Source organism: Enterococcus sp. 7E2_DIV0204 (assembly GCF_002140855.1).
In the GTDB taxonomy this organism is placed as follows: Bacteria; Bacillota; Bacilli; order Lactobacillales; family Enterococcaceae; genus Enterococcus_L; species Enterococcus_L lemimoniae.
On sequence record NZ_NGKY01000001.1, the window covers coordinates 595,126 to 652,796 of the forward strand.

56 protein-coding genes, 1 riboswitch and 1 other annotated feature (1 of these 58 running past the window's edge) are annotated in these 57,671 nt (G+C 36.7%); of the genes, 11 read left to right on the plus strand and 45 right to left on the minus strand.

Going from position 1 to position 57,671, the window contains the following annotated elements; all coding sequences use genetic code 11:
* The 9 genes from gcvPB to A5819_RS02920 all read right to left on the minus strand — a co-directional run.
* Positions 1-263 carry the beginning of an aminomethyl-transferring glycine dehydrogenase subunit GcvPB gene (gcvPB, locus tag A5819_RS02880; RefSeq protein ID WP_086279949.1) on the minus strand. Its footprint begins 1,183 nt before the window's first position, so the window shows 263 of its 1,446 coding nt (coding positions 1-263); it begins with the start codon at positions 261-263; the stop codon falls past the left edge of the window.
* Positions 263-1,576 carry an aminomethyl-transferring glycine dehydrogenase subunit GcvPA gene (gene gcvPA / locus A5819_RS02885; RefSeq protein WP_086279946.1) on the minus strand — a complete coding sequence of 438 codons (1,314 nt, stop codon included), beginning with the start codon at positions 1,574-1,576 and terminating at the stop codon, positions 263-265. The genes gcvPB and gcvPA overlap by 1 nt, the downstream gene beginning before the upstream one ends.
* A 3-nt stretch (positions 1,577-1,579) precedes the next feature.
* The gene (gcvH, locus tag A5819_RS02890) at positions 1,580-1,963 is read right to left on the minus strand and encodes a glycine cleavage system protein GcvH (protein ID WP_086279943.1); all 384 of its coding nucleotides are present in this window, start codon (positions 1,961-1,963) and stop codon (positions 1,580-1,582) included.
* A 24-nt stretch (positions 1,964-1,987) separates the two neighbouring features.
* Positions 1,988-3,073: a glycine cleavage system aminomethyltransferase GcvT gene (gene gcvT / locus A5819_RS02895; protein WP_086279939.1), complete on the minus strand. Its 1,086-nt coding sequence runs from the start codon at positions 3,071-3,073 to the stop codon at positions 1,988-1,990.
* A gap of 187 nt (positions 3,074-3,260) precedes the next feature.
* Positions 3,261-3,364: riboswitch (glycine riboswitch) on the minus strand.
* 25 nt (positions 3,365-3,389) lie between these two features.
* Complete coding sequence (locus tag A5819_RS02900) at positions 3,390-4,382, minus strand: linear amide C-N hydrolase (protein ID WP_086279936.1); 993 nt, start codon at positions 4,380-4,382, stop codon at positions 3,390-3,392.
* Between the two features lie 36 nt (positions 4,383-4,418).
* Positions 4,419-5,618 carry an MFS transporter gene (locus tag A5819_RS02905; RefSeq protein WP_086279933.1) on the minus strand — a complete coding sequence of 400 codons (1,200 nt, stop codon included), beginning with the start codon at positions 5,616-5,618 and terminating at the stop codon, positions 4,419-4,421.
* A gap of 208 nt (positions 5,619-5,826) precedes the next feature.
* Complete coding sequence (rsmA, locus tag A5819_RS02910; protein ID WP_086279930.1) at positions 5,827-6,708, minus strand: 16S rRNA (adenine(1518)-N(6)/adenine(1519)-N(6))-dimethyltransferase RsmA; 882 nt, start codon at positions 6,706-6,708, stop codon at positions 5,827-5,829.
* Positions 6,705-7,301, minus strand: coding sequence for a ribonuclease M5 (rnmV, locus tag A5819_RS02915; protein WP_176271345.1), 597 nt, complete (start codon positions 7,299-7,301; stop codon positions 6,705-6,707). Before rnmV ends, rsmA begins: the two co-directional genes overlap by 4 nt.
* On the minus strand, positions 7,298-8,068 hold the full coding sequence (locus A5819_RS02920) for a TatD family hydrolase (protein ID WP_086279926.1): 771 nt from the start codon (positions 8,066-8,068) through the stop codon (positions 7,298-7,300). Before A5819_RS02920 ends, rnmV begins: the two co-directional genes overlap by 4 nt.
* A gap of 554 nt (positions 8,069-8,622) precedes the next feature.
* Between A5819_RS02920 and A5819_RS02925 the strand changes: the two genes are divergently transcribed.
* From A5819_RS02925 to A5819_RS02945, 5 genes are all read left to right on the plus strand, one after another.
* Positions 8,623-10,797, plus strand: a complete 2,175-nt coding sequence (locus A5819_RS02925) for a UvrD-helicase domain-containing protein (protein WP_086279923.1) — start codon at positions 8,623-8,625, stop codon at positions 10,795-10,797.
* Positions 10,798-10,904: 107 nt separating this feature from the next.
* Positions 10,905-11,495 (plus strand): hypothetical protein, encoded by a 591-nt coding sequence (locus A5819_RS02930; protein ID WP_086279920.1) that lies wholly within the window; start codon positions 10,905-10,907, stop codon positions 11,493-11,495.
* A 162-nt stretch (positions 11,496-11,657) separates the two neighbouring features.
* Complete coding sequence (locus A5819_RS02935; protein WP_086279917.1) at positions 11,658-12,887, plus strand: Tm-1-like ATP-binding domain-containing protein; 1,230 nt, start codon at positions 11,658-11,660, stop codon at positions 12,885-12,887.
* 131 nt (positions 12,888-13,018) lie between these two features.
* A complete protein-coding gene (locus A5819_RS02940; protein ID WP_086279912.1) occupies positions 13,019-13,843 on the plus strand; it encodes a phosphoenolpyruvate hydrolase family protein in 825 nt (274 codons plus the stop codon).
* Positions 13,844-14,091: 248 nt separating this feature from the next.
* Positions 14,092-15,309: a phosphoenolpyruvate hydrolase family protein gene (locus A5819_RS02945; RefSeq protein WP_254907203.1), complete on the plus strand. Its 1,218-nt coding sequence runs from the start codon at positions 14,092-14,094 to the stop codon at positions 15,307-15,309.
* Here A5819_RS02945 and A5819_RS02950 read toward each other — a convergent pair.
* From A5819_RS02950 to A5819_RS03045, 20 genes are all read right to left on the minus strand, one after another.
* The gene (locus tag A5819_RS02950; protein WP_086279908.1) at positions 15,302-15,862 is read right to left on the minus strand and encodes a GNAT family N-acetyltransferase; all 561 of its coding nucleotides are present in this window, start codon (positions 15,860-15,862) and stop codon (positions 15,302-15,304) included. The genes A5819_RS02945 and A5819_RS02950 overlap by 8 nt on opposite strands.
* 18 nt (positions 15,863-15,880) lie before the next feature.
* The gene (locus tag A5819_RS02955) at positions 15,881-16,240 is read right to left on the minus strand and encodes an HIT family protein (protein ID WP_086279904.1); all 360 of its coding nucleotides are present in this window, start codon (positions 16,238-16,240) and stop codon (positions 15,881-15,883) included.
* Positions 16,241-16,375: 135 nt separating this feature from the next.
* Positions 16,376-17,608, minus strand: a complete 1,233-nt coding sequence (locus A5819_RS02960) for a hypothetical protein (protein ID WP_086279901.1) — start codon at positions 17,606-17,608, stop codon at positions 16,376-16,378.
* 197 nt (positions 17,609-17,805) lie between these two features.
* On the minus strand, positions 17,806-19,815 hold the full coding sequence (metG, locus tag A5819_RS02965) for a methionine--tRNA ligase (protein ID WP_086279898.1): 2,010 nt from the start codon (positions 19,813-19,815) through the stop codon (positions 17,806-17,808).
* A gap of 149 nt (positions 19,816-19,964) precedes the next feature.
* Positions 19,965-21,155: an NADP-dependent malic enzyme gene (locus A5819_RS02970; RefSeq protein ID WP_086279896.1), complete on the minus strand. Its 1,191-nt coding sequence runs from the start codon at positions 21,153-21,155 to the stop codon at positions 19,965-19,967.
* 31 nt (positions 21,156-21,186) lie between these two features.
* Positions 21,187-22,551 (minus strand): class II fumarate hydratase, encoded by a 1,365-nt coding sequence (gene fumC / locus A5819_RS02975; RefSeq protein WP_086279893.1) that lies wholly within the window; start codon positions 22,549-22,551, stop codon positions 21,187-21,189.
* Positions 22,552-22,682: 131 nt separating this feature from the next.
* A complete protein-coding gene (locus A5819_RS02980; protein WP_086279891.1) occupies positions 22,683-24,071 on the minus strand; it encodes an amino acid permease in 1,389 nt (462 codons plus the stop codon).
* Between the two features lie 81 nt (positions 24,072-24,152).
* Entirely contained in the window at positions 24,153-25,016 is an 864-nt protein-coding gene (locus A5819_RS02985; RefSeq protein ID WP_086279888.1) for a GRP family sugar transporter, read from the minus strand.
* A gap of 269 nt (positions 25,017-25,285) precedes the next feature.
* Entirely contained in the window at positions 25,286-26,311 is a 1,026-nt protein-coding gene (locus A5819_RS02990; protein WP_086279885.1) for a two-component system sensor histidine kinase SapS, read from the minus strand.
* 14 nt (positions 26,312-26,325) lie between these two features.
* Positions 26,326-27,000: a two-component system response regulator SapR gene (locus A5819_RS02995; RefSeq protein WP_086279881.1), complete on the minus strand. Its 675-nt coding sequence runs from the start codon at positions 26,998-27,000 to the stop codon at positions 26,326-26,328.
* Positions 27,001-27,139: 139 nt separating this feature from the next.
* On the minus strand, positions 27,140-27,349 hold the full coding sequence (locus A5819_RS03000) for a hypothetical protein (RefSeq protein WP_086279877.1): 210 nt from the start codon (positions 27,347-27,349) through the stop codon (positions 27,140-27,142).
* Positions 27,350-28,359: 1,010 nt separating this feature from the next.
* A complete protein-coding gene (locus tag A5819_RS03005; protein ID WP_086279874.1) occupies positions 28,360-28,848 on the minus strand; it encodes a MepB family protein in 489 nt (162 codons plus the stop codon).
* Positions 28,849-29,134: 286 nt separating this feature from the next.
* On the minus strand, positions 29,135-29,554 hold the full coding sequence (locus tag A5819_RS03010) for a PTS sugar transporter subunit IIA (RefSeq protein ID WP_086279871.1): 420 nt from the start codon (positions 29,552-29,554) through the stop codon (positions 29,135-29,137).
* A 53-nt stretch (positions 29,555-29,607) separates the two neighbouring features.
* Positions 29,608-30,507, minus strand: coding sequence for an N-acetylmuramic acid 6-phosphate etherase (murQ, locus tag A5819_RS03015; RefSeq protein WP_086279869.1), 900 nt, complete (start codon positions 30,505-30,507; stop codon positions 29,608-29,610).
* A gap of 9 nt (positions 30,508-30,516) precedes the next feature.
* The gene (locus A5819_RS03020; RefSeq protein ID WP_086279866.1) at positions 30,517-31,368 is read right to left on the minus strand and encodes a MurR/RpiR family transcriptional regulator; all 852 of its coding nucleotides are present in this window, start codon (positions 31,366-31,368) and stop codon (positions 30,517-30,519) included.
* A gap of 20 nt (positions 31,369-31,388) precedes the next feature.
* Positions 31,389-31,865: a PTS sugar transporter subunit IIB gene (locus tag A5819_RS03025; RefSeq protein WP_086279863.1), complete on the minus strand. Its 477-nt coding sequence runs from the start codon at positions 31,863-31,865 to the stop codon at positions 31,389-31,391.
* A 16-nt stretch (positions 31,866-31,881) separates the two neighbouring features.
* Positions 31,882-32,700: a PTS system mannose/fructose/sorbose family transporter subunit IID gene (locus tag A5819_RS03030; RefSeq protein WP_086279862.1), complete on the minus strand. Its 819-nt coding sequence runs from the start codon at positions 32,698-32,700 to the stop codon at positions 31,882-31,884.
* Complete coding sequence (locus tag A5819_RS03035; protein ID WP_086279859.1) at positions 32,693-33,499, minus strand: PTS sugar transporter subunit IIC; 807 nt, start codon at positions 33,497-33,499, stop codon at positions 32,693-32,695. Before A5819_RS03035 ends, A5819_RS03030 begins: the two co-directional genes overlap by 8 nt.
* Positions 33,500-33,943: 444 nt before the next feature.
* Complete coding sequence (locus A5819_RS19665) at positions 33,944-34,105, minus strand: hypothetical protein (protein ID WP_254907204.1); 162 nt, start codon at positions 34,103-34,105, stop codon at positions 33,944-33,946.
* A 381-nt stretch (positions 34,106-34,486) separates the two neighbouring features.
* Positions 34,487-35,305 (minus strand): LysR family transcriptional regulator, encoded by an 819-nt coding sequence (locus A5819_RS03045; protein ID WP_086279855.1) that lies wholly within the window; start codon positions 35,303-35,305, stop codon positions 34,487-34,489.
* 110 nt (positions 35,306-35,415) lie between these two features.
* On the opposite strand from A5819_RS03045, the gene A5819_RS03050 reads away from it, so the two are divergent.
* Positions 35,416-36,462 (plus strand): YeiH family protein, encoded by a 1,047-nt coding sequence (locus A5819_RS03050; RefSeq protein WP_086279852.1) that lies wholly within the window; start codon positions 35,416-35,418, stop codon positions 36,460-36,462.
* 48 nt (positions 36,463-36,510) lie between these two features.
* Here A5819_RS03050 and psiE read toward each other — a convergent pair whose 3' ends face one another.
* On the minus strand, positions 36,511-36,960 hold the full coding sequence (gene psiE / locus A5819_RS03055) for a phosphate-starvation-inducible protein PsiE (RefSeq protein ID WP_086279849.1): 450 nt from the start codon (positions 36,958-36,960) through the stop codon (positions 36,511-36,513).
* Positions 36,961-37,229: 269 nt separating this feature from the next.
* Here psiE and A5819_RS03060 point away from each other — a divergent pair, with 269 nt between their 5' ends.
* Both A5819_RS03060 and celB read left to right on the plus strand, forming a co-directional pair.
* The gene (locus A5819_RS03060) at positions 37,230-37,958 is read left to right on the plus strand and encodes a TraX family protein (protein WP_086279845.1); all 729 of its coding nucleotides are present in this window, start codon (positions 37,230-37,232) and stop codon (positions 37,956-37,958) included.
* A gap of 261 nt (positions 37,959-38,219) precedes the next feature.
* Positions 38,220-39,542, plus strand: a complete 1,323-nt coding sequence (celB, locus tag A5819_RS03065; protein WP_086279842.1) for a PTS cellobiose transporter subunit IIC — start codon at positions 38,220-38,222, stop codon at positions 39,540-39,542.
* Positions 39,543-39,608: 66 nt separating this feature from the next.
* Here the strand turns inward: celB and A5819_RS03070 are convergent, their stop codons facing one another.
* The 14 genes from A5819_RS03070 to opp1B all read right to left on the minus strand — a co-directional run bounded on the left by A5819_RS03070 (position 39,609) and on the right by opp1B (position 53,076).
* Positions 39,609-40,277 (minus strand): CPBP family intramembrane glutamic endopeptidase, encoded by a 669-nt coding sequence (locus A5819_RS03070; protein ID WP_086279840.1) that lies wholly within the window; start codon positions 40,275-40,277, stop codon positions 39,609-39,611.
* 131 nt (positions 40,278-40,408) lie between these two features.
* A complete protein-coding gene (locus A5819_RS03075) occupies positions 40,409-41,377 on the minus strand; it encodes a glycosyltransferase family 2 protein (RefSeq protein WP_086279837.1) in 969 nt (322 codons plus the stop codon).
* A gap of 2 nt (positions 41,378-41,379) precedes the next feature.
* A complete protein-coding gene (locus tag A5819_RS03080) occupies positions 41,380-41,862 on the minus strand; it encodes a GtrA family protein (protein ID WP_176271448.1) in 483 nt (160 codons plus the stop codon).
* A 69-nt stretch (positions 41,863-41,931) separates the two neighbouring features.
* Positions 41,932-43,887, minus strand: a complete 1,956-nt coding sequence (locus A5819_RS03085) for a glycoside hydrolase family 3 C-terminal domain-containing protein (RefSeq protein ID WP_254907205.1) — start codon at positions 43,885-43,887, stop codon at positions 41,932-41,934.
* A 242-nt stretch (positions 43,888-44,129) separates the two neighbouring features.
* Positions 44,130-44,489 carry a 50S ribosomal protein L20 gene (rplT, locus tag A5819_RS03090; protein ID WP_086279831.1) on the minus strand — a complete coding sequence of 120 codons (360 nt, stop codon included), beginning with the start codon at positions 44,487-44,489 and terminating at the stop codon, positions 44,130-44,132.
* A gap of 197 nt (positions 44,490-44,686) precedes the next feature.
* Entirely contained in the window at positions 44,687-44,887 is a 201-nt protein-coding gene (gene rpmI, locus A5819_RS03095; protein ID WP_010762697.1) for a 50S ribosomal protein L35, read from the minus strand.
* A gap of 110 nt (positions 44,888-44,997) precedes the next feature.
* Positions 44,998-45,519, minus strand: a complete 522-nt coding sequence (gene infC, locus A5819_RS03100) for a translation initiation factor IF-3 (RefSeq protein WP_010763961.1) — start codon at positions 45,517-45,519, stop codon at positions 44,998-45,000.
* A 68-nt stretch (positions 45,520-45,587) separates the two neighbouring features.
* Positions 45,588-45,720 (minus strand) — a sequence feature (ribosomal protein L20 leader region).
* A gap of 108 nt (positions 45,721-45,828) precedes the next feature.
* Positions 45,829-46,629 (minus strand): Cof-type HAD-IIB family hydrolase, encoded by an 801-nt coding sequence (locus A5819_RS03105; RefSeq protein ID WP_086279828.1) that lies wholly within the window; start codon positions 46,627-46,629, stop codon positions 45,829-45,831.
* A 14-nt stretch (positions 46,630-46,643) separates the two neighbouring features.
* Entirely contained in the window at positions 46,644-47,429 is a 786-nt protein-coding gene (locus A5819_RS03110) for a Cof-type HAD-IIB family hydrolase (RefSeq protein ID WP_086279826.1), read from the minus strand.
* Between the two features lie 263 nt (positions 47,430-47,692).
* Positions 47,693-48,814, minus strand: a complete 1,122-nt coding sequence (locus tag A5819_RS03115) for an RNA-guided endonuclease TnpB family protein (RefSeq protein ID WP_086279823.1) — start codon at positions 48,812-48,814, stop codon at positions 47,693-47,695.
* A 242-nt stretch (positions 48,815-49,056) separates the two neighbouring features.
* Positions 49,057-50,016 carry an ABC transporter ATP-binding protein gene (locus tag A5819_RS03120; protein WP_010771136.1) on the minus strand — a complete coding sequence of 320 codons (960 nt, stop codon included), beginning with the start codon at positions 50,014-50,016 and terminating at the stop codon, positions 49,057-49,059.
* Entirely contained in the window at positions 50,016-51,077 is a 1,062-nt protein-coding gene (gene opp1D / locus A5819_RS03125) for an oligopeptide ABC transporter ATP-binding protein Opp1D (protein ID WP_086279820.1), read from the minus strand. Before opp1D ends, A5819_RS03120 begins: the two co-directional genes overlap by 1 nt.
* A gap of 5 nt (positions 51,078-51,082) precedes the next feature.
* Positions 51,083-52,135 carry an oligopeptide ABC transporter permease gene (gene opp3C / locus A5819_RS03130; protein WP_010762690.1) on the minus strand — a complete coding sequence of 351 codons (1,053 nt, stop codon included), beginning with the start codon at positions 52,133-52,135 and terminating at the stop codon, positions 51,083-51,085.
* The gene (opp1B, locus tag A5819_RS03135; RefSeq protein ID WP_069646331.1) at positions 52,135-53,076 is read right to left on the minus strand and encodes an oligopeptide ABC transporter permease Opp1B; all 942 of its coding nucleotides are present in this window, start codon (positions 53,074-53,076) and stop codon (positions 52,135-52,137) included. Before opp1B ends, opp3C begins: the two co-directional genes overlap by 1 nt.
* 81 nt (positions 53,077-53,157) lie before the next feature.
* Between opp1B and A5819_RS03140 the strand changes: the two genes are divergently transcribed.
* Positions 53,158-53,505, plus strand: a complete 348-nt coding sequence (locus A5819_RS03140; protein ID WP_086279817.1) for a DUF3899 domain-containing protein — start codon at positions 53,158-53,160, stop codon at positions 53,503-53,505.
* 78 nt (positions 53,506-53,583) lie between these two features.
* Here A5819_RS03140 and A5819_RS03145 read toward each other — a convergent pair whose 3' ends face one another.
* Entirely contained in the window at positions 53,584-55,260 is a 1,677-nt protein-coding gene (locus A5819_RS03145) for a peptide ABC transporter substrate-binding protein (protein ID WP_086279814.1), read from the minus strand.
* A gap of 577 nt (positions 55,261-55,837) precedes the next feature.
* Between A5819_RS03145 and A5819_RS03150 the strand changes: the two genes are divergently transcribed.
* Complete coding sequence (locus A5819_RS03150) at positions 55,838-56,896, plus strand: FUSC family protein (RefSeq protein WP_086279811.1); 1,059 nt, start codon at positions 55,838-55,840, stop codon at positions 56,894-56,896.
* Between the two features lie 40 nt (positions 56,897-56,936).
* Positions 56,937-57,572 carry a pentapeptide repeat-containing protein gene (locus tag A5819_RS03155; protein WP_086279808.1) on the plus strand — a complete coding sequence of 212 codons (636 nt, stop codon included), beginning with the start codon at positions 56,937-56,939 and terminating at the stop codon, positions 57,570-57,572.
* The last annotated feature ends 99 nt before the right edge of the window (positions 57,573-57,671 follow it).

Below are 57,671 nucleotides of genomic sequence, written 5' to 3' on the forward strand. Positions count from 1 at the left end.
GCTGGATAAGCCGCCATTTCATCGTTGATCTTTGGATTATATTTCATTGTACATGAGCCTAATGGATAAAAACCATCATTGATCCCAAAGGTTGCATTCGCTAACTCCGTATAATGTCTGCTGATTTCTGGTTGAGGAAGTGTTGGTAAATGGAGCTCTTTTTGACGTTTCATGGTTTCTGGAAGTTTAGTAGTTGGTACATCACATGGGGAGATCATTTCATTGTAATACCCGTCTACACTGCGTTCAAAGATTAATTTCATTATTCACACGCCTCCTTCACCAATGCAACTACTTCATCGATTTGTTCTTTTGTATTCATTTCTGTCACGCACCATAATAATCCTGTGTCTGTAGGATAACCGCCTAAGATATCATGCGCTTCTAATTTCGTTAATATAGCTTCATTTGAAACAGGAAAACTCATAACAAATTCATGGAAAAACGGACTTTCATTGTTTCGTTTTACCCCTTTGATCTGACTTAGTTGATCCGCTAAATAATGAGCTTTACTATAACATTGCTCAGCTACCTCCTGAATCCCTTGCGCCCCCATCGTACTCATATAAACAGCATTCGTTAATGCGCATAGTGCTTGATTTGAACAAATATTAGAGGCTGCTTTTTCTCTACGGATATGCTGTTCACGAGCTTGTAAGGTTAACACAAATGCTCGCTTACCTGCTTCATCCACCGTTTCTCCAGCAATCCGACCAGGTAATTTCCGCATCATTTTTTCTTTTGTGGCAATAAATCCAATATAAGGTCCGCCAAAAGCTAATGGTAAGCCAAATGGCTGTGAGTCTCCTACTGCAATGTCGGCCTCAACTTCACCTGCTGTTTTCAAAACGGTACTGGCTACCGGATTTACACCCATAATAAATTTAGCTTTCGCATTATGAACCAATTCTCCTATTTCCTCGACTGGTTCGATCCCACCATAATAGTTTGGTTGTTGCACAATGAAACACGCACTTGTTTCATCTAATTTTTCTTGTAAGACAGCTAAATCTGTCAGACTGTCTTTTTCTGGAACTATGATAAATTCAATTTCTCTAGAACTAAAATAAGTCAATGCTGTTTGAATCGTCATTGGATTCGTTGTTTCTGAAATCAGAACTTTCAACCGTTTTTTCTCTAAACACATATTGATGGCTTCAGCCGCAGCAGTTGGTCCATCGTAAACTGAAGCATTGGCCGCATCCATTCCAGTGATTTCACAGATCATGGTTTGATATTCAAAAATCGACTGTAGCAGCCCTTGACTGATTTCAGGTTGATAAGGGGTATAGGATGTCATAAATTCTTCTTTTGCTGAGATTTGCTTAACAATAGCTGGAATATAGTGATTGTATGCTCCTGCACCACGGAAAATGCTTGAGAAGACTTTGTTTTTCTTTCCCATTTTTTCTAGAATACGACGTACTTCAAATTCTGATTTTCCCGCTGGAATATCAAGTTTTTCTACAATCATTTCTTTGGGAAGTGTTTGGTAGAGATCCATACCATCCGTTAATCCGATTATTTTCAGCATGTCTTGGTATTGTTGTTCTGTTGATCCAAGATAATTACCCATTCATTACGCCTCCTCAGATTCTTCGCAGAATTTCTTATATTCGTCAGCAGTTAATAAGTCTTCGATTGCTTCGACTCCCTCTACTTCGATCAACCATGAATCCAATGGTGCAGAATTAATCAACTCTGGACTATCCATCAACTCTTCATTGATTGCTGAAACCGTCGCTGTGATTGGGGAATACGCCTCTGAAACGGCTTTAACTGATTCGATATCCGCAAATGATTCACCTTTTGTGACTTCATCTCCTTCATCTGGTAAATCAATAAACACAATATCGCCTAACTGGTCTTGCGCATAATCAGACAGACCAATCCTAACTTTATCTCCATCAAAAAGTACCCACTCATGTGATTTAGAAAACTTCAATTCTTCTGCCTTTGCCATAATAAACGACTCCTTCTTTTCCAATTATTTTTTTACAAACGGTATTGTTACAACTTCAGCCGCAATTTTCTTACCTCTAACTTCTACTTCGATTGGTGAACCAATTTCTACGATTCCTTTTTCCACTAAAGCCATTGCACAAGCTTTATTGATAAATGGACACATCGTACCTGAGGTTGTTTGGCCAATCTTATCCCCTTTAAAATAAACATCGGCTCCTTCACGAACGATCCCACGATCCGTTAACTGTAAACCGATCCGAGTAATTTTAGGTTCTCCTTTATCAAGTATGCCCTGTTTGCCAATAAAATCTTCTTTTTTCATTTTGACCGCAAAACCTAGATCTGTTTCAAGCGGTGTAATTTCTTCAGACATTTCATGCCCATAAAGTGGCATTCCTGCCTCTAAACGTAGCGTATCACGTGCACCTAAACCACAGGGGATAATACCGTATTCTTGACCTGTTTCTACTAACCGATTCCATAATTTAAGTCCATCTTCCGGTTTACAGTATAACTCATAGCCAAACTCCCCTGTATAACCCGTTCGAGATAAAATACAAGTTACACCGCCAACATTGGCTTGTTCAGTAAAACTATAATATTTTTTTGGAATTTCTTCTTCTTTCGTTAATTCCGCTATAATTTCTTTAGCAGAAGATCCTTGTAATGCGATCTGAACAAACTGATCGGATTGATCAGAAAATTCAACTTCACCGAATAAGTGCGCTGTCATCCAAGCAACATCTTTAGCTCTATTTGCTGCGTTGACTACCAGTAGATATTTCTCTTCACTACATTTATACACTAATAGATCATCGATTACCCCACCATTTTCATTACACATCAAGGTATATCGAACACGACCTATTTCTAAATTGCTAAAATCATTTGTTAATAAATACTGCAAATTCGCTAAAGCATCTTTTCCCTCGTAAACAACTTCCCCCATATGGGAAACATCAAATAATCCAACTTGATTGCGAACAGCTAAATGTTCTTTTATCACACCACTATCTTTATATTGGACAGGTAGCGTGTAACCTGCGAATGGAACCATCTTCCCGCCTGCTTCAAGATGTGCGTCATATAAAGGTGTTTTTAGATCCATCTTCTCTACTCCTTTGCTTCTTTGTATTTTTATTTCTTCGTTTTGATGACACCTCCAAGCAAAAATAACTATATAAAAACAGAGGAACAGGCATCTTAAAGAAATGCCTGTTCCTCTGTACAAAACCTGAGAGATTCGTCTTCATCTTGAAGAGTTGCTCCTTCGGTGCTTCCGCTTTCCAGAGTAATGTCCAACTACGGTCCTTTTACCTGAGATCTTCATGATCAATGTTTTGCGTCACTGGTCATTTATTCCTTCGGTGCTATGACTAGTCTCTCCCGTAATTCTCTTTCATCTAATTTAAATTAAGTCGATTCTATTCTTTTTTAGGCATTGAATAATACTGTTGTTCAGTCTTCAATTCAAAATATTGAGGTTCAGAGCTGTCCAATATTCCAGCATTCAAAGACAATGTCTGGATCATACGATTCTCGTACAAATGAATGTACATTTGCTTTTCTTTACTGTCATAAGCACTAGTATATTGCGTATATTGTACATCTGTATCCGAACTAACTTTAACAACACCTTTTGGAATATCAAAACTATCTAAAATATGAAAAATTTGTTCAACTGCTTGTTCATCTTCGACTTTTTCTGAAAAATGCTTCAAAAATGCCGCTCGAATAAACCGTGATTGGGGTGTGAAATCTCCCGGAATCCCGCGTAAACCAGAACCTTTACCATTTGAAAAAACATGAAGTTCTTCCATCTGAATATCAGGTGCTATTAGATCACTAAGCCCGACATAATTCTGAAGATTCGTTAAATGCCAGTCAAATTTTGGGCTATTGGTAAACACTCCTACTGGATTGTCATAAACTTCATAGCCACCATCGATTGAAGGCTCAACCACAACCGATGCACCTGATTCATCTTGAAATACATAATGCTGGGGAATTCCCATCTGATTATCAACAATAGCAATCGCCGTATCCTGATTTACCCGCTCTTTGATTTCAGCCACAGAAGCATAATTCGTCAAGGCATAGGTTACAAATTCGGCTCCTGCTAAAGGTAGTTTACCCTTAGCACGAATTTTTTCTGATTCAATATAGCGATTATAATTGCCAAAGTAAAACGAGCCACCCATCAATCCTTTTTCGTTAACACCGTCTACCAATAATGGATGTCCAGCAAGTGCCACGCCCATTGCAGCATATTGTGTTAAGAAATGATCTAATGAAACATGTAAGTCATAGCTCCTGGGAATAATTGCACCATCATATTCCATTAATAAATTAAATTCTTGGGTTCGCCCCCAATAACTATTGCCTGCTTTTGACTTAACTGTGATACCTGTACACATTTTCTCACACCCTTTTTATTTTTTCAAAACCCTGAACTAGGATTCTTTCTTTTTTTGAACCAGTAAGGTGATAGTTCCTGCAACTACAAATGAAATGCCTATAAATAAGAAGGAACTGAAGAAAGCACCATTTGACAATTGAATCAGGGCTCCAATAATCGTTGGAGCAACAAAACCGCCTGAAACACCGATTGCATTAATCGTTGCATATTTTGCAGAAACTTCATCTGATGGAAATAGTTTCAATGGAATACTCATCAACGTTGCAAATGCTAAACTAGCACAGGAAACAGCGAGTGTTAATGCGATCATACTCAATACAAATGTGCCGACGACTGAAACCAACACAGCAAAAATCCCACCGCCTACGGTTGCCACAAAAATAACATTTTTCTCTTTACCAATGAAAAATTTATTTACCATAACACCGCCAACCATCGCTGCAACCATTGTGAAAAAGCCAATGACAGCTGTTACGCAAGCAGTTTGAGATAACCCAAGACCATGAGCTTCTACAAGATAAGTCGCCATCCACCCATTCAGCCCATAAATCGCCGCATTGATGAAAAAAGCGGCAAAAATCAAAATCCAGACATTTCGATCTTTCAATACTTCTCGAAATGAAATCGCCGCCTTATTTTGCAGATGTTCCTTTATACCGCCAAATTCTTTTGGAATCACAACGTACATTAAAACAGCAATCAATAATACAGCCGCTCCTAAAAAATAATACGTCTTATGCCAGCCCACCTGAAGCAACAATGGTGCAATCAATAGTGGTCCTACGATTGCCGCAAAACCTGAGGAAGCGATCATCGTAGATTGCGCCGGACCTCGTTTTTCCATTGGTAACTCTTGTGAAATAAAGGTACTTACAGAGGATGGATAACCCGAATGCGCAACGGCTCCTGTCATAAAGCGAATAAAAATCAAATATAATAATGAAAAGCCAAAACCAAATAAAAAAAGGAAAATTCCAACTAAAAAAACAGAAGCAATCATCATTTTTCTTGTCCCGATCTTACTGGATAAATACCCAAATGGAATTTGAAAAATCGTATAGCCTAGAAAAAAAGCACTTAATATCAACCCTTTTTGCTGAGGGTCGAAGCCTAAATCAGTTGCAATAGTCACTAGAGACATGCCAATTGTCGTTTTATCTACATAAATACAAGTGTATCCTAGAAAAATAGCTGCCAACATCCAAGTAACATTTCTTGTTTTTTTATTTTCCACGGTCTCACTCCTAACAATAGAAAGCGCTTTCTAAATGTAATTATGCTTGATATTTTGAAAAAGTCAATAACCCAATCCAATAATTTTACATAAAGTCAAAATAAATTAGATTTTCTTTCTGATTCCAAGTATATCCCTTCACATTATGCATAAGGTAAAAAATAGACTGAGAAAAGCATAGAGCTTCTTTTCTCAATCTATCTTCCAGTTAATGATTTTTTTCTAAGGTATTACTCAAACGACCAAATTCTTCCAAGGATAATGTTTCTCCTCGGCGTGATGGATCGATTTTTGCTTCGGTTAAGCTTTCTGTTAACCAAGCTTTTGTTTCCTCCTCTTTACCATAAAAATGAATCAAATTGTTCCATAATGTTTTACGGCGTAATTGGAATGAGGCTTTGGTTAATTTGAAAAACTCTTTCTCATTGGTTACAGCCACAGCAGGTTGCTCTCGTTTCGTCAGTTTGATGATTGCTGAGTCAACATTCGGTTGTGGAATAAACACAGTTTTGGGGACAATGAACGCAATGCTCGCTTCCATAAAATACTGAACAGCAATCGATAACGACCCGTAAGCTTTTGTTCCTGGTTTTGCAGATATTCGATCCGCAACCTCTTTTTGCATCATCACGATCATTTCTTCTACTTCTAAATCAGATTCTAAAAAGTGCATCATGATTGGTGTAGTGATGTAATAAGGAAGATTAGCTACTACTTTGATTGGAAGCTCTTGCTCAAAGACTTCCTTTGTAGTGCCCACTAAATCGGCTTTCAATACATCATTATGAACCACTGTAACATTTTGATACGGACTCATTGTATTCTCTAAGACTGGGATCAAGCGATCATCGATTTCAAAAGCTAAAACTTGTGCCGCATTTTTAGCTAATTGTTCAGTTAAAGCACCAATTCCAGGCCCTACTTCTACAACATTCGTGTGGGTATCTATTCCAGCTGTTTCAACGATTTTACGTAAGATATTCGGTTCTGTTAAAAAGTTTTGTCCTAAACTTTTTTTAAATGAAAAGCCATGTTGCTTCAAAATTTCTTTGGTTCTTGAAGGGGTGGCTATTTCTTTATACTCTGTCAAATTGATTCCTCCGATTTTTCATTAGGTGTTTCATTTATACTATTCATTGCCTCTATCAGTTCTTTTTCTGTAATCCGAAACATTTTCAAGCGTTTGGTCAATTGCTTACTATTGGTGTAGCCAATACGCAATTCGTCGCCTAATTTTTCACGACGTTCTTTTGCACGAGCCCCAGCTATTAAACCATACTCTATCAAGGTTTGTCTAGGGATTTCTTGATAATCATCTGCCCCATTGACTGGGGTAACTATTTTCTCTAATGCTTCCAAAATCGCTTCATCACTAGCATGCTCCACACCTAAACTATTTCCTCGTTTCTTAGGTGCAGCAAGCTGACGAGAGAGAAACGCATGCTTGGCATCGGGTACAACTTCCATAATTGTTTTACGAATTTTTTCCCCTGAAAAATCTGGATCAGTAAAAATGATGACACCACGCGTTTCTTGTGCATGTTCGATTTGTTCTAAAATATCCTCATTGATCGCTGAGCCGATTGTTTCAATCGTATCAGCATTCACAACTTCTTGAATACGTCTAGTATCGTCTTTCCCTTCAACGACAATAACTTCTTCAATCCTCAACTTATCTGTCATTCAGCTAACCTGAATAAGCGATGCGCATTAATTGTTGTTTGCTTCGCTATCTCTTCAAAAGGAACTTCTCTTAGTTCTGCAATTTTTTCTACTACATAACGAGTATAACCTGGTTCATTGCGTTTGCCTCGATAAGGGACTGGGGCTAAGTATGGTGCGTCTGTCTCCACCAATAAACGATCCAAAGGAACAGCTTTAGCTACTTCTTGAACCTCTAATGCTTTCTTAAACGTCACAACACCGCTTAAAGAAATATGCATCTCCATATCTAGAAATTTTTCCATCCATTCAGGATCGCCACTGAAACTATGCATGATTCCGCCAATATCCCGAATATCTTCTTCTTTTAAAATTTTATACGTATCTTCCATTGCATCTCGTGTATGGATGCTGATTGGTAGATTCATTTCTTTGGCAATTGCGATTTGACGTCTAAAAACACGTTCCTGAACTTCTTTTGGATCTTCCATCCAGTAATAATCTAAGCCGATTTCGCCAAGTGCTACTACTTTTGGCGTTGTTAGTAAATGCTGTAGTCTTTTCTCGATATCAGGCGTATAACTTCCGGCTTCTGTTGGATGCCAACCGATAATACTTTGGATTTCTTTATAGTGTTGGCTAAGTTCCAGAGACTTTTCGATCGTCGGTGTATCAAAACCAACTACCGCCATTTCGGTTACACCTAATTCTTTCGCATGTTCAATTGTTTCTGGAATATCTTCGTTAAATTGTTCTGCATTTAAATGAGTATGAGAATCAAAAATCATGTTCATTCACTCCTTAATATAAAAGCGTAGTAGGCTCGTTCAGCTCTGACAGGAAAATAGGAAAAATCGATTGTGGTGCTTTTTACCACAAACTATTTTTATCTTTTTCCCGAAGAGCTAGCCCGCGTAGCTAGGTAACAATAAAAGCGTATCAGGCTCGTTCAGCTCTGACAGGAAAATAGGAAATTATGACTGAGGCGCTTTTTGCCTCATTCATAATTTATCTTTTTTCCGAGGAGCTAGCCTGCGTAGCTAGATAACATATGGTAACAACGTTCCACTTCGCTTCACCTTGTACCATTCAACATCAACTCAGTTCTTCGTTGTGTTTCTTGGCATGTTTCAAAGCAAAAGCTTATTAGGCAGTCCGCATAGCTAAATAGTGCAGCATCCTAATTCTACTATAATTGCTTGTCTATCTTCTATACTTTATCACATTTTACCCAAAAGCTGAATGGACAGCTCCGATAAATTATCAGCTTCTTATAATTGCATTATCAAAAAAAATAGCTTATACTATTCGGTCACGGCAATTTATGTCAGGAGGAATCAATATGTCAAATGATCACACACAAGAAACCCAACATTTGCAACAGGTTTATGAAGAATTAAGTCAAGCCAGAGAAACATACCAAGCTGCTATTGACGAAGTTAGCACTACAGGAAAATCAGTATTGGAGCAATTTGGTGGTGATACAAAATTAAATTTTGATAGTTACTCAGATAATCTGGAAACATTTGCCATGATGGAGATGAAAAATAGAGAAATCGATCAGTTGAACATCCAAAATGCAACTGCAGCTATGCAACTTGAAAAAGTCGAGCGTTTACTAAAAGTTCCTTATTTTGGAAAAATCGATGTAACATTTCTAGATACTGATGACGATCGTGATGTGTTTTATATTGGCATGAATGATTTTACTAATTTGGATGGAGATTCACGAATCTATGACTGGCGTTCACCTATCGCTTCTCTTTTTTATAATAATGTTTTAGGTGACAGCAGTTATTTAGTTAATAAAACAGAGATTCCTGTAGCCTTAAATCTGAAAAGACAATTAATCATCGAAGAGGATCGTTTAATCAATTTCTTTGATACGAGTCTAGCGATTCAAGATGATATTTTGCTCCATTCATTGGAAGCAGATTCTTCTCAATATATGAAAGATATTACAACAACGATCCAACAAGAGCAAAATGAGATTATCCGTGATGAACGTCATCCACTGCTTTTAGTCAACGGGATTGCTGGTAGCGGCAAAACATCTGCTATCATGCAGCGAATTGCTTATTTACTTTACAATCATCGGACACAAATTACGGCCGATGATATTTTACTACTTTCGCCAAATTCGACATTTATCGATTACATTTCCCAGGTATTACCAAATTTAGGTGAGCGAAACCCTTTAAATCTAACCTTACTGCAATTTCTAAAATTTACCTTTCGTGAAAAAAAGCCGATCGAAAGTGAAGCCGCATATTTCAATCGGATCACAGCGGAACAAGTGAATTCTCAGCAGAAAGTCATCCAATCTCAAACATTTGCTGCATTTATTCAGTCATCCGATGATCCAACGCTGATTCAACAATCTTTGTTCCAACCGATTTTATTCAAAGGTAAACCAATTTTCTCCGCTGAACTGATTTTTAATTTATATCAAGAAACACCGAATACTTTATCGATCAGAGACAGATTATCTGCAACAAAAGAAAAATTATCCAGCTTATGGAATCGTTATCTGATTAAACAATCTAAGTCCAAAAAAATGATCGATCAAATGCAAGATCTGACTGAAGCGGAACAGTTGCGTTATTTTGATATGATATTTACCGAAGATGATGAAGAACAACTGACGGAATTTGCATTGCAACGGTTGCAAAAAAAATACCGTAAAGTTGCTGATGTAATTGCTGATACGTCGTGGTTTGATCAATGGTTACTCTTTGAAGCGTTGTATCAACAATACACACGCGTACCTTATAAAAGAACCTCGTCAGCTTATACTGCAGACGAAGTCGTAAGCTTACTACTGATCAAAGATAAATATATTGAAGATTTATCTAATCGACAAATGGCTTTTATTTTAGTGGATGAGGTCCAAGATTATACTGAAGCTCAAATTCTTCTACTGCTAAAACTATTCCCGCAAGCTAACTTTACTTTGGCAGGAGATGAAAATCAGGCTATCTTCAATACATCGATCAGTTTTATGGAATTGAAAGAGTTATTATCTGCTTCTAGCCGTTCAGTCACTTCTTATCAATTATTGAATAGTTACCGTTCAAGCAAGGAAATCACGCAACTTTTCCAAACTTTAGTAACAAATCATGAAAAGCTCAAAATCGTATCGATCCGAAAAGATGGTGAGAAACCTAAGTTTATTCCTTGTGAAAATCAAGATACTTACTTAGAAACGCTCACTTCACTTTTAGCTTCCTTATCTCCTGAAGAAGCGACCGTGATCATTACAAAAACTGGAATAGAAGCAGAAGAATTAGAACAACAGCTGATTAAAGAAAACATCACTATTAAGGCTCAAATTCTTTCCATCGATATGGCAAAAGGACTTGAATTTGACAATGTGATCATTCATGACCCTTCAACCGTACGCTATGGAACAACGGAACGAGAAAAAAAGATTCTTTATACAGCAATTTCTCGTGGTATGAAACAGGTGTTTCTGCCTTATGTTAGAGAGCTTTCTGAATTGCTTAAAAATAAATAGTTATTGAAGATCATTCAAAAAACAGACTTTAGTCCGATTTTATTATCGTTTTTCAGCAGTAAACTTAATTCCAGTCTGGTTTTTAATTTGATAGGAGGGAATGCTGTTTGAAAAATTTCTTCGAAGAATCTGACTTTCTCAAAACAACGATCCGAAAGAACGTAACGATTAATCGAAAACCTCAAGTTAATACGATTTGGCACTGGGTATTACTGATTCTATTTGGTTTATTAGCTTATGGATCAATGACACAACAGCTTCTTCTGATCGCGATTTTTATTGTTATTGCGGCAATTGTCAAAGGTCCCCTAATGCTTTTATGGGGCGCTGTCTATTCTGCTTTGATCGCCTTTTTTCCGCCTCTTGGACTCTTATTGTCTATTGCATTTTTCTTGATAAATCTTGGAACAGTCGCAAAAAGTTGGCGGATTTCCTTAACCAGTGCCTATTTTTATTTGGTTCCTCTAGTTGGCAGTATTCTTAGAGCTATCATAAAGAATGAGCCGACCTATACCGTTTTGATTTTTGTCGCCTTTAGTATCTTAGGGTTACATTTTTTACTTCATTGGCTATACAAAAATAACAGCTTGAGCCGAAACCTGACTTGGTCGATCATTAGCGTTCCTTATGCCATAATGATCATGTTGTTACCGACTCGTTTCCATAGACTTAAATCAACTAAAAAATTAAAATTTTAATACTTTTCTCTGCTCATGTTTTGCTTCAACATTATGAGTGGAGTTTTTTTATCCACATTCATATGACATAAATCCTATTTCAGATGACAATAATCCATATCTTTCTTAGAATAGACCTTCTATAATGAAAACGTAAACAAAATTATCGAAAGGAGCATTATCATGAATAAAAGAACTGTAGCGATAGCTGGAACCTTTGATTCCAAATCTGAAGAATTCCTGTTTATCAAAGAACAGATTGAAAAAACAGGCCTAAATACTTTTTTGATCCATACAGGTATTTTCTCCCCTGCATTTGAACCTGACATTACCAATCAGCAAATCGCTCAAGCAGCTGGAACTGATCTCACAGAAATAGCTGCGAATAGAGACCGAGCCCAAGGAACCAAAGCAATCGCCCAAGGATTAGAAGTTTTACTGCCACAATTATATAGTGAAGGTAAATTTGATGGAATCATATCTGCCGGCGGCTCAGGTGGAACGTCAATGGTCGCACCAAGCATGCGAGCCCTACCGATTGGTGTTCCTAAATTGATAATTTCTACAGTAGCTGCTGGTGATGTTAGTGGCTATGTAGGATCAAGTGATATTTTCATGTATCCATCAATTGTCGATGTCGCTGGTCTCAACTCCATTTCCAAGAAGATTTTTACCAACGCAGCGAATGCGATTAGCGGAATGGTCATTAATCTAAGCACTGAACAAGTGTCCGAGAAAAAAGTCATTACCGCAAGTATGTTTGGTGTAACAACACCAAGTGTTGAAGTTGGTAGACGCTTGTTAGAAGAGCAGGGTTATGAGGTACTTGTATTCCACGCTACCGGTGCTGGCGGCAAGTCTATGGAAAAATTGATTACAGATGGTCATATCGCTGGCGTACTAGATCTGACAACAACTGAATGGTGTGATGAATTATTTGGCGGCAATATGCCTGGTGGAGAACATCGTTTAGAAGCGGCGGCCATAACTGGAATTCCTCAAGTTATATCTTTAGGCGCACTTGATATGGTAAACTTTGGTGCAGTAGACACTATTCCTGAAAAATACCAAGATCAACTTTTTTATCAACACAATCCCATGGTTACCTTGATGCGAACCACCGCAGAAGAAAATAAAAAGCTTGGTGAAAAAATTGCTGAAAAATTAAATCAAGTAACAAGCAAAAGCATTTTGATGCTGCCGCTAAAAGGTCTGTCTAGTTTGGATAGTAAAGGCCATGAGTTCTATGCTCCAACCATCGACCAAGTCCTATTTGATACCTTAACAGCGAACATCAACAATCCTTTAGTGGAAATCATTTCACTAAATTACACTATCAATGATCCGCAATTTGCAACAGCTGCTGCGGAAAACTTAACTCAATTAATGAATACACAAAATCATTATCTCTAGCTTCAAGAGCTAGTCTCTCGAGAAAAAGATAAAAACTAAATGAAACAAAAAGCATCTCAGTTATTTTTTTCTATTTTCTAGTTGAGACTGAACGAACTCTTTCAGCTTTTAAATTTAGGAGGAACGAACTCATGAGAAAAACAAGAATAGAAATCTTAGCCGACTTTCGTCAACAAATCGCTGCAGGAAACATTTTATTAGGCGTGGGAGCAGGAACCGGGATCACCGCCAAAAGTTCTGAAGCAGGTGGAACGGATATGCTGATTATTTACAATTCAGGACGTTACAGAATGGCTGGACGCGGTTCGCTCGCTGGATTATTATCTTATGGCGATGCCAACCAAATCGTCATGGAAATGGGTGCAGAAGTCCTTCCAGTCGTCGAAAAAACACCAGTTTTAGCAGGGGTATGCGGGACTGATCCATTTCGTGTAATGGATGTCTTCTTGAAACAATTAAAAGAACAAGGTTTTTCCGGTGTTCAAAATTTTCCAACCGTAGGATTAATTGATGGCGTCTTCAGACAAAATTTAGAAGAAACAGGTATGGGGTATGATTTAGAAGTTGAAATGATTGCGAAAGCTCACGAATTAGATCTTTTAACAACACCATATGTTTTTGATCCTGAGCAAGCACGAAAAATGGCACAAGCCGGTGCAGACATGATCGTAGCTCACATGGGACTAACAACTAAAGGAAGTATTGGTGCCCAAACCGCTCTAACGTTAGAAGAATCTGCCAAACGTGTTCAAGAAATTGCAGACGCAGCCAAAGAAATCAACCCAGAAATCTTGGTGATCTGTCATGGTGGACCAATCGCAGAACCAGAAGATGCTCAATACATCATAGAGCATACAACTGGTGTTCATGGCTTTTTCGGCGCTTCAAGCATTGAACGATTTGCTGCTGAAAAAGGAATCAAAGAACAAACTCAAGCATTTAAGAACATTCGTTAAATTTAACTGAAAAAAAATGAGGTTGGGACAGGAGTGTTTAACCCCGAGAAATAAGAAAGAATTCACGAAAATTGCTCTTCAAATTTTTGTGAATTTCAGCTTATTTCCGAAGGGGTTGCTTCTTCTCCCACTGTTTATTCGTATTTAGGGTGTGAAACAACAGTGTTTTTTACTTTTGTCCCACACCCATTCTTTTATAATGATTTCCGTTTATAATAAAGAAAAGCTTACAGGAAGGGTTGCTTAAAGTGGAACAAAAACAAATGACTCAGCTTAAAAAACAGGTTCAAGCTGGAAAACGAGTTATCGGCGTGGCAGCGGGCTCAGGTTTAGCCGCAAAAGTTGCCGAAAATGGTGGTGCTGACTTCATTTTAGCATTGAATTCTGGAAAATTTCGACAAATGGGGGTTAGCTCCTTGGCAGGCTGGCTGCCTTTTTCGAATGCTAATGAGATGGTGATGGACTATGGTCGAAGAGAGATTTTGCCTAGAGTAAAAAATAGTCCAGTCTTCTTTGGCTTTAACGGAACTGATCCTACAATCAATAAAAAAGAATGGCTACTGGCAATAAAAGCAAATGGCTTTGCTGGAATCAATAACTTCCCAACTGTGGGGATGTTTGATGGTCAATTTAGAGAATGGTTAGACGAAAATAATTTAAGTTACGACCAAGAAGTTGCCTCTATTAAACTTGCACATGAATTAGGGCTACTGACAATCGCCTTTGTCTTCAATCAAACACAAACAAAACAAATGTTAGCTGCAGGTGCTGATATCATTTGTGTTCATTTAGGCCTGACTGGTGGTGGAACAGTTGGTGCAAAAAAGATTCTATCTTTAGAAGCTGGAAAAAAAATAGCCAATGAATTATTTGCCATCTGTGAAAAAGTCGATCCAAAAGTCATTCGCATGATTTATGGTGGACCTGTGGATAGTCCGTTTGATGCAGACTATATGTTTAAACAAACTACGGCTCACGGTTACATCGGTGGTTCTTCATTTGAGCGAACGCCTGTTGAAGACAGTATTGGGCAAATCACTAATAAATTCAAAACAGCTGGCATTCTTGAATCTAATAAAAAGCTTTATCAACTGTTGGAGGAATTAGAACAACATTACGATTATATTGATTTCACTCAAAAATATATTGCCGATCACTATATGGATGAAATCAAATTAACGGAACTTGCAGACATCATGCATGTCAGCCGCCAACATCTAGGGACTTTATTTAAAGAAAAAATGGGAATTACTTTTTCTGATTATTTAACCAGTTATCGACTCAATCAGGCTATCACTATTTTAGAAAATAAGACGGTTTCTATCGGAGAGCTAGCTCAAATGGTTGGATATACTGATGCAGCTTATTTTAGCCGTGCCTTTAAAAAATATACTGGATTTTCGCCAAATGCGTTCCGCTCCTCTAAAAATATGGTAGAAACAGAAGCGGTTGATCCCTCTAACTAAACAGGAATTTCTTCTGTTTCAACCCTTTACTCGCTATTTTTTTTGCCACTGCTAACTCAATCCAAAATCGCTGAACTATGGTTCCTTCAACCAAATATTCAGCGGACAATATACCTCCATTTTTTTGGATTGTTTTTTTGAGCCCATATTTATTTTTGTCACAGGTAAGCATTACTTTAGAAAATCCACGCTTTTGAAAAATTTCTAGTGATTGAGCAAGTAGCACATTAGCATACCCTTTTCCCCGTTCAAAAGGCACGACACCAAAACCAATATTGCCGCCAATTTGTACTAGTCCCTCGGTCAACTTGTATCTTAATTGAACAGCTCCAACTAATTTGTTCGCTACTTCCAGAAAGAGTGTCTCTGCTGGAACAAAATCGTTCTGTTCACTAAGTTTATCTTTTTCAAGTTTCACTAGCCACTCTTGAAAGGTTAGCCCATTTAAATGAACAGAGGATGGTGTTATTTTAGAGGCTCCTGCATTTGTCCATTCTTTGACAAATGCCAAATACTTTTGTTCATCTGTTGAAGTCAACTCTCTTAGAATCATTCCACATTCCCTCCATTTTTAATACTGTTGTTTTGATGGGATCACGCCTCTTACTCCACCTTTTGGATTTGTCATGTCACCAACATATCTAGGAATCAAATGTATATGACAGTGCATAATACTTTGACCTGCATTGATGCCACAATTTGTCCCAATGTTGAAACCATCTGGTCGATAGCTTTCTTCTACTATTTTTTTAGCAACTTTGAGTAATTCGTCAATTGCACCCTTTTCCGCTATAGATAAATCGAAATAGTCCATTTTATGTTTTTTCGGTATAATTAATAAATGTCCTTTACTAACAGGAAATCGATCATAAAAAGCACCAGCTAAATCATTTTCTATCACAAAATCTGTTACGTCACAAAATACACACATGTTTTTCTCCTTTAGCCGATAGATTCTTATTACCTATTATAGTCCACTCAATTGCATCTGAATATACAAAAAAAGATGCTCTCTGCGCTAGCCAGTCTGGACTTAGCTGCAGAAAACATCGTTTTCATTCTTTTTTTAAATCGCTCCACCTTTTAATGCTTTATCCAAGGCTTCGTTTAATTTTTTCATTTGCTCTTCATTGAAAATTTCTTTAGCGCCTTCACGTGCTTCTTTCGCATTTTCTTCTGTTACGGCACTTGGGTTAGCTTCGATTTGTTTGATCATTGCAGCTAATTGCTCATCCATCAATTTTTGAATTTCAGGATCATCTTTTAAATCACTATAATCAATTGAGTCATCCTCTAAATCTAGCTCAGAATCATCTGTTGCTGCTCCAGTAATATTAGACAAAATAGCTTCTAATTCATCTTGACTGATGATTTCTTTTTTACTTGGCATCTTGATCTTTCCACTATTTTTTTGTGGTGTAACAGCCATTGTCATCACAATACTCATTTTAGCATCGTCTTCATCTGTTGCAGCTAATACCATTTCCATATCAAGTGCTTTTGTTTTTTGGTTGATACTGATCTTGATATCCATTTTATCCAAATCATTTTTTAAAGATTTGATCGCATCTTTCATTTCTTTGGCATCGCCTGATTTTTTGTAGTCTTTATCTTCTTTGGCAACTTCATCGATTTTCTCTAGCATTTTAATAATTTCTTTTTTGGTGAATGTATGTGTCACAACATCTTTATCTTGTGTAAATGATTTTTTATCGAAGCTTTCGATCAGCTTCTTCATTTCGCGACCCATTTTAGAATCCTCAGCATTTGTAAAGGTTTTGTTCTTCAATGGATTGGCTTTTTTGTCCAATTCACCTGAAGTAAGTGTATCGCCAGCTTCAGCAATATCGATATATTTTCCTTTTAATTTATTCAAATCGCTTTTACTTAGTTCTATTGGATAATTAAATGAATTGGCTATATCCAGCATTCCTGAAACAAAACTAGTCGACATGAAGTACTTGTCTTTATCTCCAACAAATTGGAATGGTAATTTTTCGCCAAATAGATTTGCTGTGATTTCCATTTCCATTGCATCTGTTTTTTCATCGATCGCATACTTTCCGTCGATACTCATATCTTTTAATTGGCTAGCGAACATTTTGACATACGCGCCGCCTTCATCACCATCATACTCTAAGTCTTTAATCTTCATTTCAAAACTAGCTGCGTTATACTCGTCTCCCTTAGAATTAAGAAACGCATTAGTAAATTCTTTTCTTGGATCCGATCCACAGGCTGCTAATAAAAAAATCGCAACTCCTGTTATAATCCCCAACATGTACTTCTTCATCTTCATCAAACATTCTCCTTGTTTAGTAACTCAATTTTTTTGGTTCTATCATAATGATACAATAAAATATATCCTTTTGATATAAATTTTAGCGATATTTTCCAAAATATTCGATTTATCTAAAAAAAACCAGAACATCTGCCTAATTTTGTTATTAGACAAATACTCTGATTATTTTTGGTTTAATGATTTTCACACCTCAACTATGCGATACTTGCTCCGTTTGGCATATCTTTTGGTGCATCAATGATTTGTAATTTACCGTCTGAAGATTCGGCTGAAAGAATCATTCCCTGACTGATCTGTCCACGCATTTTTCTTGGTTTTAAGTTTGCTACAATCACAACTTTTTTACCAATCAAGGCACTTGGATCTGGATAAAATTCTGCAACCCCAGAAAGAATTTGACGATCTTGTTCATCGCCTGCATCTAAGCGGAACTGTAGCAATTTATCAGCCCCTTTGACTTTTTTACAATCAATGACTTCTGCTACTTTTAATTCTACTTTATCAAAATCTTCATACTTGATTTCTTTTTCTTTTGTTGAAATAAGCTCTGTTTCTTCTGGGTCCCATTTGATTTCTTCTGTTGTTGTTTGGGCATTTTGAGCCATCTTCTTTTGAATATATAGCACTTCAGTGTCAATCTCTAAACGAGGGAAAATAGGTGTTCCTTTCGCAACAACTTTAATTTCTGTTGGAAACTCACCGAAATGGATTGCTTCCATATTCATTGTTTCAGGATCTAACCCTAATTGTTCAAAGATTTTTGTCGGAGTCTCTGTCATCACAGGCTGTAATAAAATCGCTACGATACGTAAGCTTTCAGCTAAATGAACCATAACACTGTCCAACTCATTTTTCTTTTCTTCATCTTTCGCTAAAACCCATGGTTGTGTTTCATCGATATATTTATTAGCGCGTGAAATCAATGTCCAAACTTCAGCAATTGCTGTGTTAAATTCCATTTTTTCCATTGCTTCATGATATTTACCAATCACATTTGCAGCGGTTGTTGATAACTCGCTATCAAATGGCGTCACTTTTGAAGCATATGCTGGAACATGTCCCTCACAATATTTATTGATCATAGCAATCGTACGGTTTAATAGATTACCTAAATCGTTCGCTAGATCATAATTTAAACGAGAAACAAAATCTTCTGGTGTAAAGACTCCGTCACTGCCAAATGGAATCGCACGTAATAAGTAATAACGTAGCGCATCTAGACCATAGCGATCAACAAGGATCTCAGGATAAACGACATTCCCTTTAGATTTAGACATTTTTCCGTCTTTCATCAATAACCAACCGTGACCGAAAATTTTCTTCGGTAATGGTAAGTCTAAAGCCATCAACATGATCGGCCAATAAATCGTGTGGAAACGAACGATTTCTTTTCCGACCATATGAACATCTGCCGGCCAGTATTTTTGGAATAAGCTATCATCGTCTGAACCATACCCTAAAGCGGTGATATAGTTTGATAAAGCGTCGATCCATACGTAAACCACATGTTTTGGATCATTTGATAAAGGGATTCCCCATGAAAATGTCGTACGTGATACAGCTAAATCTTCTAGACCAGGTTTGATAAAATTATTGATCATTTCATTTTTACGTGATTCTGGTTGGATAAATTCTGGATGTTCATTGTAATATTCCAATAAACGATCCGCATATTTACTCATACGGAAGAAATAAGATTCTTCTTTAACTAGCTCAACTTCGTGACCACTTGGTGCTTTCCCACCGATTACTTTGCCTTCTTCGTCACGGTAAACTTCTGCTAATTGTGTTTCCGTAAAGTATTCTTCATCTGAAACAGAGTACCAACCTTCATATTCGCCAAGGTAAATATCCCCTTGTTCTAATAAACGATCAAAGATTTGCTGCACTGCTTTTTTATGGTAATCATCTGTTGTACGAATAAATTTATCGTAGCTGATATCAAGTGTTTTCCATAATTTTTGGACATCTGCGGCCATTTTATCAACATATTCTTTTGGTGTAACGCCTAATTCTGAGGCTTTATTTTCAATTTTTTGTCCATGTTCATCCACACCTGTTAAGTAAAATACGTCAAAGCCCATCAATCGTTTGTAACGAGCCATCGCATCACAAGCAATCGTTGTATAAGAATTGCCGATATGTAGTTGTCCACTTGGATAATAAATCGGGGTAGTGATATAAAATGTTTCTTTTTCTGACATGTAGAAACATCCTCCTTTTAGCATTCTCTTGAATTTACTCCTAGATAGTATACCATACTTGGCTTTATTGAACTAGAAATCCTTGTATTTTCTCTAGATAAAAAAGCTGCTGCCAGCTCCACATTGGCTCAGCTGGCAGAAACTCTCTATTACTTGTACGCTGATGTTCGAATAACCCCATCTTGAACAGCCGCTTCAGCTACTTCTCGAATGATGACATCTACCACTTCTTGATTGAAAGGGGATGGAATAATGTACTCACTGGTTAACTCTGATTCTGGGATGATTTCAGCAATGGCTTTTGCAGCAGCTAATTTCATATTTTCCGTAATTTTCGTAGCGCCTGCCACAAATGCCCCTTTAAACAAACCAGGAAAGGCTAGTACATTGTTGATTTGATTGGGATGATCAGAACGTCCTGTTCCAACGACCGCTGCCCCTGCATCGATCGCATCTTGATAGTCAATTTCCGATTCAGGATTGGCCATTGGAAAGACGATTGCACCAGTATTCATGGATGCTACCATTTCTTTAGAAACTAATTTAGGTGCAGAGACGCCTATAAAAACATCTGCGCCGACCATTGCTTCTTCTAGTGAACCATTGAAATGTTCTTTGTTAGTAATTTCCACGATTTCTTTTTCTAAAAAGTCCATGGGTCTTTCCATCGTTTTGGATAATGCACCATTGATATTAAAGGCAATAATATTCTTAACACCAAAATGATGAAGCATTTTTATGATAGCACTGCCAGCAGCACCTGTTCCCGACACAACAACGTTGATTTCCGCTACATTTTTATGAACAATTTTTAATGCATTGATCAATGCAGCAATCGTAACGATTGCTGTGCCATGCTGATCATCATGAAAAACTGGAATATCTAGCTCTTCGATCAATGTACGCTCAATTTCCACACAGCGAGGTGCTGAGATATCTTCTAAGTTGATTCCGCCAAATGTGGGTGCCATCGCTTTGATGATGTTGATGATTTCTTTAGGGTCTTTAGTATCTAAACAAATTGGGATCGCATCAATTCCAGCGAATTCTTTAAATAGCAATGCTTTGCCTTCCATAACTGGCAAAGCAGCTTTTGGTCCTATATCCCCTAAACCCAAAACGGCTGTTCCATCTGTTACGACTGCTACAGTATTGCCTTTCCAAGTATAATCGTAAACAGAATTTGGACTCTCATGAATTTTTCTACACGGTTCTGCAACGCCTGGTGTGTAAGCCAATGATAGATCCTCTTTTGTTTTCACTTCGACCTTTGAATGAACATCGATTTTTCCGCGCCATTGTGCGTGTGCTTTTAAGGCTTTTTCATAAATGTCTGTCATCTTTTCTCGTCCTTTCCAAATGAACCACTGTTTATTTTCCTAGCATCTGCTCTGGTTTGACCCAAGCGTCATAGTCCGCTTCTGTCACTAATCCTAAAGCCAGTGCTGCTTGTTTTAGTGTTGTATTTTCTTGAAATGCTTTTTTGGCGATTTGCGCACCGTTATCATAACCGATATGTGGATTTAATGCCGTTACTAGCATCAAAGATTGCTCAACATATTGAGTCATTTTTTCTTGATCCGCTTTCATTCCAACTAAACAGTTTTGATTAAATGAGCGCAATCCATCCGTAAGCAATTGAATACTTTGAAGTAAGTTGTAAGCAACGACTGGCATATAAACATTTAATTCAAAATTTCCTTGTGAGGCACTGATGCCAATGGTCGTGTCATTGCCCATCACTTGAACAGCGATCATTGTTAACGCCTCACATTGAGTTGGATTGATTTTCCCCGGCATGATGGAGCTTCCTGGTTCATTAGCCGGAATCGTGATTTCTCCCAACCCACTACGGGGACCACTTGCCATCCAGCGAATGTCATTTGCCATTTTCATCGCATTTGCCGCTAAAGCTTTTAAAGCACCCGATGTAAAAACAGCCGCATCTTTACTTGCTAACGCATGGAATTTATTGGGATCTTCAGAAAATTCACTATCAGTCTCTGCATTCAAATAGTCAAAGAACAACTCAATGTACTCGTTTGAAGCATTTAGCCCGGTTCCAACTGCTGTACCGCCAATTGCTAACTGTTTAAGCTCTTGTATCGCCAATGCTAACATCTGGAAACTATGTTCTAGTCCCGAACGCCAACCGCTGATTTCCTGTGCAAAGGTTACGGGTGTGGCATCCTGCAAATGAGTTCGACCGATTTTTATAATTTTTTCATTTTCATTTTCAAGTCTTTGCAATGTTTGAATCATTTGTTTTATGACTGGAAACAACTGTTGTTCGATCAACTGCACAGCTGCTATGTGAATCGCTGTCGGAAAAACATCGTTTGAGCTTTGTGACATATTGACATGGTCATTGGGATGAACTGTCACGCCAGTATTAGCAGCTAAATGGGCAATAACTTCATTTACATTCATATTCGTTTGTGTACCACTACCTGTTTGCCATAATGACAAAGGAAAATGTTGATCAGCTTCACCCTTAATAATTTTATCAGCTGCCATTTGGATAGCCTCACTGATCGAGGTTTCTAATTTCCCCGTTGTTTCATTTGCTTTAGCAGCCGTTTTTTTTACTAAAGCAAGTGCTTTAATGAGGGCGTTAGGCATTTTCTCGATACCAATGTTAAAATTTTGACGACTACGTTCGGTTTGCGCACCCCAAAATGCTGACTCTGGCACTTGAATTTCTCCCATAGAATCTTTTTCAATTCGGTAAGACATTCTTTGAATCCTCCCTTTTTTTATTTACTATCACTATACTTTAAACGAATCACGATTTACAGTGAAATTCATTTTTTCTCAAAAAAGAACTCAAAAAAATCAGTAACCACTACGATCACTGATTTCTACTCTTAATTATTCGCCTTATTTTCATTACTATGTTTATAACCATAACCAAAATAAATCAAAAAACCTAAGACTAATGCTACCGCAAAAGCTTTCCACGTCGCTGCTTGCAACTGTAACATCAAGCCAATACTAACAACGACGAGTAAAATTGGGACAAACGGAACAAATGGAATTTTAAATTCCCCTGGTTTGGGATCGCCAGCGACTTTTCTTAAGCGAATAATTCCGATTGCCATCACGATCAAGTACATCAATGTCACAATATTCGTCAACTCCGCTAATAACTCCATCGGTACTAATCCAGCAAAGATCATTGTACATACACCTGCAACATAAGTAGCATTTTTCGGTGTCCGATTTTTTTTATCGATTTTACTCATAAATTTGGGTAGTAAACCATCTTTACTGATCGCATAAATAATTCTAGCTAAACTATACATCATCGAAATCGTCACAGTTAAAAGGGTTAAAATTGCGCCAACAGAAATGACACCAGCTACGCCATCACGTTGAACAAAACGCATTGCAAACGCGACTGGATCTTTCACACCAAGTGCATCAAATGGAACGATCCCAGTTAAAATCAAGGTCACGATCACATACAAAACAGTTGCAATAATAATCGACCCAATAATTCCTTTTGGGATGTCTTTTTGCGGATTTTTTACTTCTTCTGCGGTCATACTTACAGCATCAAAACCTAAAAAGGCAAAAAAGACTACTGCCGCACCACTAACCACACCTGAAAAACCAAAAGGTATAAAGGGTTGCCAATTATCTGGTTTCACATAAAAAATACCAACAACTAAGAACAACGCAATGATTCCAAACTTCACAAATACCATCATATTATTCAAACGCAAAGCGGTTTTAGCTTCCAATGATACCCAAAACATCACTACAAAAAGCACCAAAACAGCAATGATATCAATATATGTTCCTTTGGCTGGGTTGTACGCTCCACTCAAAGCTTTCGGTAAATCAACTCCAAGACTGTTCAAAAATCCATGAACATAACCAGACCATCCTGAAGCAACAGACGAAACCGCTAAGAAGAATTCACAAATCACTAGCCAGCCTGTCATCCAAGCAACTAATTCTCCAAAAACGACATACATATAGGCATAAGGACCGCCAATTGCCGGAATCCTTGAAGCAAACTCGGCATAACATAACCCTGCTAAAACGATGGCTCCTGCTGCAACTAAAAACGAAAGTGACAACGCAGGACCTGCATATTGTTTAGCTGCAACACCTGTTACAACAAAGATCCCTGTCCCGACAATTGCACCGATCCCTAGCAAAATCAAATCCATTGTTTTTAAATCCTTTTTCATTGCACTTGGCTCACTTGAAACAGCTGTCAGCTCTTTTTTCCGAAACATCGACATTTCTTTTCCTCCAGTAAATCAATCCATTTTCTAGTATAATCATTGCAAATTTTTTCATAAAAAGAAGCGTAAATATGACATTTACGCTTTCATATACCCTAAAAGGATACCACCTAAAATGACGAATAGGCAACCAATTATGACATATCTCATTTCTTTTTTAGACTTGGTTTCACCTAAAATATAAATACCGCCTAATGTAGAGATAATGATCCCCATTTGAGATAAAGAGAAACTGATTGCTAAACCAAGTTGTCGCATCGTTAACAACATACAGATATTCCCTAACCCCCACAATAGACCACAGCTCATATTACGCCAAACATACCGATCCAACTTAACCTTTTTAAAAGCAAAGAAACTGGCTCCAATCAACATCCCGATACTTTGAGGTAAAATAATCCCCATCGGATCAAGCCCAGCTACATTGATAATAATCGTATATGCGCCATATCCAACTGTTGAAAAGGTCAGTGCTCGTAATCCTTTGTTAAAATCCAACATCGAATTTGTTGTTTTCACACCACTATCATCATCTTGGCGAGCTGTTAGATATGCGCCTAATACTAATAAAGCAAGAGCAATAAAGCCTAAAATATAATCTCGACTGCCTTTCCATTCATGAAAAAAGACTGCTCCAGCAATCGTATTCACAATCAACTGCATCCCCGTTGAAACAGGTAAACCTACTGATACACCTAAATATTTCATTCCATGGAATTGCTGATTTTGCCCCACACTCCAGAATAAACCAGATAAGATACCAATTACAACCATTTGAATAGTGATCACAGGTTGAACAATGAAAAAGACGATCGTCGAAAAGAATACGGCCCCAATCGTCATACCTAATGTTTGCTGATTCGCACTACCACCGATTTTGCCGCTGACAAGACCAATGCTACCCCAAGCAAACATCGGGATCAACGCTACTAATATCTCCATAATAAGCTCCTATCAAAAGTTTGATGTGTTAAGTCTAACAATAAAAGCGTTTGCTATACAACTATACGAGAGCAAAAAGTTTACTAAAATTTCTCTCATTATTTGTTTTATGGAAAATAAGAGAATATTGACTTGAAGGAGCGTACTCTATTTAACAATAATGTATACAAAAACCTTTATAAATTTTATATTTTCCAATGGAAGAAGAACAAGCAAAAATAAAAAAGCTCACGTTGAGAAACAATGATTCCATTTCTCAACGTAGCTATCTATCTTCTTTCATTGAAATAACTTAAAAACGGAAACAACAATTTCATAGTCGTGCCGTCTCCTTCAACTGACTCCATTGTCAATTGATGGCCTAACTTATCCGCCAGACTTTTAGCTAAATACAACCCTAAACCAGTGGAATGCTGTTCACTAGTCCGACCATTTTCTCCCGTAAAGCCCTTATCGAAAATCCTGTGCTGATCTTCTTTAGGAATCCCGATCCCAGTATCCTTCAAGAATAGCCAAGCCCCTTCTTTGGTTCTGGAAATAATGACCGTGATCTTACCGCCTGCTGGAGTATATTTGATGGCATTACTAACAAGTTGTTTAAAAATAAAGGCCACCCATTTTGCATCTGTCAGCACCATTTGATCGTCACCTTCAATAGAAAACTGTAAACTCTTTTGAATAAAATAATTTCCTTGTGTCCGAATCACCGACTGAACAATTTCCTTCAACGAATATTCTTGGATCAAATAATCTCTAGAAAAACTATCCAATCGTGCATAATAAAGAACTTGCTCCACATATTCATCGATTTTACTTAACTCATTTTCGACTAAATAATATTTCTTTTCTGGAATATCATCTTCGATCGATTGCAAAACTAAATTGACAGCCGCTAGCGGTACTTTGATTTCATGAACCCAAGAGTCGATATAATCTTTTTGATCCTGTTGATTGTTGATTGCCTGCTGCATAACTTGCTGGTGCTCCACCAACAAACCGTTAATATAGTCTTGAGCCAATTTTTCTTCTGATTTTGATGCTTCACCTAGATAATGTTGCAAAGATGGCGGATGTTCTGAAATATCTAAAGAACGCCACCAACTTTTTTTTAATGAATAATCGATTGTTAAAAATAAAAGTAAAAACAACCCTTGTAATAAGACCAAATACCCAATAATCGATGGATTCACGACCATATCTGGAGAAAGCCATAAAATAAAACAAGTCACCCCAATAAAAAATAACCAGCCGATCAATAACAACCAATGATCTTTTAAATACTTACTAATTGTCATTTTATGCTCCTATTCTATGGTACGATATATCCTTGTCCCACTTTTGTTTCAATATATCCTTCAAGACCTGCCTGTTCAATTTTTTTTCTTAAGCGATTGATGTTGACGGTCAATGTATTGTCATCCACAAAGCGTTCGTCTTCCCATAAAGCCCGCAATAGTTTTTCTCGTGTTAAAATCTTGCCATGTTTCTTGATCAAAATATAGAGTAAACGGTATTCATTTTTACTTAAATCAATCACTTCACCATTGATTTCCATACTGCCATTATCAACATTTAAAGTAATACCATTATGTGACATGATCTCACTACCGACTTCAGAATAATTATAAGAGCGACGTAAAAGTGCATTGATTTTTGCAATCAGTACATCGATTTGAAATGGTTTTGTGACAAAATCATCAGCCCCCATATTCATTGCCATAATCATATCCATATTGGTACTACGGCTAGATATAAAAATAATCGGGATTTTAGAGATTTCACGGATTTTCTGACACCAATAATAACCGTCAAATACTGGGAGATTGATATCCAACAATACCAATTGCGGATCTTCTCTTTGAAAATCTTCTAACACATGATTAAAATCTGTCGTTCCGAATGTATCAAACTGCCATTTTTGCAACTCTTCGCTGATTAGCTCACGAATCGTTGTCTCATCTTCTATGATCATGATCTTTGCCATTTGCTGACCCTCCTGTTGTTTCTTTCTATTGTACCTTATCAGAAAATCTGCGTCATTCATATAGGACTTTTAGCCGAATTTTTGATAAAAAAATGAATGAAGGGAAACTAATTTTAGCTTTCCTTCATCCTTCTAGCACTTACTCCAAAACCGCAACGCCGCTATCCGATATCGCTTTACCAATAAACAAAAAGACCCCATCTAAAAGTAAAATCGTCATATTTACACCAAAAAAGATCGATAATTTTTCGATTCCTTGGATTTTTTCTTTCGTCCTAAGAATCAGAGATAAGATAAAGTTACTGCCGTATGTGAAAACCGTCAGCACTAAAACAAGTTCTATTAACATTGTTTTTGCTCCCCACAGCTTCATTATATTTTTGGATGCACTTACATTTTACGCTAACTAATGCTTTTTTTAAAGTAAAGAATGTCTACAGTATTTGATTAATTGGTCAGCTACAAAAAGTGTCTGGATAAACAGTGGGAGCAAACGGTCCTCCACGCTTCAAGGATCGGAGTGAAACGAGAACCGTAAATGCAGAAGCAATCCCTAAAAATGATAGTCTCTTGTATCATCCTTACGTCTCTTTTACTTTATAAATTAATGTCATTATCCCACTGATTTTGTTCAGCACTCATTAAGTCATTAGTTACGCCACATTTACTTTAGTTTTTGGTAGATATATTTTCCAGACCTATTCACAACAATTTAGCGATTCACGTAACTTTTTTCAAACCCTTTATTGACCCTAAAAGGGTTTTCCTATAAAATGGGGATAGATAGAAATGAATAAGATAAAAAAAAGCACTTCATGATTTAGCTACCAACTAAATCATGAAGCCCTGAACAGTCAGTGAACACCTGACCAATCAAGTTGCTTGAGCCAATATTTATACATTGACATCTTCCATTTTACTCAATTTTGACTGAAATTTCTAGAGGTTTATACTAGTTTTTTCTGACTTGAAGATGTTTATGCTTATTTATTGAACTTACAATGGCGTTGGATGTGTGTCCGACGCCATTTTTTTGTGTATTCGTTTCTATCTAAAAGAACACTTGCTTACTTTTTAAATCTTAACATATAATTGTCAACCAACCATTGACTATATTAAACGCTGATCCCAACCAGCTTTTACCCATTCTCCTGGATGATTTATTAAGTAAGCAGTGATTCTTTACCTAATAGTCAATTACTACTCCCAAGTATTCTTTAAGGAAACACAATAATCAACATCAACGTAATCTTTTTCGATACTTCCTTTATACGAAGATGATTGTTTGTATTTTCTTTACTGATGACTATTAAAGCAAGAAATAAGCTTTGTTGCTTGTTTCTTGTTTTTTTGTCTACGTCAGTCAAAATAAAGCTGTTGCAATAACATCACATCACATGTGTCGGTTAAATCAATAAAATAAGGACTTTGCCACTGCTGGGTTTTGCTAGCTGTTTTATTCAACCCTATGACCCAATCCGGATAAAGGCGCAAAGCCATCTTTCCTTTGATTGCTCCGGTTGTCAAAATGTGTTGTTCAGCTAAAATTGCCTTGGGAAATATAAACTGCCCGACTTTCTCTTGATCGAAGATTGTGATGATTAATTTTTCTGGTGCAGAAACACTCTCATAGGGCTGATTTTTATTTGCCCTATCTTTTTCCCAAAAAGCAACAAAATAGCCTAATTTTTTAGACGTTATTTTAGCTGTTCTACTTCTGAATGTTTGTTGACCGATTGAAAAGGTTAGGCCTTGGTAGTCTTTATTTTGTTCCTCAACTTTGAGATTTTCTAAAGGTAGATCACTAATTTGGTCTACTATTTTTAGTAAATAATTCAATGATTCCATTATTGCACTCCTTTCCAAGAAATTTTATTGTATCATGTAGATTCAAAGAAAATAAAGGATTCCTGCAAATAATATTTTTAAGTCATTGAAAAAGTGACTGAGACATAACCCTACGAGTTACAGCCCAGCCACATGGAATTAGAGTAAACAGTGAAATCAGAATCTATCACCACACTTCATTTCGATTACATTGTCAAAAATCACCATGAATGGATGTGTGGATTTAGAGTAGTACCTACTTGGTGAAGGCTTCAGAAATAAGAAGATTCTGTCCCAACCTCAAATTTCATTCTTCATATTCTTCTTCATCATCTAGTTCAGGAAGCTCGATTTTCTCCACGGCATTTTTACCTATATCAGATAAATAATCGACCAATTCATCGATTTCCTCAATTGGTGAGACTGCAGCTTCTATCACCATCGCTAAGTTTAAACCGGATAAAACACGTAGATTTGGTCGAGCGTTCATTTGCATCAGCGCTACATTGCACGGCGTTCCACCTTTTAGATCAGCTATTATCAACACTGGATCATTGCCTAACGGTTCAAGCAGCTTTATCAATTTATCTGTTGTACCAGACATGCCATCGACTTCCGTCATAGAAACATCCGTTGCTTCTATTAAATCACCAACGATCATTTTGGCTGATTGTACGGTTTCAGCTGCCATTTTACCGTGGCTCATTAAAATTAATTTTGGTTTCATTCTTGTTCCTCCACTTAAGTATCCTTCTTAGTTCTTGCCCTCTATTTTAGCCATTAGCCTATCTCACTAAGAACATCAGAAATACGTCGATTATGTTGATTCAATAGCGCTTGTGCATCAGCTAATCCAATTTGCCCTTGAATCATTACAATAGCTTCTGCTACGTGATTATGTGCCAAACTCAAATATTCCTGTGCAGTCGTTTGCTCAACACCTGTTGCTTCATGAATAATCTGGATCGAACGCTGAATCAATTTTTCATTTGTTGGTTGAACATTGACCATCAGATTCTGATAAACATTTCCTACTTTGATCATAATCCCTGTTGAAAACATATTTAAAACCATTTTTTGGGCTGTTCCTGCTTTCATACGAGTTGAACCTGTGATTACTTCTGGTCCGACCACAGGAGCAATACCAATTGCCGCCAATAGATTCATTTCACTTGCTTCATTACACGTAACAGCGATCGTCAAAGCGTCCACTTTTTCACCATATTCTAGCGCACCGATTGCATAAGGCGTTCTTCCACTAGCTGCAACTGCAATTATTACGTCTTTATCCGTTAAGTTACATTTTTTTAAATCTGCTTCTGCTAGTTCTTTTGAATCCTCGGCTCCTTCTACTGCGTGAAACATGGCTTCTTTTCCACCTGCAATCAATCCAAATGCTTTATCAGGTGACACGCTATATGTCGGTGTCAGCTCAATTGCATCTAACGTTCCTAAGCGGCCAGATGTTCCTGCACCGCAATAAATCAAACGCCCGCCATTTTGATAACGCTCAGCAGCTTGATCGATCGCTTGGGCTAGATCGGGCAAGACTTTTTCCACGGCTAATGCAACTTTTTGATCTTCCTGATTAATGATTTTTACCATTTCAAGTGTTGATAATTGATCGATATTTTTACTTGCAGCATTTCGCGACTCAGTGGTCAATTCATCCAACTTCATCCTACATCCCTACTTTTCTTTCAGTTTCTCTACCAATTTTCTTGTATCCGTCATATTTTTTTCAATTGTCGTATCTAAATCATCTTGGATTGAGCCTAAATATAAAACGTCTCCCACAGCCATTGTAGAAGCAATCGAAGCAATTGCGCCTACTCGAAGTAGATGTTCATTGGCTGGTACAAGTAATACTTCATCGCTTAACTTCATGATCCGTTCACTTTCATTTCTAGTAATGAAAATGATTTTTGTTTGATTTTTCCGGGCAATTTCACAAGCAATCAAGACTTCTTTGGACATGCCACTATACGAGATTGCAATCAAAACATCCTCTGGCTTAGAGTAATTTAAAAATTCAAATTGCATATGCACATCATAATTAAAAACTGCTTTTTTCCCAGCTCGATTAAATTTATGATATAAATCGTAAGCCGTTAAAGAAGACGAACCAATTCCAATCAAATAGACTGTCTCTGCTTGCTTGATTGCATCGATCGAACGCCTTAAGGACTGCTTATCAGCTAACTCAAATAAATCTTCGATCGTTGCATTTAGTAAAGATTCTACTTTTGCACATAAGGTATCGATTGAGTCATCCACGGCTACGATCGGATCAATTGTTTTTGGCGCATGTTCTGCACCTTGTTTTGTTGCAATCGACAGTTTTAGCTCTTCCCAACTATCAAACGTCAATGATTTAGAAAAACGAGTCACAGAAGCTGGAGAGGTGCCGCTATTGGATGCAATTTCATTTGCGGTCAAGGAAAGAACCAAGGTTGGGTCTTTCAAGATATAATCAGCGATCTTTCGATTGACCTTAGAAAAGTTTCTGTATTTTTGTCTGATAATTTTGATTGCATCCATGCATATTCAGCTCCCATTGCTTATTTAATAAAGTTTAAAATTGTTTCATCAGATTCTGAAGGAATCATTTGTGCTGTGATTTTTATGCCCAATTCATCTAAACGTTTAATTGTTTGGACATCTGTTTCAGTAACAGCCACTGATTTTTTGATTGGTTTACTGTCATCTTTTTGTGAAATGTTCCCAACGTTAAAGGCTTTTAAGGGAACACCGCTATCGATCAAATCAGCCATATCTTGAATATCTTTTGTAATCAAAAAAACTTTTTCGTCATCATAATTACCAGCTAAAATTTTCTCAATTGCTTTTCGTTTAGAAAGGATCGATAATTTTACTCCTGCAGGTTTAGCCATCTTCAATGCCCCAATCTGCATTTGATCTTTGACCGCTAAGTCGTTGACTACCATAATTCTTTGAGCGCCTAACGTATTCGTCCAAACTGTTGCTACTTGACCATGGATCAAACGTTCATCTACACGTGCATGTTCAATTGTCATTCTTCATCATCCTTTTTTAAAATAGATTTCCGATCCAAGCAGTGATTCCTTGTAAATTACCTAAAACCATTCCAAGTAGAATCAATACAAAAATCAAACGCGTTGAATTCATTTTTTTCTTCCCCAACAGCCAATAAGACATCATAACGATCGACAGCGGAATCAAGGCTGGTAGAATTTTATCCAGCATCTCTTGAATGGATAAGGTCACCTCTCCCATTTTATAGGTCAACTCTAGTTTATAAGTTATGACCGAAGGAATCAATCCTCCAACTACTGTTAATCCAAGAATTGCAGCAGCTTGTGTTAATAGCTTCATTTTATCCGCAAATTCCGTGGCAATTTTTTTCCCTTGATTATAACCGATCCATGTAAATTTATAGCGCACCCATAAAACAGTTAAACCTGCAATAATCGGAATTGCCAGACCAAAAGCTTGTCCTCCTTGAGCCATGTATGCGGCAATTGAAAAAACAATTGCTCGGTAGATTGCAATAAACAGTGTATCACCTACACCCGCAAATGGTCCCATCAGTCCTGTTTTTAATCCTGTGATCGCCTGATCATCTTCAATCCCGATCTCCTCTTCTAAAGCCATATCTGCCCCGATGATCAAATGCGACATAGCTGGTGTTGTATTGAAAAAGCCCATCTGGGTTTTAAGCGCCTTTTTCATCTTCTCGGGATCATTCCCGTATAATCGTTTTAAGGCAGGTATGATCACATAAGAATACCCTAGACCTTGCATTTTTTCATAATTCCAGCCCCATTGTAAGCTAAATAAATTTCTCCGATAAACTTTATTGATGTCTTTTTTCGTTAGTTTGTTAGTCATCGATTTCTACCTCCTCATCGTCTTCATAGACAACTGTTCCAGCAGACGTTGCAGAACCTTTATTATTGTTTTGATTCATAACATAAATTGCTGCTAACGCTAAACCAACCAAGGCCACTCCTAAAACAGAGAAGAAGGCCGCACCATAAGCCAATAAGACAAAACCAATAATGAAATACGGCCAATAGGTTTTGATTGGTAAGTAACGCATCAAAATAGCGATCCCCATAGCTGGTAAAATGGCACCAGCAGCTTTCAGACCATTCATGACCCACACCGGAATCCATTCATTGATCACCGTTACAACTTGCTCACCAAAAGCTAACCCGATAAAGACTGGGATCATTCGTGATAATGTCCAAGGAAAAATCCCCAAAATATTACAACGTTCAACTCCTTTATAATTTCCTTCTTCCGCATATTTATCTGCTTTATGCTGGAAAAATGTATTGGTCATTCTACCGAGAATATCTAGTTGCGTTAATAATAAGCCAATAGGCACTGCAACTCCGATGCCATACTCAGCACCTTTTCCTGAAATAATCGCGTAGGCCGTCCCCATCACTGCACCAGACAGAAAATCCGGAACCGTTGCTCCGCCGTAAGTTGCCACACCGAGCGTCATCAATTGCAATGTTGCCCCAATCATCAAACCAGTTTGAACATCCCCTAAAACCAACCCTGTAAACGTTGCAGCAAATAATGGCGTATATGGCCCAATTTGAATAGAGATCTGGTCTAAAACACCTACAGCTGTGTAAATACATAAAATAAGAATAATGCCGATAGAAATTTCCATTTTGATTCCTCCCTTAAACTAAAAGCGAAGCGGGCTCGTTCAGCTCTGACTGAAAAATAGGAAATTCTAACTGAGGTGCTTTTTACCTCATTTAGAATTTATCTTTTTTCCGAAGAGTTAGCCCGCGTAGCTAGATAACACACAGTAACAACGTTCCCCCTCGCTTCACCTTGTACTTTTCAACATCAGTTCACTTCATTCACTATATTTCAAAGCAAAAAAGAATGCGCTTTCTTTCTACAAACAAATCATATCATGATTGAAATCTAATTTCAATAATTAATTTAATTTTTCAAAAAAAGAAATCTTATTTCTTTTTAAAAGACAAAAAAAAACAACTAACCCCATTGGCTAGTCATGTTTTTCCAAAATAACCTCAATATTTTTTTTACACTTCACTTTAGTACGATTCATCGAACTCCTATGTAATGATAAATAGACCGTTTAGATAATTCTTTGAGAAATCGACCAAGTTTCATATTCCGGCATATCAAAAATGTACTTTTCTCTATATGTTTTTTTGTATTCTTGTTCGATCAATTGAATCGTAGCATTTGCCGTATCCTCTGCCAAAGCATAGCCATTAAAGATATAAAAAATAATCAATGTGCATTTTTCATCGATTGCCATTAATTTTGGTAACGTTAACGCTAATGTCTCAGCATTTATTTTCTCAACGAGTTGATTCGCTTCTTTAGATAGCTTGCAGTAATAGTCGATGTATTCTTAATCAACTTTTATTGTTTGATCTACAGTTGCAACATATTCTTCTATCTGAATATTCCATAAAAATGTTTCCACAAGGTTCCCTCCTGGCCTAGATATACTCTATTATGTTTTTTACCGCGAAATACCTACACAAAATATACTGGTTATTTTCTGAACAAATAATCTCTTATTAAGATAGCACAAGGTACCCGTTTTGTTGCATCAAAATGACTATATTATGACACAAAAAAAGTATACTAGCTTTTTTCTATTTTTGAACTAATTTTCCTGATAGTATTGATGAATAAAACACTCGATTTCACGTAACTGACTAGATTCAATATGTTGTCTTTTAATAAAGTAAAAATTCCTCTGATATTCCTGCCCTAGTGAGCGCCAGTTCAAGTTTTTGGTCAACGCTCGTTTGGAAATAATTGACTGACCGATCCCCTGCTCTAAACATCTGACAATCATTTCATTATTTTTGATGATCATTTTTTGAGGATTTAAGTTATGTGCCAAAAAGTAGCGCTCAGTATAATGAAATACTCCAGAATTTTCCTCTCGAACTAGCCATAAATCTTTTGAAAAATCACCAGCATGCACTAATTCATCAGTCAAAATCTCTTGACGAATGATTGAATCGGTGATTAGAGGTTTTTCAATAAAACCAAAATGGGCTTGGTGCTTCTCTATTCCATCTAGTACACGCTCAGAATTATCCATATCCAAAATAAATGAGACTTCTGGAAAGCGCTGGATCAATTGATCAATCAATTCTGGTAGATAATAAACTGCAAATGTATTTGAAGCAATGATCCTACAAGTTTCTCTAGGATTTGTTTGCACTCGTAAGGCTTGCACAACGTCTTCCCAATCGTCAGACAAATTAAGCAAATGATTGTATAAAATATCCGCTTGTTTGGTCGTAATGATTTCTTGCCGACCATTTCGTACAAACAGCTGAATATCAAGCTCTTCTTCCAATAATTTGATTTGATTCGAAACAGCTGGTTGTGAAATAAATAAACGTTCTGCAGCTTTTGAAAAATTTTTTGTTTCATAAACAGCACGAAATGTTTTCAGTAATTTAAACATAGAGACCCTTTCCATTCATTTTCATTATAGATATTATTTTAACTATTTATTTCTCAAATGCAAATAATTTCGTTATACTAGATTTGTAGAGAGATAAACATGGAAAGAAGATGAATATTTTAGTGAAAAATAATAATGTTACAAGAACTTATCTAACAAAAACAATGGTCATTTTACCTGGATTGCTCACCGCTTTTGTGGTCGCCGTTATTAGCAAAATCATTGCGATTTGGCTACCGACTTTAGGTGCAGCAACGATTGCGATCTTGCTGGGTATCTTACTTGGAAATACTTTTTTAAAAAATCCAGTATTGGAAAAAGGGACGAAAATTGCTGAAGGCAAGCTATTAGAATTCTCAGTTGTTTTATTAGGTGCCACAGTGACGTTTCAGACCATCGCACAAATCGGGATCAAAGGAGGTATTTTTGTCCTTTTACAAATGGCTTTAACGATCATTGCTTCTTATTTTCTTGGTAAAAAAATGCAGTTTTCAGATAACATGTCCTTATTGATGGCTGGTGGAAATGCAGTTTGTGGTTCTTCAGCAATTGCATCGATTGCACCTGCGATTCATGCAAAAGAAGAAGAAAAAGGACAGATCATTACCCTAGTCAATTTACTAGGAACTATTTTAATGCTACTGTTACCAATTATCGGCTCCATTGTCTACGGGACTGACATTCTGACAAAAAGCGCGTTGATCGGTGGGATTCTACAATCAGTTGGACAAGTCGTTGCAAGTGCCAGTATGATCAACGGAGAAGTGGTAGAGCTTGCTATGTTGTTCAAAATCATGCGGATCATGATGCTTGTAGTCGTTGTTTACCTTTTTGGTCGATTTAAGCAGCAAAGATCACCGATTACTACAACTACAGAAATAGCACCTAAGAAAAAAAGCTCCGCCTTACCTTGGTATGTTGTGGGATTCGTACTATTTTGTGTGATCAATAGTTTGATTCATTTGCCTGTAGAATTAAGCCAAACAGCCCATTTCTTTAGCGGTTGGTTTGAAATCACAGCGTTAGCTGCAATTGGTCTACGTTTAGATTTTCAAAAATTCTTCAAAGAAGGAAAACGTTTTTTGATTTACGGTCTATCAGTTGGTGTTATTCAAGTGGTTTTAGCAATTGCACTGATCTTTTTATTAGGAATTTAAATAGTAAAAAGTCACTCGAAAAGCATTCGAGTGACTTTTTTTACTGGATTATTTTATTTCCTGTCTATCATCTGCATGGGATTTAAATCCAACATAAGATTTGTTACCACTTAAATTAAGCACAAATAACACAATAACCAGTGATAAAATCGATACTGATAATAATAGCGTCTGTACAGCATCACCGTGTAATACCATCAATTGTCTTAAAATAGCTGTAATACAAATCAGGATCAAATACCGGATTGGAATATGATGCCCTTCTTGAATATAGCGGATCACCATCATAATAAACTCAAATAACATGAAAAATGCTACAACTTCCTGCATGACGATCGATAAGTTTTTAGGCGTCATCGGTTTATTGATAAACGTACCGATATCAATCAATTGACGTATCATAAAAATTAAAATAAGTAGTGCTAGTACGCCCAAAACAATATCTAACACCCAATTAACATATTTTTTCATGATGCCGAATCTTTGTTCTTCTTTCATCTTCGTCCTCCTTTCATTTCAAGAGCTAAATAGTTTTGTTCAAAGTCTAACTAAAAACAGTGGCTACTCTTCCTTTATAAGAATAATATATCATTCTTTTTACACGATGTAAAAATCTAAATCTGAAAAAAGTGCTACATAACAAGCAGTTTAGAGTATTCTACATAAAACAAACGCAAAAAGTCTGACTGAATAATCCAACTAAAGTCCCACTCTTTTTCAAATTACTTATGTTATTTTTGAATCATAAAGTTTGGGGGAATTATTTTATGAATAAAAAATTAGATGCATTTCACTTAAAAGTGATTGCGATTGTTGCTATGTTACTTAATCATATTGGAAGTGGTTTTAGGGTTTATGAGTATTCAGACCAACTATTTTTCTTTACAGAATTTATTGGAAAGCTGACGTTTCCTATCATGGCCTATTTACTCGTCGAAGGGTTTCATTATACGAGAAATATAAAAAAATATGCCGCACGCTTAGGCTTATTTTGGCTTATTTCAATCTATCCATTCCATGTCTTATTTTATCCAGGTTACCCTTTTGCTTTGACAGAATTAGTCAATAATATTTTCTTTGCACTTTTAATGGGACTTCTATTGATTACTTTATACGATCGAACCAAAAATACAGCTATTCACGTCTTATTGGTGATCATCTTTTCACTTGCAACGATCATGTCTGACTGGAATTTAATTGGCGTTTTGATTATTTTTGGATTTTATCGTATTCAAGATGTTAAATTAAAGAAAATCATCCCGCCTATTTATGCTACAGGCTTCTTATTTTTATTGATGTTGATCGTTTACATGATTGCACCAAGCTCCGTCCCTTGGTATGAATTACTTTCAGGTCTTGGTATTCTGATGACTATTCCATTGCTTTTAAATTATAATGGACAACGTGGTTACTCTCCAAATTGGGTCAAATGGGGGTTCTATTTTTTTTATCCAGTACACATGATCCTGCTTATCCTAATACGCGGAATCTTGTAAAAATTGTGCATTTCAATACAGCAGTGTATTTAAAAAGGCGAGTTCTTTTTAAATACACTGTTTTGCGGTTAACACAGAGTAATCTGAAATAAATAAATCTTTTTATCTAGATAACTGCTCAAATTGAGTTGATTTTAACAAATCTATCCGCTAGAATAAGATTACCCCTCTTTATTTTTACTAAAAGGCGAGGGAATTGTTTTTTTACAAAAAAATGTAAGGGTTTTCGAATCAACTAGCGTAAAATAAAGGAGGAGTAGTATGAATACTTTCTTAGAAAAACTACAAGCTAAACTTGGACCGGTCGCTTATAAACTTGATTCAAATCGTTATCTTTCTGCCATCAAAAACGGTTTTTTTGTGGCCATGCCATTATTAATTATTGGTTCGATGTTCTTACTTGTTACACAATTGCCAATAAAGCCCTATATTCAGTTTATGGAGTCCGTTTTAGGTAAAGATTGGATGTCTTTGTTTCTTCAAGTCAACAACATGACGATGAATGCGATGACCTTATTTGTTATTTTGGGTATTGCGAGTGAAATGGCAAAATACTACTCTGTTGATAGAGGTTCAACTCAAGCAATTGCTCTTGTTGGTTTTCTGATCTTAACACCGATCACAGCAACCGAAAACGGTTCTTTTTTACCCTTAAGTAACTTCGGGGCATCTGGTCTATTTGTCGGTATGATCACAGCAATCTTAGCGGCTGAAATTTTCCGTTGGGTCGTTCAAAAGGGCTGGACGATCAAGATGCCGGAATCTGTTCCCTCAAATGTGGCAAAATCGTTTTCTGCATTGATTCCGGGATTTTTTGTCGTAATTATATTTAATCTGATACGAATTGGTTTTACGTTTACATCATATGAAACGGCTCAAAATTTTATTTTTGAAGTTTTGCAAACGCCACTCTTGGCATTAGGCAGTTCACTTCCAGCAACGTTGATTATTTTATTGTTTGAAGCATTACTATGGTCATTTGGTATCCACGGTTCGAATATTGTTGGTGCTGTAATGCAGCCAATTTGGATCGCGCTGACTGTAGAAAATGCGCAAGCCTTTGCTGCTGGTGAACCATTACCAAATATTGTCAATTATCAGTTTTATAGTAATTTTGTCAAACTTGGTGGCTCCAGTGCAACGATTGGATTGGCCATCGCTTGTCTCTTCTTTGCAAAGTCAGTTCAGTTCAAAACTTTAGGAAAATTGTCATTTGCACCAGCAATATTTAATATTAATGAGCCTTTGGTTTTCGGGATCCCGATCGTGCTAAATCCAATGATGCTAATTCCCTTTGTGATTGCACCACTGTTGATGTGTATCCTTGCGTATACAGCCATGGCCACTGGAATTGTCCCATTGACCAATGGGGTTAATCTACCATGGACCATGCCACCTGTGATTGCAGGATTGATGGTTAGCGGCTGGCGGGGAGCTGTTTTGCAAATCGTTCAAATTTTGTTGAGTTTTGGATTGTATTACCCGTTCTTTAAAATGGAAGATTTAAAAGCTTATAAGGTTGAGATGGAAGGAGTAGCAACTAGTGATAAGACACTAGAAATTGAAATTACGGAGGGGGTTTAAATAAGTACAATCAAAAAAGCGAAGAATCAATTCCTGATTTTTCGCTTTTTTACTATCTTTATTCCTCTAAACCATCCCAAATGCTATCACAATCGCTGCTAAAATATTATTTAAAAAGTGAATGGCTATACTGACTTCTAACCGTTGCGTTTTGTAATAAGCCATCGACATGATCAAGCCCATCAATCCATAAATCAAAAAGCTAATTAGGTTTGTCGGTCCGTGAACCAAACCAAATGCAATCGAACTAATCGCAATAGCAACTACTGGAAATTTTTCTAGCCAATAGCCAATGATTCCGCCTCTAAAAACAATTTCTTCCATAATTGGTGCTGAAATTCCAAGCAATAATATGATCAACAGAGGATTTTCTCCGGTAAATATCATTTGAATCGCTGCGTCATTTGCAGTTGTTTCTGATCCTTGGGTATTTAATAAAAGTGTTCCTCCAATTGCAATCACTCGTGCTAAAACAAAGCCGCCTAAAATAATCCCAACATTTTTCTTAGTAAAAAAATCAAATTTTAAGTTTAAAAAACCTAACTTTCCCCCTAAAAACACCAGCAGCCAAATATTCCCAATAATTACCAACATCAGTACAATCGCTTCAAACAATGATAACTGGGCATTGCCCATCGCTAAGGAAGCGCCTTTAGCAAAACTAAATATGAACATCCCCATTTGGCTTACTAAAAATAGCCCAACTAAAACAAAAAACTTTTTAACATATCCCATCTCATTACTCCCTTTTTTTAACTATATTTTTACTGATTTCATTCATCATACCAAACTATGAGGAAGTAGTAAAATAGAGCAACAAGAAGGTTGCATGTCCCTAAGACACTCGGTTATATAAACAGGTCATTCTAATTAAACCCATAAATTCTTTGACACGTTTTATAAATCCGCAAAACAAAGTAGCGAATACCAAAGCCCTTTCTTGATAGTAAAGCACCTAAAAATCGCTTTCTTAACTGAGCATACAAATCAGGATCAAGTATTTCTATATAGTTCCATAACATTTCTTTTTTCCAAAGATCCTCTTCGGTATTACTCTTCAACGCCAAAACAGAAGAAACTGTAGTGACGATTTCTAAAAACTGGAAAAGATACTGTCGACATGATTCATCTTCTACCTGATTAGAGCTATATAGTTCAATCATTTTGTTTTCATTCACTGATTGATCTTCTCTACCAATAAAATAACGATAAAAATCAACGTTCAAATAATAAATTCTTTTAACATAGTGCATTGGCTCAAAAACAAATAAGTTATCGACATAAAAAGTATGTCGAGGTAAATGAAGATTGATCCGTTTTAATAGATCTGTCTTAAAGATAATCGAGTGCATTAATAAATAGTTACCTTGGCGAAATTTGGTCTCATCCCAACCAAACACTTTATTTTCCGGGATAGCTCGTTTATAGGTCACTCGTTTTTTGTGGAAAGCTCCAACTTTTTCATAAACATAGTTCGTTACCAACATATCGACTTGTCGATTATTCGTTAATTGTTTTAATTGTTTTATAACGCGTTGATAGGCTGATTCATTGACCCAATCATCACTATCTACCACTTTAAAATAACGACCAGTAGCAGCATATAATCCAGTTGTCACCGCGTCTCCATGTCCACCATTTTTCTGATGAACCACTTTGACTGTATCTGGATAGGCTTCCTGATATTGATTGGCAATTTCTTCTGTTTTATCCGTTGAACCATCATTCACAATAATGATCTCTACATCGCCGGCTTCACTTAGTAGCGAATCAACGGCACGATGCAGATAATCTTCTGAATTATAAGCTGGGACAACTACACTTAATATTTTCATTTTTATTCCTTCTTCATTATCACAAATTTCATCATTGGGTAATTGATCACCACTTGGATGATGATATTCACAACATTAGCAATAGTTGGTGCAAAATCTCCCACTACAGGTTTTATTGACCCTATCACATGGGGTGGCAGCCAAATAGAAATAATTCCAGCCACAACAACTGTTAAAACATACCACGGTAATGACTTACCTATTTTATTCGTAGAGCCAAAAACAACGTTTCTTTGCACCACGAAATTCACGATTTGTGCACAAACATAGGCAATTAGAAAACTGACAAAACCAACTCGTCCACCTTCAGAAGTTGGATAATCAAAAATAAACCATTGAAAAGCTGTATTTTCAATGAACAGTGGCAACAGTCCGGAGCTCGCCCATAATACAGCAAAATTCGTAACAGTCGCAACATTACTCATTATATTAAACAAGAGAAACTCATATATTTCAGGATGCTTTGCCTTCCATTTTTTAAACATTTGAACTATTTTATTTTCTTCTCTCACCTTCTAAATTCCTTTCAAACTTGGTTAAATCTTGTACTTTTCTCACTCTTTTATTAAGAAAAAAACCTTTCCATAATTGATTTGCCCCTTTAAATTATATAATTCTAATCCAGATTTTTTAAATTTAATTGGCTCAGCTTCTTCTTCCTTCACACTTTGATCTTTCAAGGCGTTCAATAGCTCTTCAGAGGCAACTCTTGGTTTTGCCATTTCTTTTGGCATCGTTCCTTCCCAATCCCAACGAGAAACATATTGGACATCACCTTTGGCCTCCTCAAACTGGTTTGTTGCTGCAAGCTGGTCACTTTCACGTTTATTTTCTTTATTAAAGACAATGTCTTGTGCTACTTCATACTTTTTTGAATCAATGATATCATGCGCATTATTCATCAAATGAATGTTGTACGTTCCTTTTTCAAGCACATAGGCTTTATTTTGTTTTTCATCATAACTTGCCATATCTTCTACATCAAATGTTAAGTTAAGCTCTTCTGATTGATTTGGTTCTAATTCTTTTGTTTTGGCAAATCCAGATAATACTACATGAGATTTTTCAAGTCCGCCAACAGTATACGGTGGCGTGTAGTACAATTGCACGACATCTTTCCCTGATCGCTTCCCAGTATTGGTAACTTTTACCGTCATTTTGATTTCCTTGCCATCTACTTTGAAATCGGAAATTTCTTGTTTAAAATCTGTATAGGACAAGCCATAGCCAAACGGATATTGGACTGCTTTATCATAGGCGGCTTCATCCATCTTACCAGTTTCATTATTGATGTAACGTGTTTCATAATAGCGATAACCTACATAAATTGATTCAGCATAATCTACATATTTATAATGCCAAGTATCTTTTTCGTAATCAAATTCTGAATTGGAGTATGGGAATTCGCCAATGTTATTAAAGGATGGGGCGCTTGTTTCGTCATAGGCATACGTATCAACTAAGCGACCAGAAGGATTGAGCTGCCCAGCAAGAATTTTTCCCACTGCATTAAAGCCCGTTGAACCAGGTCCGCCGATCCATAGAGCACCATCAATCTTTTCATCTTCTAAAAAGCCAAGTTCCATTGGAAATGATGAGTTTAGAAGGACAACTACTTTGTCAAAATTTTCTTTAGCTAAATCAAGGATTGCTGTTTCATCATCAGAAAGTTCTAGGTAGCGCTTGCCTTTTGTACCACCAGTATACTCTTTCATTTCATTGGTAATATCAGCACCCTCACCACTATTTCTAGAAAAAACGACTAATGCTGTATTACTAAATTCTTTTGCTGATTGTATAAATGATTCACTATATTCACTCACTTTTGGCTCATGAATATTAAAATCGCTACCAACCAATTTATGAATGTTGACCTTTTCTCTAGGAACATAGCGTTCATCATAGAATTTAGTTAATTGGTCATTTACTTTGAATCCGGCATTTTCTAGTCCTTTTTGTAAATCAATATTGTTATCTTCTTTCCCACCGCCAGAACCTGTTCCACCATAAGCCACGTTTCTAGAAGCATAGCCAAATACATTTACATTTTTTTCTTGTAAGGGTAACGTTTCATTTTTGTTTTCTAAAAGAACAGAACCTTCTCCTGCTACTTTTTCAGTTAAGGCCATAGCTTGTTCTTTTGTTTTCTTTACTTCGGATTGATCGATTTGGGAAGCTGAAAAATAAGTATTGATAATCATTGCATATTGATTGACCGCTATATTGAAGATAACTAGTACCACTAATAATAAGCAGGATAAAACATATAAAATCTTCCTTGTTTTGCGAATTTTGACAATTCTATAAATAGAATAGACGACTAATGAGAAGGCTAATGCGATAATTATTTTAGTTATCCAGCCAACTAAAAATTGTACATTGATCCCAAATGATGGATTATTGCCACTCGCCTTGCCATGATTGAATAGATAAAGATAAATTAGTGCGACAACTGCAAGCCAGCCTCCTAGTAGTATAAGTTTCTTTTTAGTCATTTTTAGCTTTTTCACATTTTTTCCTCCTTGCTCTTTAGAGGATACTGATTTTTATGATCAATCGTTCCCCTACTAACAACAAGATTATATCTAGTGAAGCATCTAATGAAAACGTTTCCTGCGCAGACTGTAGTATTTCATTCATAACTTGTTTAGAGTATGTGAAAGGATAGAGTATCTTGGGGTTAAAGAATGGAATCATAAAAAAATCCCTACTCAAATGAGTAGGGATAAACATTATTAGGTAATTGTTTTAATTATTTAGCTAAAGCACCTTTAGCTTGGTCAGCTAATGCTGTAAATGCTGCTGCATCGTTCACTGCTAATTCTGCTAACATTTTGCGATTGATATCAATCTCTGCCAATTTCAAACCGTGCATCAATTTAGAATAGCTCAAGCCATTCATACGAGCTGCTGCGTTGATACGTGCAATCCATAATTTACGGAAATCACGTTTCTTTTGACGACGATCTCTGTATGCATAACTGTATGATTTCATTACTTGTTCTTGTGCTGTTTTAAATAATGTATGTTTTGATCCATAATAGCCTTTCGCTAACTTAAGAATCTTTTTACGACGTTTACGGGCTACTACGCCACCTTTAACACGTGCCATGGTTAATTCCTCCTAAATATCTGTTGTCTCTTTGAGTTATTTTAATTGCTAAGTTGTGACAAGAATTTTTTCAGCGTTCTCAAGCTACCTTCATGAGCTAGCTTTTCGGAAAAAAGATAAAATCTGATTGTGGTATAAAGCTCCACCCTCCTATTTTCCTATTTTTCAGTCAATGCTAATCAAGCTCATTCAGCTTTTTACTTCATTCTTGCTAATTGTTGACGAATACGTTTGAAATCGCCTGATGAGACCATTCCTGCTTTACGCAATTGACGACGTTGTTTTTTTGTTTTACCGTGGAAACGGTGACTTGTAAACGCACGGAATCTTTTTAACCCGCCGTTACCAGTACGTTTGAAACGTTTTGCTGATCCGCGGTGTGTTTTTTGTTTTGGCATGACTAATTTTCCTCCTACATTTTCATTTCGCATACAGTTCAACTAAATTAGTTGAAAAAGTTGAACAAGCATCCTAAAAAATTTGTTTCACTAGTTATCAGCTTGTTAGCTTAATTTTCATTCTTCGGTGCCAGCGTTAGAAACATGCTGCGTCCGTCCATTTTCGCTTTTTGTTCCACTGTAGCGATATCTGCAGTTTCTTCAGCTAAGCGATCAAGAACTTTCTGACCAATTTCTTTGTGGGTAATGGCACGGCCTTTGAAACGGATCGAAGCTTTCACTTTGTCGCCTTTTTCTAAGAATTTACGCGCATTACGAAGTTTTGTATTAAAGTCATTTACGTCAATTGTTGGACTTAAACGAACTTCTTTAACGTTGATCACTTTTTGTTTCTTACGAGCTTCACGCTCTTTCTTTTGCGTTTCAAAACGGAATTTACCGTAATCCATGATTCGCGCAACAGGGGGTTTTGCAGTAGGTGCTACTAGAACTAAGTCCAAGTTGGCCGTTTCAGCGATTTGTAATGCTTCCACTTTTGTTTTCACACCTAATTGTTCACCGTCTTGTCCGATCAAACGTAACTCGCGTGCACGAATGCCGTCGTTCACCATCATATCCTTTGCTATGGTCATTCACCTCCAAGTTTTTTAGAGAAAATCAATGCTGAAACTCTTTTTATCAAAGTCTGTGCTATTGTGAAAACACAATAAAAAACAGGCTCTGTATACAGATCCCGCGATTTTCAGACTCATATCAATCGATATATAGAATCCAATATCCAGCCCAGTGACACTGTCAACTAAGGCGAGAAGCGGGTGCTTCTGCTTTCATTTCTCAACTTTAATAGTATATGCTATTTATTGTTTTTTGTCAATACCTTTTTTAAAGTTAAAGCAGAAGTGCCGAGCTCATCATTTCTGCTTCAACTCTATTTATTTTTTTTAGTTTTCAATTAGTTCAGCTATTTTTATGAGTACACCATTTTCATCATTCGATAAAATAATTTCTTTGGCTGCTACTTTTACTTTTGGCTGACCATTACTCATCGCATAACTATAATGCGCATGTTTTAACATTTCCAAATCATTCCCACTATCTCCAAAAGCAGCTATTTCATGATTTTTTATGCCCCATAATTCTTGAAGTTGTAATAATCCATGGGCTTTGTGAATTCCAGGGATAATCAAATCAACATCCCCATGACCACTAGAAACAGGGATAACTTTATCTCCTAAAGCTAGATGCAACTGTTCTAGCACCGCGCCTACTTGTTCAACAGGGAAACTCAAAGCAAACTTAAACAAGGTATCTTCTCTAACTTCAGTTAAATTTGCCACTTTTTTCAGTCGATGATAATATTTTCTACCATGTTCAACAAAAGTATCTGGTTCAGATGCCGCAACATAGGCACTATTTTTACCGCAAAGAATGGTATGACCTTCTTTAAAACCAGCTAAAATAGTTAATACTTCTTGGATCACATTCGGATCAATTTCACCTGTGAATATTTCTTTCCCTTCACTAACCACATAAGCGCCATTTTCTGCTACAAATGACAATTCCTCAGCAATTTCTGGAAAGAAAGATTTAAGCTGGTAGTATTGGTTCCCGCTAGCGATAACAAAACGGATGTCTTGCTGCTTCATTTGTCGGTACAACTGATTAAACGTTTCGCGATCGTAATCTTGTTGACTGTTCAAAAATGTTCCATCCATGTCTACTGCAATCATTTTTACTGTCATTTTTTTACTTCCCTTCAGTCTAGTAATCCAAAATGAGTTAATCCAAATTGAATCCCATTATCCACATGAGATTTTGTGATAAAATCTGCTTGGCTCTTTACATATGTCGAAGCGTTATCCATTGCAATTGCTGTTTGCACGGCTTCAAACATCCCTAAGTCGTTTTCACCATCACCAAATGCATACGTTGGCACATGGCTTAACTTTAAGCTTTCGATTACTTGATAAATCCCAGCCTTTTTCGACTGACCTTTTAAGACAACTGCCATTGAATAAGGGCTATCTCTAAAAAAAGTTAAACGTTCAGCAAAAGCTTCTCGGTACAACGCATCCTTTTCTGGTTGTTCTGAAAAAAGATACATCATATAAATCTCATGGGTCTTATGAAAATCAGTTGAAATTTGCGGCATTGGTGCATTATCCAAATGATATAATTTTTTCATACTATTATCTGAGTAACAAGCCGCATATTCCGCTTCGGTATAACAAGCCAAAGAATGTCCCATCTCCTCCGTAAGCGCCATCAATTCTTGAATCAGCGTTAGTGAAAATACGTGTTTTGAGACAACCTGATTTTCCGCAACATTAAATTGACCATTTAAACTTACATAAGAATCAATTGGAGTCCCTTCTATGATTTGCTTGATTTCCTTTGGCGATCGTCCACTAGCAATAATTGGTAAACTATTCTTTTTCTTTAGTTCCAAAATGGCTTCGTGATTCTCTTTGGATATTTGTGACTCTTTATCTAGTAGCGTTCCATCTAGATCAAAGAAAACAAGTGCTTGATAATCCTTCATGTTTCCCTCCTTTTCACTTCTATTCACTATTAGTGTACTATATTTTTGAAGAACACATCAAAAAACTTTATTCATCTTATCCAAACCATTGACTGGCTAAATAAGAAGAATAAAGTTCAACTTTTTATTTTTCATTAACTAATAATTAGTGAACTATTTCTATTAACTAGAAATTTCCTAGAAAAAGACAAATGATCGACTAAACGCTATATCTATCTTATATGCCCTAGGCTATCCCTGTAGTCCCTACAGTTCTTTACTTGTTAATTGCCTGTTGTTTTTTTCAATCCTTGGATCAATACGTTGATACTAGCAGCGGTCTCAGGATCTTGCAGTCCTTTTTGCTCATTGATATCTTGAGTAAAAATTTGACTCACCCTATTTTCTGAATGTTCAGAACATTTTCCGCAAGCTAAAACCTTGATTACTCTTTTGTTATACCATGTAGCTTTATATTCAAGCTTTGAGACAAATAAAGCCCAAGAAACATCTGAGATACCACGATGCAGCTTACTATTTCTATAAAAATCAGCTTGATGAATATCTTCTATGCAAATCAAATCATACTTTCGAACAATTTCTGTCGTAATCTTATTAAGAAAATCGATTCGCTGATTCATCAACTTCTCCCGCATTTTTGCTACTTTCAGCTTTTGTTTCTGATAATTTTTTTGTTGCGAAAGATCAGTTCCTTTTGCTTTTGCAATTTCTTTACGCCGTGTCAGTTTTCGTTCCTCTCTAGTGATTCGCTGCTCAAATTCTTTCGTAAATTTATCATTGTCGATACGTCTACCGTTTGATAATACCGCAAATTCAGAAGCACCTAAGGTTATGCCAACCGCCGAATACGTCTTCTCGATCGTTGGAATTTCCTCTTCACACAAAATTGAAGCAAAATACTTATTACTAGGAGTCAAAGAAATCGTTACTGACTTTATTTTCCCTATTACCGGACGATGCATTTTCATTTTCACTAACGATTTTAACTTAGGTACTTTCAAATATTTTTCATCAATAATTTTTACTGTACCATTTTGATTGTTCGTCGTATAAGAGGAAACGGAATCTTTCTTCTGTTTCAACTTAGGAAAACCAATAGACTTTTCTCTATGAAATTTTTTAAATGCTCGATCCAAATAAACTTGTGCGTTCGATAAAGCTAAACTATCCACTTCCTTTAAACAAGGATACTCTTTTTTATATTGAGCAGGTGTTGGCAACTTAACTTTTAAATCAGGATTTTCCTTCAGCTGCTTATATAACTGAATCCGTTCCTGCAACAAAAGATTATGCACAAGCCTTACACAAGAAAAAGTTTTTTTAATAAATTCTTCCTGTATTGAAGTAGGGTAAAGCCTATATTTATACGCTTTTAACACCTTCATTAAAATCCCACCCTACCAATAAAAAGCTGAATGAGACGTCTAGCTCTTGAGCAAGTTAGGGAATATATTTAAAGATGGTTTCTATCTTTCACTATATTTATCTACTTGCCGAGAGAGCTGTCTCACGAAGCTAGTTCAAAATGATTACGTCACAATGAAAACTTGTTCATTCATCTGACCTTTTAAAAATGCTAGCTAAGAAAAACAGATTGATTTTCTTAGCTAGTATTTAGTTTGCCAAACTACTCGTGATTCGCTTGGGCTTTTTTCTCTTCAATTTTCTTGCGATAAACGTCAACTTCATCTTCTGAACAATACACATAATGCTCAGGTGTGATTTCTCTTAGTTTACGTTCTTTATTGTCTTCTGGTTGCGGCTTATAGACGATCCGTTTACGCGTCCGTTCATAATCTGGATCAGGTAGTGGGATAGCGGATAATAAACTTTCTGTATACGGATGTACACCAAAATTATACACATCATCACTTGAACCCATTTCCAATAACCTTCCGCTATGCATCACACCGATACGGTCACTAATATGTTTAACCATTGATAAATCATGGGCAATAAACAAGTAAGTCAGACCAGCATCTTTTTGCAAGTCTTGCAATAAATTAACTACTTGCGCTTGGATTGAAACGTCCAATGCTGAAATTGGCTCATCACAAATGATAAAGCGTGGATCAACAGCCAATGCTCTGGCAATCCCGATACGTTGACGTTGTCCACCTGAAAACTCATGTGGATAACGTGTACCATGACTCGGGTCAAGACCAACAACTTTTAATAATTCGTTGACTTTTGATTCGCGTTCAGCTGCATCTTTCGCTAAATGATTGATGTCGATTCCTTCAGCGATAATATCATTGACTTTCATTCTAGGATTCAACGAAGCATATGGATCTTGGAAGATCATTTGCACTTCACGACGAAATGCTTGCATTGCTGATTTTGAACGAATTTTACTGATATCATCTCCATCAAAAATGATTTCACCATCAGTAGGATCGTATAAACGGATCACGCTACGGCCAGTCGTTGATTTACCACTACCAGACTCGCCAACTAATCCGAAAGTTTCTCCTTCATAGATATGAAAACTAATATCATCAACCGCTCTTACTTCGTCAGGACGACCAACGTTAAAATATTGTTTTAATCCTTTAACATCTAAAAGTACTTTTCTTTTTTCACTCATTATTTAACGCCTCCTGCAGTCGTATTATGACGTTCAGCGTAAATCGCCCAACGTCTTGCAATTTCAGCTGGAGGGGTGATTTTTGGTGCTTGTGGTGCTAATAACCACGTTGCAGCTTTATGAGTTGGTGATACTTCAAAATAAGGTGGTGCTTCTTCTGCATCGATCTTCATTGCAAACTCGTTACGAGGGTAGAAAGCATCCCCTTTTGGTGGATCTAACAAATCAGGAGGTGAACCAGGAATCGCATATAGCTTATCTTCGGTTCCTTCCATTGTTGGCATTGATCCAAGTAGCCCCCACGTATATGGATGTTGTGGATTATAGAAGATTTCTTCTGATGTTCCCACTTCTACTAAACGCCCGCCATACATAACTGCTACACGATCAGCAACATTTGCAACAACCCCTAAATCATGAGTGATAAAGATGATGGATGTACTGATTTTTTGTTGTAAGTCTTTTAATAATTCTAAAATTTGAGCTTGAATCGTTACATCCAAAGCTGTAGTCGGTTCATCCGCAATTAGAACTTCTGGGTAACAAATCAATGCAATCGCGATCACGATCCGTTGACGTTGTCCACCTGAAAATTGATGTGGGTAATTTTTCAAACGTTTTTCAGCATTTGGAATTCCCACTAATTTCAATAATTCTAATGCTTGATCAAGACCTTCTTTTTTCGATACTTTATTGTGTTTGATCAACGATTCAGCTACTTGCTTGCCGATCGGCATTGTTGGATCCAATGATGTCATTGGGTCTTGGAAAATCATCGCAATTTCTTTCCCACGAATGGTTTGCATTTGTTTTTCCGTTTTGTGTACGATATCTTCACCTTTAAACAGAATTTCTCCATTATCGATGTTTGCATTACTGCTCAATAATCGCATGATACTTCTAGTAGTCACTGATTTACCACTACCAGATTCTCCTACGATTGCAAGAGTTTCCCCTTTGAACAATTCAAAGCTCACACCACGAATAGCATTTACTTTTCCAGCAAACGTATCAAAAGAAATCTGTAAGTCTTTTACTTCTAATACTTTTTCCATAGTCATTCACTCTACTCTTTCATCTTAGGATCGAAGGCATCACGTAGTCCGTCAGCTAACAAGTTGAAACAAATCATTACGACTGACAAGGTTACGGCAGGAATCCACATCAAATATGGAAGGAAACGGAACGTTTTATACCCTTCATTTAATAATGTTCCAAGTGAAGCGGTCGGCGGTCTTAATCCTAAACCGATGAAACTTAGAAACGCTTCGAAGAAAATTGCTGACGGGATACTGAACATCATTTGAACAATAATTACGCTGGAAATATTCGGTAAAATATGTTTAACAGCGATTTTCAAACGAGATTCTCCTAATGTTTGGGCAGCCAAAACAAATTCTTGATCTTTTAATTTCAAGGTTTGAGCCCGAACGATTCTGGCCATTGAAATCCAGTTGGTAATCACCATCGCTAATACGATTGACAAAATACCTGGATCAAAAACAGTCAGCATCAAAATCATCACAACAAGGTTAGGAATTCCTGAAAGAACTTCCAAGATACGTTGCATTACTGTATCGACACGTCCACCTAACAATCCTGAGATCAAACCGTATGTTACACCGATCGTAATATCAAGTAATGCTGCGATAAATGCAATCAATAATGAGATACGAGTTCCCATAAATAAACGACTCAATACGTCACGACCTAAACCATCGGTTCCAAGGTAAAAGTTGACGTTATCCGGAACATTCGCTTGAGCGTATTTGTCTACCATCTTACCTGCAACATTTGCTGTTCCGTTAAATCCATTGATACTATCTAAAAACGGAATACGCGGTGGTAAGTTGATGTATGCTACATTTTGTTGGGTTGGGTCATGAGGTGAAACCCAAATTGTTATAATTGAAATAAAGATGATGATTCCGAGTAAAATCAACGAAATTACAGCAGCTTTATTCTTTTTCAAACGACGCCAAGAATCTTGTAAAAAGCTTAGTGACGGCGTTGCAATTCGTTCACGTTCCTTGGTTGTTGATGTATCCAAAGGCTGGAAGTCATTTGCAGGTATGTTTTTGATTTTTTCTGGGACATTGTTTAAGTCAACTGTTTCCATTAACCTTTGGCACCTCCTGAAACACGAATTCTTGGATCAATCAATCCATAAAGTAAATCAACGATTAAGATTACAAATACTAATAAAGCAGAATATAAAATCGTTACAGCCATGATTGTTGGATAGTCATTGGTCATGATTGATTTTACGAACTGTTCCCCAATACCTGGGATAGCGAAAATATTTTCAACAACTAAAGATCCTGTCATCAAGCCAACAGCCAATGGTCCCAGTAAGGTAATCAACGGAATCAAACTGTTTCTAAGTCCATGTCTCACGGCTACTTGCCAACGGCTCAAACCTTTAGCACGGGCTAACTCTACATAGTCACTATGTAAAACTTCAACCATTTCCGTTCGAATAAACCTGGCGGAATCAGCCATCGGGCTCATTGCCAACGCAATCGTCGGTAAAATCGTATAAGCAAAACCATTCCACATTGCGATTGGTAATACTTTTAATTTCATGGCAAAAATATACTGCAACAATACCGCAAAGACGAAGTTAGGAATGGAACGTCCTAAGATTGCCATCAACGTAGCTAAGGTATCAACCCATGTATTTTGGCGCATTGCTGCAATGATTCCTAGTAGAATACCGACTAGCGTACCAAAGACAATAGCTTGCGCACCTAATTGGACGGATGGTCCAATACGACCTGCTAAAAGTTTTGCTACAGGTTGGTTTTTAAATTGGAACGAAATACCAAAGTCACCAACTAGAAGGTTCTTTAAGTAAATTCCATATTGAACGATGACTGGTTTATCTAACCCAGACTGCTTATTCAACATAGCGATTGTTTCTGGACTAAGCTTTTCTTGGTTGGTATAAGGAGTACCTGGTAATAATTGCATTAAGAAAAACGTAATCGTTGCGATCAACCACAATGTGATGATCATAAAGAAGACCCGTTTAAGAAAATATTTTCCAAAACTGTTCAAGAATGACACCTCCGAGATTATTTTGACTTCATCAGCTTTTTTCGATAAAGTAAGGATAGAAAATTAAGTAAGGATGAGCACATGAAAAACTTTAAATGGCCTTTAATCACCTCAGCGGTCTCAAGCATCGGCATTTTCACTTACCTATTGATAAATCAATCGCTGACTATCCGTTCCGTATCTGATACCTTCTTCATTGTTTCATTGTTCTTTCTGATTATCGGTTTGGCCTTATGGATTATGTCCTCAGGATTTTTTGATAATTTCCAACGTTTTATGAAAATGCATTTTCGTTTTAAAAAGAAAAATGAACCGAAAGAATTCATTCCATTTTCTGAAATCGGCAAAGCACATCAGCTTTACTGGCTTGAAACTGGTGGTATGTTACTGATTGTCTCTATTGTTTCTTTATTATTTTACTTTTTATGAGCACAGATAGCAAGAGGACCGTTGCCTTTTTATTCAAAGAGGGCAAAGGTCCTTTTTGCTATTGACTATCCATTTTGATTATTCTGAGATATACGCCCATTTGTAATCAAATTTTGGTCCAGCTGGGTGGAATGCAATTCCTTTAACTTTTTCAGAACGCATACGAGCTTGTGCTCTTTGGTAAAGTGGAACGACACCCATATCATCCATAATAACTTTTTCAGCATCGATCATATTATCCCAACGTTTTTCAGGATCATTCGCATTGGTTGTCGCTGCTGCTTTAACATTTTTGTCATATTCAGGACTACTATAGTGACCACGGTTATAAGAATTTCCTGTTTCAAACAGATTCAAGAAGCTACTTGGATCAGCATAATCTGCTCCCCAACCACCTATTACAGTCGTAAAGTCTCCTTTGTTTGAACGATCTAAACGAACAGCAAATGGTACCGGACTAACAGTCACTTTTACGCCATCTAAAGTATCTTGGATAGCTCCTTGCAAGTACTCTACTGTTTTCTTAGAAGAGTCTGTATCGGACGATAGGATGTCCATATCCAATTTAGTGATACCCAATTCTTTTTTCGCTTTTTCCCAGTATTCTTTGGCTTTTTTCTCGTCGTGAGCAATTTCATCGCCTGCTTCATCAGCAAAATCTTTATCTCCTTTAGGGCTTGTTGACATATCTGCTGGAACAAGTCCTTTTGGTTCTACTGAACCATCTCCTAAGATTGACTCAACTAATGATTTACGATCGATTGAATATGAAATTGCTTTTCTTAAATTTTCATTTTTAAATGGTGAGTTATCTTCACGTTGATTTAATTCCATGTATTGAGTTGATGCTTCTTTTTCGATAACGAATTCTGGATCACTCGCCATTTGTTGTGCTAATTCTCCACTCAATACAACTTCATCCACTTGACCATCTTGGAAAAGATTCAATGATGTAGGAGCTTCTTTCACTACACTTACTTTAACTTCGTCTAATTTGACTGTCTTATTATCCCAGTATTCTTTATTCTTTTTAAGAGACCATTCTGTATCTGTTCCTGGTCCATCAAAATCAGCTAAAGTAAATGGTCCATTATAAACGGCATTTTCACTATTAGCAGCAAATTTAGCACCATATTTTTCCACAACATCTTGTCTTTGCGGGAAGAATGATGGGAATGCGAATAAATAATCCATAAATGGTGTTACTTGTTGTAAGGTCACTTCTAACTCATAATCACCGACTGCTTTGATTCCTAATTCTGATTTATCTTTTTTGCCATCCATGATTTCTTGGCCATTTTTAACGGCACTATATAGGGATGCGTATTCTGAAGCTGTTGCTGGATCAACCGTGCGTTGCCATCCATAAACATAGTCTTCTGCTTTTACAGGTTTTCCATCAGACCATTTAGCGTCTTCGTTTAACTTGATTTTGTAAACAAGACCATCTTCACTCATCTCTGCTTTTTCAGCAGCACCAGCTGGTTGTGGTTTATTTTTAGCATCTAAACGGTAGATTCCTTCATAAACATTATTCAGTGCTGTAAAACTAACTTCATCAGTCGCTAACGAGGGATCCGCACTTGGCATTTCTTGTTGTTCGTTGATACGGAAAATTTGCTCTCCGCTCGCTTTGCCATCAGCCTCTTTTGAGCTGCCTGAATCGTCTGTATTTCCACCGCCATTACCACACGCTGCGAGTGTTAAACTAAATAAAGTGATGAATCCAAAAGCAAATGATTTTTTTAACTTCATTCTTTTTTCCTCCCTAATAAGACCTTGATTATTTTCTGAAAAATCAGAATTTAATAATTATTTATTGTTCTGAGGTATAGTTTACAATTTTTAAATTAAAAAATCAAGAATAATCTTATTTTTTTTTAATACATCCATCATTAAATTATGTCTACATTAGAAGCAATTTCTTAGAAAAGGCTATTGAAGGCTGAATGAGCTGTTTCAGCCCCGTTTAAAAAACAGGAAAATATGAGAGCCATGTTTTTGGTTACATTCAAGTTTTCTCTTTTTTTCGAAAACTAGCCCGTATAGCTGGATTAGGGAAAAAGCTAAGTGGGCTGTTTAGTCTCGACTGAAAAATAGGAAAATCCCAACGAGGTGCTTTTTACCTTATTGAGATTTTATCTTTTTTCCGAGAGACTGGCCCGTATAGCTGAATTAAAGAAAAAGCGATTGTCTTCTTATAAATAAATATGTTAGATTAGTAATAGAGGGAATGTATTTTGATAATCACAGACAATGTTGATTTATTTTTACAGCTTAGCATCAAGTAATTTGAGTGCTATTTTTCATATTATTAAAAAGGAGTGATCAGATGCACCATTCATCTTTTTTCAAAGAATTAACTACATTTCATAAACCACAAAAAGCACCTTTTCGCCTGATTGGCGCAGGTATTTGTATGGCTGTCCCCTTATTCATTGGTTATTTTTCCAATAATTTATTGATTGGTAGTTTTGGTTCATTAGGGATTTTTACGTTCCTTTATTATCAAACTCTTCCATTAAAGGAGTTATTGACCCTTTTAAGTTCTGTTGGTGGTTTTTTACTTTTTGGAAATCTTGTGGGCGTTCTTAGTACCCATATTCCTTGGGTCATTCCAATTGCCATTGCTTTGGTCAGCTTTAGTGCCCGGATCATTTTTAGGCTATATAGGATCGCTAAGCCAGGGGCTTTTTTTATTGTCATGGTAACGGCTATGGGAAGTGGTACTAAGATTCCTTTAGATAGAGTTCCTACTATGATGAGTTATGTTTTACTAGGTGTTTTGACCTCTCTTGTAGTTGCGTTTATCTTATACTTTATTGAAGGTGAAACCCCTGTACCACAAAATAAAATTTCTTTGCAGGAACGACTCTATACTGATCCCGCTGCCCTACTTGATGCTCTACATTATGCTGCTATTTTATTTTTGGCAACTTATATCAGCCAGTCATTGCATCTAACGAATGCATATTGGATGATTGTTTCCTGTGCTGCAGTTTTACAAGGTGATAACTTACGTGCTGTGATGCATCGTAATATTCAGCGGATTTTGGGTACTATGATCGGTTTATTGATTGCGGCTCTTCTATTAAGCATTTCATTTACTTCATTAGAAACCATTTTTCTAATTTGCTTTTTCTTTTTGACTGTAGAATTTTTCATTAAACGAAATTATACGATTGCAAACTTTTTTACAACACCTATGGCTTTATTATTGGCAAATTTAGCCCGTCATCAATATTTAGTTAGCTTGCTGAATTATCGTTTGATTGGGATTGTTTTAGGAAGTCTTTTAGGACTTTTAGGCGCTTTTGTACTGACGACTTGCTTAAAGTTCTATAATCGTGCTTATCAATTAAATGAAAACTTAGATAAAGAAACAGAATAATGACACTCAATCTATCATATAAAATTTGGAGGTTTTAGTCATGAAACTCAATAAACCCGTTGCCCCTTTATTGCCTCAGTTAACTGAAACTGATTTCATTTCATTAGATGATGAAGTCATTATTGAAGGATTGATATTAAAAGAACAAGATCTTAGTTATCAAGATGTACGTAATTTAGTTTTTAGAGAGTGTCAATTTGAAAAAATCACGATGAATCGAAATCACTTGGAACGTTTTGAATGTAGTAATGTGATTTTCGATCATTGCGACCTTTCTAACACCGAATGGATCGGCGCTAGTTTTCATCAGGTTCATTTTCGACAATGCAAACTGACAGGTACGAATTTTGCAGAAAGCTATTTGCGTGATTGTCTTTTTGAAGACTGCTTGGCTGACTATTCTTCCTTTAGCGCTACAAATCAAAAAGTGGTTCAATTCAAGCGTACAAGCTTAAATGATACAGAATTTGTTGAAGTAACGTGGAATCACCTTTTGTTTGATAGCTGTTCCTTGACTGGAAGTAATTGGTTCCATACAAAATTGGCTGATCTTGATTTAACAAAGAGTACTTTTGAAAAAATTGCTTTCTCTCAAGAATTACTAAAAGGATTGAAAGTAACTCAAGAACAGGCCATTACAATTGCAGCCGGCTTGGGATTAATCATTGATGAATAGAGGATAGAAAATGGGAACCATCGAAACAGTGCTTATCGCAGTCTCGGTTGTTCTCTTTTTCTTGTGCAGATTATTAATAAGATGTTAATTTTCTTATGA

Bases quoted from the DNA above. Each gene is read 5' to 3' on its own strand.
- gcvPA (WP_086279946.1), bottom strand. From the start codon at position 1,576: ATGGGTAATTATCTTGGATCAACAGAACAACAATACCAAGACATGCTG.
- gcvH (WP_086279943.1), bottom strand. From the start codon at position 1,963: ATGGCAAAGGCAGAAGAATTGAAGTTTTCTAAATCACATGAGTGGGTA.
- gcvT (WP_086279939.1), bottom strand. From the start codon at position 3,073: ATGGATCTAAAAACACCTTTATATGACGCACATCTTGAAGCAGGCGGG.
- A5819_RS02900 (WP_086279936.1), bottom strand. From the start codon at position 4,382: ATGTGTACAGGTATCACAGTTAAGTCAAAAGCAGGCAATAGTTATTGG.
- rnmV (WP_176271345.1), bottom strand. From the start codon at position 7,301: ATGACAGATAAGTTGAGGATTGAAGAAGTTATTGTCGTTGAAGGGAAA.
- A5819_RS02920 (WP_086279926.1), bottom strand. From the start codon at position 8,068: ATGATTTTTGATTCTCATACTCATTTAAATGCAGAACAATTTAACGAA.
- A5819_RS02925 (WP_086279923.1), top strand. From the start codon at position 8,623: ATGTCAAATGATCACACACAAGAAACCCAACATTTGCAACAGGTTTAT.
- A5819_RS02935 (WP_086279917.1), top strand. From the start codon at position 11,658: ATGAATAAAAGAACTGTAGCGATAGCTGGAACCTTTGATTCCAAATCT.
- A5819_RS02940 (WP_086279912.1), top strand. From the start codon at position 13,019: ATGAGAAAAACAAGAATAGAAATCTTAGCCGACTTTCGTCAACAAATC.
- A5819_RS02950 (WP_086279908.1), bottom strand. From the start codon at position 15,862: ATGATTCTAAGAGAGTTGACTTCAACAGATGAACAAAAGTATTTGGCA.
- A5819_RS02955 (WP_086279904.1), bottom strand. From the start codon at position 16,240: ATGTGTGTATTTTGTGACGTAACAGATTTTGTGATAGAAAATGATTTA.
- A5819_RS02960 (WP_086279901.1), bottom strand. From the start codon at position 17,608: ATGAAGATGAAGAAGTACATGTTGGGGATTATAACAGGAGTTGCGATT.
- metG (WP_086279898.1), bottom strand. From the start codon at position 19,815: ATGTCAGAAAAAGAAACATTTTATATCACTACCCCGATTTATTATCCA.
- A5819_RS02970 (WP_086279896.1), bottom strand. From the start codon at position 21,155: ATGACAGACATTTATGAAAAAGCCTTAAAAGCACACGCACAATGGCGC.
- fumC (WP_086279893.1), bottom strand. From the start codon at position 22,551: ATGTCTTACCGAATTGAAAAAGATTCTATGGGAGAAATTCAAGTGCCA.
- A5819_RS02980 (WP_086279891.1), bottom strand. From the start codon at position 24,071: ATGTCGATGTTTCGGAAAAAAGAGCTGACAGCTGTTTCAAGTGAGCCA.
- A5819_RS02985 (WP_086279888.1), bottom strand. From the start codon at position 25,016: ATGGAGATATTAGTAGCGTTGATCCCGATGTTTGCTTGGGGTAGCATT.
- A5819_RS02990 (WP_086279885.1), bottom strand. From the start codon at position 26,311: ATGACAATTAGTAAGTATTTAAAAGATCATTGGTTGTTATTGATCGGC.
- A5819_RS02995 (WP_086279881.1), bottom strand. From the start codon at position 27,000: ATGGCAAAGATCATGATCATAGAAGATGAGACAACGATTCGTGAGCTA.
- A5819_RS03000 (WP_086279877.1), bottom strand. From the start codon at position 27,349: ATGTTAATAGAACTTGTTTTAGTGCTGACGGTTTTCACATACGGCAGT.
- A5819_RS03005 (WP_086279874.1), bottom strand. From the start codon at position 28,848: ATGGAATCATTGAATTATTTACTAAAAATAGTAGACCAAATTAGTGAT.
- A5819_RS03010 (WP_086279871.1), bottom strand. From the start codon at position 29,554: ATGAAACCAAAATTAATTTTAATGAGCCACGGTAAAATGGCAGCTGAA.
- murQ (WP_086279869.1), bottom strand. From the start codon at position 30,507: ATGAAGTTGGATGAATTGACCACTGAGTCGCGAAATGCTGCAAGTAAA.
- A5819_RS03020 (WP_086279866.1), bottom strand. From the start codon at position 31,368: ATGGATGCAATCAAAATTATCAGACAAAAATACAGAAACTTTTCTAAG.
- A5819_RS03025 (WP_086279863.1), bottom strand. From the start codon at position 31,865: ATGACAATTGAACATGCACGTGTAGATGAACGTTTGATCCATGGTCAA.
- A5819_RS03030 (WP_086279862.1), bottom strand. From the start codon at position 32,700: ATGACTAACAAACTAACGAAAAAAGACATCAATAAAGTTTATCGGAGA.
- A5819_RS03035 (WP_086279859.1), bottom strand. From the start codon at position 33,499: ATGGAAATTTCTATCGGCATTATTCTTATTTTATGTATTTACACAGCT.
- A5819_RS03045 (WP_086279855.1), bottom strand. From the start codon at position 35,305: ATGTTTAAATTACTGAAAACATTTCGTGCTGTTTATGAAACAAAAAAT.
- A5819_RS03050 (WP_086279852.1), top strand. From the start codon at position 35,416: ATGAATATTTTAGTGAAAAATAATAATGTTACAAGAACTTATCTAACA.
- psiE (WP_086279849.1), bottom strand. From the start codon at position 36,960: ATGAAAGAAGAACAAAGATTCGGCATCATGAAAAAATATGTTAATTGG.
- A5819_RS03060 (WP_086279845.1), top strand. From the start codon at position 37,230: ATGAATAAAAAATTAGATGCATTTCACTTAAAAGTGATTGCGATTGTT.
- celB (WP_086279842.1), top strand. From the start codon at position 38,220: ATGAATACTTTCTTAGAAAAACTACAAGCTAAACTTGGACCGGTCGCT.
- A5819_RS03070 (WP_086279840.1), bottom strand. From the start codon at position 40,277: ATGGGATATGTTAAAAAGTTTTTTGTTTTAGTTGGGCTATTTTTAGTA.
- A5819_RS03075 (WP_086279837.1), bottom strand. From the start codon at position 41,377: ATGAAAATATTAAGTGTAGTTGTCCCAGCTTATAATTCAGAAGATTAT.
- A5819_RS03080 (WP_176271448.1), bottom strand. From the start codon at position 41,862: ATGTTTAAAAAATGGAAGGCAAAGCATCCTGAAATATATGAGTTTCTC.
- rplT (WP_086279831.1), bottom strand. From the start codon at position 44,489: ATGGCACGTGTTAAAGGTGGCGTAGTAGCCCGTAAACGTCGTAAAAAG.
- rpmI (WP_010762697.1), bottom strand. From the start codon at position 44,887: ATGCCAAAACAAAAAACACACCGCGGATCAGCAAAACGTTTCAAACGT.
- infC (WP_010763961.1), bottom strand. From the start codon at position 45,519: ATGACCATAGCAAAGGATATGATGGTGAACGACGGCATTCGTGCACGC.
- A5819_RS03105 (WP_086279828.1), bottom strand. From the start codon at position 46,629: ATGACAGTAAAAATGATTGCAGTAGACATGGATGGAACATTTTTGAAC.
- A5819_RS03110 (WP_086279826.1), bottom strand. From the start codon at position 47,429: ATGAAGGATTATCAAGCACTTGTTTTCTTTGATCTAGATGGAACGCTA.
- A5819_RS03115 (WP_086279823.1), bottom strand. From the start codon at position 48,814: ATGAAGGTGTTAAAAGCGTATAAATATAGGCTTTACCCTACTTCAATA.
- A5819_RS03120 (WP_010771136.1), bottom strand. From the start codon at position 50,016: ATGAGTGAAAAAAGAAAAGTACTTTTAGATGTTAAAGGATTAAAACAA.
- opp1D (WP_086279820.1), bottom strand. From the start codon at position 51,077: ATGACTATGGAAAAAGTATTAGAAGTAAAAGACTTACAGATTTCTTTT.
- opp3C (WP_010762690.1), bottom strand. From the start codon at position 52,135: ATGGAAACAGTTGACTTAAACAATGTCCCAGAAAAAATCAAAAACATA.
- A5819_RS03140 (WP_086279817.1), top strand. From the start codon at position 53,158: ATGAAAAACTTTAAATGGCCTTTAATCACCTCAGCGGTCTCAAGCATC.
- A5819_RS03145 (WP_086279814.1), bottom strand. From the start codon at position 55,260: ATGAAGTTAAAAAAATCATTTGCTTTTGGATTCATCACTTTATTTAGT.
- A5819_RS03150 (WP_086279811.1), top strand. From the start codon at position 55,838: ATGCACCATTCATCTTTTTTCAAAGAATTAACTACATTTCATAAACCA.
- A5819_RS03155 (WP_086279808.1), top strand. From the start codon at position 56,937: ATGAAACTCAATAAACCCGTTGCCCCTTTATTGCCTCAGTTAACTGAA.